This window comes from Paenarthrobacter sp. TAF1, assembly GCF_052113825.1.
Lineage (GTDB): Bacteria > Actinomycetota > Actinomycetes > Actinomycetales > Micrococcaceae > Arthrobacter > Arthrobacter nicotinovorans.
On the sequence record NZ_JBFRDO010000001.1, the window covers coordinates 344,797 to 401,047 of the forward strand.

52 protein-coding genes, 6 tRNA genes and 1 riboswitch (2 of these 59 running past the window's edge) are annotated in these 56,251 nt (G+C 62.6%); of the genes, 20 read left to right on the forward strand and 38 right to left on the reverse strand.

Annotated elements, in window-relative coordinates:
- Positions 1-54 carry the 3' end of a hypothetical protein gene (locus tag AB4Y81_RS01565; protein WP_227453649.1) on the forward strand. Its footprint begins 150 nt before the window's first position, so only the last 54 of its 204 coding nucleotides appear in the window; its start codon lies off the left edge, out of view; it ends in the stop codon at positions 52-54.
- A gap of 21 nt (positions 55-75) precedes the next feature.
- Here the strand turns inward: AB4Y81_RS01565 and AB4Y81_RS01570 are convergent, their stop codons facing one another.
- The 5 genes from AB4Y81_RS01570 to AB4Y81_RS01590 all read right to left on the reverse strand — a co-directional run bounded on the left by AB4Y81_RS01570 (position 76) and on the right by AB4Y81_RS01590 (position 5,715).
- Positions 76-897 carry a carbohydrate ABC transporter permease gene (locus AB4Y81_RS01570; protein WP_055976036.1) on the reverse strand — a complete coding sequence of 274 codons (822 nt, stop codon included), beginning with the start codon at positions 895-897 and terminating at the stop codon, positions 76-78.
- Positions 894-1,763, reverse strand: a complete 870-nt coding sequence (locus AB4Y81_RS01575) for a carbohydrate ABC transporter permease (RefSeq protein ID WP_416429698.1) — start codon at positions 1,761-1,763, stop codon at positions 894-896. The genes AB4Y81_RS01570 and AB4Y81_RS01575 overlap by 4 nt, the downstream gene beginning before the upstream one ends.
- The gene (locus AB4Y81_RS01580) at positions 1,760-3,130 is read right to left on the reverse strand and encodes an extracellular solute-binding protein (RefSeq protein ID WP_441994938.1); all 1,371 of its coding nucleotides are present in this window, start codon (positions 3,128-3,130) and stop codon (positions 1,760-1,762) included. Before AB4Y81_RS01580 ends, AB4Y81_RS01575 begins: the two co-directional genes overlap by 4 nt.
- Positions 3,131-3,163: 33 nt before the next feature.
- Positions 3,164-4,363, reverse strand: a complete 1,200-nt coding sequence (locus tag AB4Y81_RS01585) for an ROK family transcriptional regulator (RefSeq protein ID WP_018777807.1) — start codon at positions 4,361-4,363, stop codon at positions 3,164-3,166.
- 221 nt (positions 4,364-4,584) lie between these two features.
- Positions 4,585-5,715, reverse strand: a complete 1,131-nt coding sequence (locus AB4Y81_RS01590) for a class I SAM-dependent methyltransferase (protein WP_275779582.1) — start codon at positions 5,713-5,715, stop codon at positions 4,585-4,587.
- A 218-nt stretch (positions 5,716-5,933) separates the two neighbouring features.
- Here AB4Y81_RS01590 and AB4Y81_RS01595 point away from each other — a divergent pair, with 218 nt between their 5' ends.
- Positions 5,934-6,311: a cupin domain-containing protein gene (locus AB4Y81_RS01595; RefSeq protein ID WP_018777809.1), complete on the forward strand. Its 378-nt coding sequence runs from the start codon at positions 5,934-5,936 to the stop codon at positions 6,309-6,311.
- 75 nt (positions 6,312-6,386) lie between these two features.
- Here AB4Y81_RS01595 and AB4Y81_RS01600 read toward each other — a convergent pair.
- Positions 6,387-6,459, reverse strand: a tRNA-Ala gene (locus tag AB4Y81_RS01600).
- Positions 6,460-6,819: 360 nt separating this feature from the next.
- On the opposite strand from AB4Y81_RS01600, the gene AB4Y81_RS01605 reads away from it, so the two are divergent.
- The gene (locus AB4Y81_RS01605) at positions 6,820-7,419 is read left to right on the forward strand and encodes a ScbR family autoregulator-binding transcription factor (RefSeq protein WP_413304733.1); all 600 of its coding nucleotides are present in this window, start codon (positions 6,820-6,822) and stop codon (positions 7,417-7,419) included.
- A 125-nt stretch (positions 7,420-7,544) separates the two neighbouring features.
- Here AB4Y81_RS01605 and AB4Y81_RS01610 read toward each other — a convergent pair.
- The 12 genes from AB4Y81_RS01610 to AB4Y81_RS01665 form a co-directional block, all read right to left on the reverse strand.
- A tRNA-Ala gene (locus AB4Y81_RS01610) sits at positions 7,545-7,617 on the reverse strand.
- A gap of 116 nt (positions 7,618-7,733) precedes the next feature.
- A complete protein-coding gene (gene rsfS, locus AB4Y81_RS01615) occupies positions 7,734-8,138 on the reverse strand; it encodes a ribosome silencing factor (protein ID WP_018777811.1) in 405 nt (134 codons plus the stop codon).
- Between the two features lie 56 nt (positions 8,139-8,194).
- Positions 8,195-9,415 (reverse strand): hypothetical protein, encoded by a 1,221-nt coding sequence (locus AB4Y81_RS01620; RefSeq protein WP_441994943.1) that lies wholly within the window; start codon positions 9,413-9,415, stop codon positions 8,195-8,197.
- A 9-nt stretch (positions 9,416-9,424) separates the two neighbouring features.
- Positions 9,425-10,102, reverse strand: coding sequence for a nicotinate-nucleotide adenylyltransferase (gene nadD, locus AB4Y81_RS01625; protein ID WP_079582179.1), 678 nt, complete (start codon positions 10,100-10,102; stop codon positions 9,425-9,427).
- Between the two features lies 1 nt (position 10,103).
- On the reverse strand, positions 10,104-10,343 hold the full coding sequence (locus AB4Y81_RS01630; RefSeq protein WP_018777814.1) for a hypothetical protein: 240 nt from the start codon (positions 10,341-10,343) through the stop codon (positions 10,104-10,106).
- An 82-nt stretch (positions 10,344-10,425) separates the two neighbouring features.
- Entirely contained in the window at positions 10,426-11,790 is a 1,365-nt protein-coding gene (locus AB4Y81_RS01635) for a glutamate-5-semialdehyde dehydrogenase (protein ID WP_055976052.1), read from the reverse strand.
- Complete coding sequence (gene proB, locus AB4Y81_RS01640) at positions 11,787-12,968, reverse strand: glutamate 5-kinase (protein WP_441994945.1); 1,182 nt, start codon at positions 12,966-12,968, stop codon at positions 11,787-11,789. Before proB ends, AB4Y81_RS01635 begins: the two co-directional genes overlap by 4 nt.
- Entirely contained in the window at positions 12,958-14,544 is a 1,587-nt protein-coding gene (obgE, locus tag AB4Y81_RS01645) for a GTPase ObgE (protein WP_018777817.1), read from the reverse strand. The genes proB and obgE overlap by 11 nt, the downstream gene beginning before the upstream one ends.
- A 136-nt stretch (positions 14,545-14,680) precedes the next feature.
- Complete coding sequence (gene rpmA / locus AB4Y81_RS01650; RefSeq protein WP_003803426.1) at positions 14,681-14,944, reverse strand: 50S ribosomal protein L27; 264 nt, start codon at positions 14,942-14,944, stop codon at positions 14,681-14,683.
- 62 nt (positions 14,945-15,006) lie between these two features.
- The gene (rplU, locus tag AB4Y81_RS01655) at positions 15,007-15,315 is read right to left on the reverse strand and encodes a 50S ribosomal protein L21 (protein ID WP_018777818.1); all 309 of its coding nucleotides are present in this window, start codon (positions 15,313-15,315) and stop codon (positions 15,007-15,009) included.
- 370 nt (positions 15,316-15,685) lie between these two features.
- A complete protein-coding gene (gene thiD / locus AB4Y81_RS01660; protein WP_441994946.1) occupies positions 15,686-17,221 on the reverse strand; it encodes a bifunctional hydroxymethylpyrimidine kinase/phosphomethylpyrimidine kinase in 1,536 nt (511 codons plus the stop codon).
- Positions 17,212-17,310, reverse strand: a riboswitch (TPP riboswitch). (Overlaps the previous gene by 10 nt.)
- A gap of 86 nt (positions 17,311-17,396) precedes the next feature.
- On the reverse strand, positions 17,397-20,543 hold the full coding sequence (locus AB4Y81_RS01665; protein ID WP_441994948.1) for an Rne/Rng family ribonuclease: 3,147 nt from the start codon (positions 20,541-20,543) through the stop codon (positions 17,397-17,399).
- A gap of 470 nt (positions 20,544-21,013) precedes the next feature.
- Between AB4Y81_RS01665 and AB4Y81_RS01670 the strand changes: the two genes are divergently transcribed.
- Complete coding sequence (locus tag AB4Y81_RS01670; RefSeq protein ID WP_018777821.1) at positions 21,014-21,685, forward strand: vitamin K epoxide reductase family protein; 672 nt, start codon at positions 21,014-21,016, stop codon at positions 21,683-21,685.
- Between the two features lie 77 nt (positions 21,686-21,762).
- On the opposite strand, the gene ndk is transcribed toward AB4Y81_RS01670, so the two are convergent.
- Genes ndk through ileS form a run of 4 tightly spaced genes read right to left on the reverse strand, consistent with a single transcriptional unit; the run spans position 21,763 to position 27,342 of the window.
- Positions 21,763-22,182 (reverse strand): nucleoside-diphosphate kinase, encoded by a 420-nt coding sequence (ndk, locus tag AB4Y81_RS01675; RefSeq protein WP_018777822.1) that lies wholly within the window; start codon positions 22,180-22,182, stop codon positions 21,763-21,765.
- Positions 22,183-22,238: 56 nt separating this feature from the next.
- Positions 22,239-22,691 carry a DUF4233 domain-containing protein gene (locus tag AB4Y81_RS01680; RefSeq protein ID WP_039241765.1) on the reverse strand — a complete coding sequence of 151 codons (453 nt, stop codon included), beginning with the start codon at positions 22,689-22,691 and terminating at the stop codon, positions 22,239-22,241.
- Between the two features lies 1 nt (position 22,692).
- Positions 22,693-24,054 (reverse strand): bifunctional folylpolyglutamate synthase/dihydrofolate synthase, encoded by a 1,362-nt coding sequence (locus tag AB4Y81_RS01685; RefSeq protein ID WP_064722241.1) that lies wholly within the window; start codon positions 24,052-24,054, stop codon positions 22,693-22,695.
- Positions 24,055-24,057: 3 nt separating this feature from the next.
- Positions 24,058-27,342, reverse strand: a complete 3,285-nt coding sequence (gene ileS / locus AB4Y81_RS01690; RefSeq protein WP_110505992.1) for an isoleucine--tRNA ligase — start codon at positions 27,340-27,342, stop codon at positions 24,058-24,060.
- Between the two features lie 330 nt (positions 27,343-27,672).
- On the opposite strand from ileS, the gene AB4Y81_RS01695 reads away from it, so the two are divergent.
- Positions 27,673-28,707 carry an endonuclease/exonuclease/phosphatase family protein gene (locus tag AB4Y81_RS01695; RefSeq protein WP_441994950.1) on the forward strand — a complete coding sequence of 345 codons (1,035 nt, stop codon included), beginning with the start codon at positions 27,673-27,675 and terminating at the stop codon, positions 28,705-28,707.
- Here the strand turns inward: AB4Y81_RS01695 and AB4Y81_RS01700 are convergent.
- Complete coding sequence (locus tag AB4Y81_RS01700) at positions 28,704-29,483, reverse strand: SDR family oxidoreductase (protein WP_441994952.1); 780 nt, start codon at positions 29,481-29,483, stop codon at positions 28,704-28,706. The two genes, AB4Y81_RS01695 and AB4Y81_RS01700, sit on opposite strands and share 4 nt — an antisense overlap.
- Before the next feature lie 72 nt (positions 29,484-29,555).
- Between AB4Y81_RS01700 and valS the strand changes: the two genes are divergently transcribed.
- Together valS and AB4Y81_RS01710 are read left to right on the forward strand one after the other, a co-directional pair.
- The gene (gene valS, locus AB4Y81_RS01705) at positions 29,556-32,177 is read left to right on the forward strand and encodes a valine--tRNA ligase (protein ID WP_039241774.1); all 2,622 of its coding nucleotides are present in this window, start codon (positions 29,556-29,558) and stop codon (positions 32,175-32,177) included.
- Between the two features lie 342 nt (positions 32,178-32,519).
- On the forward strand, positions 32,520-33,395 hold the full coding sequence (locus AB4Y81_RS01710; protein ID WP_441994955.1) for an Fpg/Nei family DNA glycosylase: 876 nt from the start codon (positions 32,520-32,522) through the stop codon (positions 33,393-33,395).
- A 32-nt stretch (positions 33,396-33,427) separates the two neighbouring features.
- Here the strand turns inward: AB4Y81_RS01710 and AB4Y81_RS01715 are convergent, their stop codons facing one another.
- The 6 genes from AB4Y81_RS01715 to AB4Y81_RS01740 form a co-directional block, all read right to left on the reverse strand.
- A complete protein-coding gene (locus tag AB4Y81_RS01715) occupies positions 33,428-34,072 on the reverse strand; it encodes a mycothiol-dependent nitroreductase Rv2466c family protein (protein ID WP_441994956.1) in 645 nt (214 codons plus the stop codon).
- An 81-nt stretch (positions 34,073-34,153) separates the two neighbouring features.
- Complete coding sequence (gene clpX / locus AB4Y81_RS01720) at positions 34,154-35,443, reverse strand: ATP-dependent Clp protease ATP-binding subunit ClpX (protein ID WP_018777831.1); 1,290 nt, start codon at positions 35,441-35,443, stop codon at positions 34,154-34,156.
- Between the two features lie 182 nt (positions 35,444-35,625).
- Positions 35,626-36,285, reverse strand: coding sequence for an ATP-dependent Clp protease proteolytic subunit (locus tag AB4Y81_RS01725; protein ID WP_018777832.1), 660 nt, complete (start codon positions 36,283-36,285; stop codon positions 35,626-35,628).
- A gap of 40 nt (positions 36,286-36,325) precedes the next feature.
- Positions 36,326-36,937 carry an ATP-dependent Clp protease proteolytic subunit gene (locus tag AB4Y81_RS01730; RefSeq protein ID WP_018777833.1) on the reverse strand — a complete coding sequence of 204 codons (612 nt, stop codon included), beginning with the start codon at positions 36,935-36,937 and terminating at the stop codon, positions 36,326-36,328.
- Positions 36,938-37,157: 220 nt separating this feature from the next.
- Positions 37,158-38,540 carry a trigger factor gene (gene tig, locus AB4Y81_RS01735; RefSeq protein WP_018777834.1) on the reverse strand — a complete coding sequence of 461 codons (1,383 nt, stop codon included), beginning with the start codon at positions 38,538-38,540 and terminating at the stop codon, positions 37,158-37,160.
- A 70-nt stretch (positions 38,541-38,610) separates the two neighbouring features.
- Positions 38,611-38,685: transfer RNA gene (locus AB4Y81_RS01740), tRNA-Pro, on the reverse strand.
- Positions 38,686-38,813: 128 nt separating this feature from the next.
- Between AB4Y81_RS01740 and AB4Y81_RS01745 the strand changes: the two genes are divergently transcribed.
- Positions 38,814-38,887, forward strand: a tRNA-Gly gene (locus AB4Y81_RS01745).
- Positions 38,888-38,996: 109 nt separating this feature from the next.
- Here the strand turns inward: AB4Y81_RS01745 and AB4Y81_RS01750 are convergent.
- From AB4Y81_RS01750 to AB4Y81_RS01760, 3 genes are all read right to left on the reverse strand, one after another.
- Complete coding sequence (locus AB4Y81_RS01750) at positions 38,997-39,884, reverse strand: Fpg/Nei family DNA glycosylase (RefSeq protein ID WP_018777835.1); 888 nt, start codon at positions 39,882-39,884, stop codon at positions 38,997-38,999.
- On the reverse strand, positions 39,884-40,366 hold the full coding sequence (locus AB4Y81_RS01755; protein WP_026267179.1) for a ribose-5-phosphate isomerase: 483 nt from the start codon (positions 40,364-40,366) through the stop codon (positions 39,884-39,886). The genes AB4Y81_RS01750 and AB4Y81_RS01755 overlap by 1 nt, the downstream gene beginning before the upstream one ends.
- A gap of 98 nt (positions 40,367-40,464) precedes the next feature.
- Entirely contained in the window at positions 40,465-41,469 is a 1,005-nt protein-coding gene (locus tag AB4Y81_RS01760) for a hypothetical protein (RefSeq protein ID WP_039241778.1), read from the reverse strand.
- A 130-nt stretch (positions 41,470-41,599) separates the two neighbouring features.
- Between AB4Y81_RS01760 and pepN the strand changes: the two genes are divergently transcribed.
- Together pepN and AB4Y81_RS01770 are read left to right on the forward strand one after the other, a co-directional pair.
- Positions 41,600-44,161 (forward strand): aminopeptidase N, encoded by a 2,562-nt coding sequence (gene pepN / locus AB4Y81_RS01765; protein WP_275779611.1) that lies wholly within the window; start codon positions 41,600-41,602, stop codon positions 44,159-44,161.
- 55 nt (positions 44,162-44,216) lie between these two features.
- A complete protein-coding gene (locus tag AB4Y81_RS01770) occupies positions 44,217-44,696 on the forward strand; it encodes an OsmC family protein (RefSeq protein WP_055972347.1) in 480 nt (159 codons plus the stop codon).
- Here AB4Y81_RS01770 and AB4Y81_RS01775 read toward each other — a convergent pair.
- Positions 44,693-45,691 carry an NAD-dependent epimerase/dehydratase family protein gene (locus AB4Y81_RS01775; protein ID WP_441994959.1) on the reverse strand — a complete coding sequence of 333 codons (999 nt, stop codon included), beginning with the start codon at positions 45,689-45,691 and terminating at the stop codon, positions 44,693-44,695. The genes AB4Y81_RS01770 and AB4Y81_RS01775 overlap by 4 nt on opposite strands.
- 87 nt (positions 45,692-45,778) lie before the next feature.
- On the opposite strand from AB4Y81_RS01775, the gene AB4Y81_RS01780 reads away from it, so the two are divergent.
- Together AB4Y81_RS01780 and AB4Y81_RS01785 are read left to right on the forward strand one after the other, a co-directional pair.
- Positions 45,779-46,477 (forward strand): mechanosensitive ion channel family protein, encoded by a 699-nt coding sequence (locus AB4Y81_RS01780; protein ID WP_018777841.1) that lies wholly within the window; start codon positions 45,779-45,781, stop codon positions 46,475-46,477.
- Positions 46,470-46,952 carry a globin gene (locus AB4Y81_RS01785; protein ID WP_018777842.1) on the forward strand — a complete coding sequence of 161 codons (483 nt, stop codon included), beginning with the start codon at positions 46,470-46,472 and terminating at the stop codon, positions 46,950-46,952. Before AB4Y81_RS01780 ends, AB4Y81_RS01785 begins: the two co-directional genes overlap by 8 nt.
- Here the strand turns inward: AB4Y81_RS01785 and AB4Y81_RS01790 are convergent.
- On the reverse strand, positions 46,949-47,626 hold the full coding sequence (locus AB4Y81_RS01790) for a hypothetical protein (RefSeq protein WP_018777843.1): 678 nt from the start codon (positions 47,624-47,626) through the stop codon (positions 46,949-46,951). The genes AB4Y81_RS01785 and AB4Y81_RS01790 overlap by 4 nt on opposite strands.
- Positions 47,627-47,689: 63 nt before the next feature.
- Here AB4Y81_RS01790 and AB4Y81_RS01795 point away from each other — a divergent pair, with 63 nt between their 5' ends.
- Positions 47,690-48,595, forward strand: coding sequence for an acyl-CoA thioesterase (locus tag AB4Y81_RS01795; RefSeq protein WP_055972341.1), 906 nt, complete (start codon positions 47,690-47,692; stop codon positions 48,593-48,595).
- Positions 48,596-48,687: 92 nt separating this feature from the next.
- On the opposite strand, the gene ettA is transcribed toward AB4Y81_RS01795, so the two are convergent.
- Both ettA and AB4Y81_RS01805 read right to left on the reverse strand, forming a co-directional pair.
- Positions 48,688-50,370, reverse strand: coding sequence for an energy-dependent translational throttle protein EttA (gene ettA, locus AB4Y81_RS01800; RefSeq protein ID WP_018777845.1), 1,683 nt, complete (start codon positions 50,368-50,370; stop codon positions 48,688-48,690).
- Positions 50,371-50,426: 56 nt separating this feature from the next.
- Positions 50,427-50,672 (reverse strand): DUF6993 domain-containing protein, encoded by a 246-nt coding sequence (locus tag AB4Y81_RS01805; RefSeq protein ID WP_039241869.1) that lies wholly within the window; start codon positions 50,670-50,672, stop codon positions 50,427-50,429.
- A gap of 13 nt (positions 50,673-50,685) precedes the next feature.
- Between AB4Y81_RS01805 and AB4Y81_RS01810 the strand changes: the two genes are divergently transcribed.
- Both AB4Y81_RS01810 and AB4Y81_RS01815 read left to right on the forward strand, forming a co-directional pair.
- Entirely contained in the window at positions 50,686-50,979 is a 294-nt protein-coding gene (locus tag AB4Y81_RS01810; protein WP_416429709.1) for a hypothetical protein, read from the forward strand.
- Positions 50,980-51,069: 90 nt separating this feature from the next.
- Positions 51,070-51,507: an SRPBCC family protein gene (locus AB4Y81_RS01815; protein WP_039241786.1), complete on the forward strand. Its 438-nt coding sequence runs from the start codon at positions 51,070-51,072 to the stop codon at positions 51,505-51,507.
- A 58-nt stretch (positions 51,508-51,565) separates the two neighbouring features.
- Here AB4Y81_RS01815 and AB4Y81_RS01820 read toward each other — a convergent pair.
- Positions 51,566-51,641, reverse strand: a tRNA-Arg gene (locus tag AB4Y81_RS01820).
- Positions 51,642-51,860: 219 nt separating this feature from the next.
- Between AB4Y81_RS01820 and AB4Y81_RS01825 the strand changes: the two genes are divergently transcribed.
- A complete protein-coding gene (locus tag AB4Y81_RS01825; RefSeq protein WP_416429710.1) occupies positions 51,861-52,415 on the forward strand; it encodes a single-stranded DNA-binding protein in 555 nt (184 codons plus the stop codon).
- Positions 52,416-52,581: 166 nt separating this feature from the next.
- Positions 52,582-53,262 (forward strand): DNA alkylation repair protein, encoded by a 681-nt coding sequence (locus tag AB4Y81_RS01830; protein WP_039241789.1) that lies wholly within the window; start codon positions 52,582-52,584, stop codon positions 53,260-53,262.
- Here the strand turns inward: AB4Y81_RS01830 and mptB are convergent.
- Positions 53,255-54,811 carry a polyprenol phosphomannose-dependent alpha 1,6 mannosyltransferase MptB gene (gene mptB, locus AB4Y81_RS01835; RefSeq protein WP_416429711.1) on the reverse strand — a complete coding sequence of 519 codons (1,557 nt, stop codon included), beginning with the start codon at positions 54,809-54,811 and terminating at the stop codon, positions 53,255-53,257. The genes AB4Y81_RS01830 and mptB overlap by 8 nt on opposite strands.
- Before the next feature lie 147 nt (positions 54,812-54,958).
- Between mptB and orn the strand changes: the two genes are divergently transcribed.
- The 3 genes from orn to def form a co-directional block, all read left to right on the forward strand.
- Positions 54,959-55,594: an oligoribonuclease gene (gene orn / locus AB4Y81_RS01840; protein ID WP_079582149.1), complete on the forward strand. Its 636-nt coding sequence runs from the start codon at positions 54,959-54,961 to the stop codon at positions 55,592-55,594.
- Positions 55,595-55,726: 132 nt separating this feature from the next.
- Positions 55,727-55,802, forward strand: a tRNA-His gene (locus tag AB4Y81_RS01845).
- 118 nt (positions 55,803-55,920) lie between these two features.
- Positions 55,921-56,251: the 5' portion of a peptide deformylase gene (def, locus tag AB4Y81_RS01850; protein WP_064722265.1), read on the forward strand. The gene runs 242 nt beyond the window's last position; the window shows 331 of its 573 coding nt (coding positions 1-331); it begins with the start codon at positions 55,921-55,923; its stop codon lies beyond the right edge, outside the window.

Here is a 56,251-nt window from a genome sequence, read left to right on the forward strand (position 1 = left end):
GCTCACGTGGACGAGTCAATTCCCTTCGGCGAGATCATCGAAGACATCGACTGAACCGTCGCAGTTACCCGCGGGTCAGCCCTTCATGGCCCCGGACATCGCAAACGAGTTCCCCATGCCCCGTGATACCACCGCGTAAAGAACCAACACCGGGACGGAATAGAGGATGGAGAACGCAGCCAGCTGGCCGTAGGCGATGGCGCCATGCTGGCCGAAGAAGCTGAAGATGGACACGGCCGCCGGTTGCTTTCCCGTGGACAGCAGCAGGATGAAGGGGACGAAGAAGTTCCCCCACGCCTGGATGAACACAAAGATGAACACCACTCCAAGCCCCTGTCCCATGAGTGGCAGAACGATGGTCCGTAACGTCGTCAGGTTCGATGCCCCGTCCATCCACGCCGCCTCTTCCAATTCCAGGGGAACCGAGTCCATGAAGTTCTTGGCCATCCAGATCGCCATGGGCAACGTGGTGGTGGCCATGAAGAAGATGGTCGCAGCCATGGAGTCCAGGAGCTGCAATTGAACGAACAAGCCGTAGACCGGGACCATGATGGCGGTCACTGGCAGTGAAGTGCCGAACAGCACCGTGTACATGAAGGGCTTGTTGAACCGGGACTGGTATCTGGACAGCGGGTAGGCGGCCAAGACGGCTGCAAGTACGTTCACCAGGGCAGTACCGGCCGATAAGACGAAGCTGTTGAGCAGCGGACGGCCCAAGAGCTCCGGTGTCAGGACGGCGCTGAAGTTAATCATCGACGGCGCCGATGGCACCTTGGTCTGGTACCCCGCTTGAGGGTCGACGGCGGCCAGCACCAGCCACAGCAGCGGCGCCGCAAAGCACAGGCCAATCACCAGCAAAGCGACGTCGGCACCAAGCCTGGCCCTGGAGCCCTTCATGCGCGCCGCTCCCGCAGCAGCCATACGTACACCGCACCAAAGACCATTCCCAGCAGGATGAGGACCGATGCTACCGCTGTGCCGTAACCGATGTCCCCGAACTTGAATGCTTCCTGGTAGGCGAGAACAGGCAACGTTGTGCTGGCGTTGGCGGGTCCCCCCGCTGTCATTACCCAGATGAGGGTAAACACGGCCAGTGTCTGCAGGGTGATCAACATCAGATTGGTGGCGATGCTGTTCCTGATCAGCGGCAGGGTGATGAACGTGAGCCGCTGCCATCCCCGGGCACCATCCATGAGCGCGGCCTCGGAGACATCCCGGGGAACATTCCCCAGCGCTGCACGGTACACGAGCATGGAGAAGGCCGTACCGCGCCAGGTGTTGGCCAGGATGATGGCCACCAGCGGGAACGAATACAGCCAATCCAAGCCGTGGGTTCCCAGTGCAGCCAGTATCTGGTTCAAAGTGCCGTCGCGGTTGAAGTACGCGTATGCCGCGAACGCAGCCACGATTTCAGGGAGAACCCAGGCAGCCACCACGGCTGTGCCCACCCAGTCCGACACGGTTTTGCGTGAGCGTGTCATGAGCAGGGCGATCAGCAGGCCGAGGAGATTCTGGCCCAGCACGGCCGAAGCAGCAACGAAAACGACGGTGAGCCACATAGCCATGGGAAAGGCGTCGTCGGTAAACATCCGGACGTAGTTCTCCGCGCCCACCCATTGCGGCTCCCTTGCCGCTTTTCCGGTCAGGGCAGCGTCCGTGAAGGAGGCGTAGAACGACCAGGCCACGGGAGCGAGCAGGAAAACCAGGAGGAGCAGAATGGCCGGGGCTACTGGCAGGAGCCGCGAGAGGCGGCGAATCTTCATCGCTGCAGGACCTTGTCCTCACCTACCAGTTTGCGGACAGTGGCATCGTACTCCGCGGCGGCCTCCTGGGGACTCTGCCTGCCTGTGATGACCGACTCCGTGGCGACCTGGACAGCGGTGGAAATCCGCGGATAGTCAGCAGTCGCCGGCCTGTAGCGCGTCACGTCCACCAAGGCGGACACGTCCTTGACGAAAGGATTCGCTGCAAGATAACCCGCCTCAGCGGCCACGTCTGTTCGAACGGCAATCTGCGAGTTATTGATGTCGTACGCCAAGGCGTTTTTCTTGTTCAGCGCGGTGGCGAGGAACTGGAAGGAAAGCTCGGGGCTCTTGGTCCCAGCACCCACAGCCAAGGTCCAACCGCCCGACATGCTGACGCTGCCTGGTTCCTGGCCCTTCTGGGTGGGGAAGGCGGCCACAGCCATGTCCTGTTCATAGCCGGCCCACTCGTATGCGCCGCCTTTTTTCCAGAACGACGGCGCGTAGGAACCTTCCACGGTGGCCGCCAGTTTGCCCTGCGGGAACCACTCCCCGAAGACTTTCTTCCAGACATTGGCATCCAGCGCTTCCGCGGGACTGACGGCGAGTTTCTCGTCGTAGAGGGTCTTCAGGAACGCCAGGGAGTCAGTGAAACCCTGGGAACCGACCACCCACTTCCTTTGGTCCTCGTCGTAAAGGGTGCTGCCGGTCCCGTAGAGGAGCTCATAGAAGCTCTGCATCACTGTGCCTTCGCCCGTACCCTTGCCGGCGTACATGGTGAAGGGAATCACTGTGGAATCAGCGGCTTTGACCTTCCGGGCCATCGCCAGAATGTCGTCCCAGCTTTCCGGTTGCCACGGAACAGCAATCCCGGCCTTCTGCAGCACGGCTTTGTTGTACCAGATCGCACGCGTATCCGTGCCCAGCGGCACCGCGTAGATTCCCCCGTCGTCTGCACGGCCGGCCGCCTTCGCGGCTTCGCTGAATTTCGCCCAGTCTTCCCATTTCCCAAGGTAACTGTCCAACTTGAGCAAGTAGCCGGCGTCGACGTCGGAGCGCACTTTGAAGGTGTCTTCGTAGAAGACATCCGGTGCTGTGTCCGGGGACCGCTGCGCAAGGGCGAGTTTCGTCCCGTAGTCGTCATCGTTGGCCTGGATGGGCTGGAGGTCAACCATCACGCCGGAATTGGCCGCCTCGAATTCCTTCTTGGCATCCTGCATCACGGCATCGAGCGCTGTGAAGGCATCGGTTTTTTGGTACACGATCTTCAGGGTCGTTTTCCCGGCTGCGTCCGGCGTGGACGAACACGACGTCACCCCGGCAAGAATGGCAGCTACGGCAATTGCGGCCACCATCTTCATGGATCGCATGGTCTTCACTGGGCGCATGGTGCTCCAATCAGTCAAAAGTGCGCTGCTGGGTCAGCCCTCCAGCAGAAGCCGTTGGGCGCGGGGGGCAAGCATGTGCTCCAGGACGAGGCAAGCAGCACCGATGGCACCAACGTCTTCGCCTACGCCGGTACCCACGACTTCGAGCCCGTGGATCATGCGGGCGGCATTGTTTTTGTCCAGGAGGCTGGGAACGCGATCCAGGAAATAAGGTGACATGCGGCCCCAGAACGGCCCCCCGAAGACCACACGCTCCACGTCCAGGGTGTTGGTCACCACGGAGACCGCCCGCGCCACGAGCGTTGCCGACTTATCCAGAATCGCTATGGCGCGTTCATCGCCGGCGTCGGCCTTGTCGCACAACTCCGCGTAACGTTCCTGCACTTCAGGACCGTCCGCCCCGTGGCGGTTACCGTCCAGGACGCCTGCCGCTTCGGCTTCGGCCACCAACACCTGCGGAATACAGGATGACTTGACGCAACCCTGAAGCCCGCAATCACATTGCGGCCCTCCCGGGTCAACGACGATGTGGCCTATTTCGCCGGCGTTGCCGGAGGTCCCGCGCACTACCTCATCGTTGAGGACGATGCCGCAACCGATGCCGGTTCCCATGTACATGAAAACGAAGCTTCCCGCGCCGCTCGCGCCGCCGGCCCAGGTCTCGGCCACCGCCGCACTGGTGACGTCCTTGTCCACCAGCGTTTCCAGGCCCGTGGCATCTGCCAACGCTTCCCGGATCCGCACCCTGTTCCAACGCGTCAGCAGTGGCGGCTCCACCACGGAACCTTCGTCGAGGTCGATCGGACCCGGAACTGCAACACCCAGCCCGGCAATCTTTGACGCGTCGACACCCGATTCCTCGATGAGTGACTGGATCTGTTCGGCGATGCTGGTGATCACCCCCGCGGGGTCGCCACCGGGAGTAGCCATCCGGGAGTGCTTGACGACATCGCCCAGCAGGTCCAGAACGACGAAAGTGATGACTGCAGGGTCCAGGTGCACTCCCACGGCGTACATTCCCGCAGGGTTGAGGCGCAGGATAGTGCGCGGCTTTCCCGGACCGGACCCTTCTTTGCCTGCCTCGACGATGAGCTGCTGGTCAAGGAGTCGTCGGGAGATATTCGAAATCGTTTGCGGCGACAGCCCCACGATCTGCGCCAGTTCCACACGGCTGAGTCCGCCTGAAGACCGCCGGATCGCCTCCAGAATGACGGTCAGGTTGAAGTCCCCCATGCGGGGTAGGTTGGTTCCGCGCCTCGGTGTCGGCTGCCGGATCTCAGTCACTGATGCCCCTAGTCATTCGGAAAATCTTCGTCGAATTTGGTCTCTGTGTGCATCGTACGACACCACTGCTCCCACGGATACGAGCACACGCTGGCTCGGAAGTCAGGGGTTGGTAACGATGACACTGCATTGTATGCGAGCACAGTTCATTGACACGTCACGAACAGCCCTCAAGGCTTCCTGCTGCGCGTCACCGTGAACTTTGGATTCCGGCCTTCTTCCACGGTGGGACCGATCAGCCGTTCAAGCGTCGGCCGGTAGCGCAGGTGACTGTTGTACACCGTCCACAACTCCCCGCCCGGCGCCAGGACGCGGGCGGCTGCTTCAAACATCCGCATCGCGGCACCGGCATGCACGCTGGCGCCCAAGTGGAAGGGAGGATTCAGCAAGATGAGATCGGCGCTGGCCGGGGGGAGCGACGACATGGCGTCGTCGTGGAGTACGGTGATCCGCTCCCCCAGTCCGTTTGCCATAGCGGTGCCCCTTGCCGAGGCAGCGGCCGCGGCAGATTGGTCGGTGGCGATAACCCGTGCTTTCTTTTGCTGCGAGGCAACCATGGTGGCGAGGATACCCGTCCCGCACCCCAGGTCCACCACACACCGCGCCTGGGGCATGCGGTCAAGGAATGTCAGCAGATAGCGCGTCCCAATATCAAGGCGTGCCCCCGCAAAGACTGCACCTTGGGCACTGACGGTGATTCCCAGTTCGGGCAAGGGCTCAACCACAGGAAAGGGCGGGGCAGCATTGACCGGCCTGGCGTCCCGCGCCACCAGGACCCGGGACTTTTGGCGGGCCAACTGTGGCTGGACGGAGCCAAAATACTTTTCCAGCACACTGTTCATGCCGATTGTCATGTGCTTTACGCGACCACCGGCGAGCAAAACAGCACCCGGGGCAGCAAACCGTGCAACGGCGTCGGCGATTTCCTCCAACTCCGCCAGCGCTTTAGGCAACTGCAGCAGCACCAGCTCCGCATCCTCAAGCAGTTCTCTGCCGAGCTCCAGCGGGCTGAATTTCCCCTCGGCACCGGTCCCCTGCGCATTGCGCCTTAGGGCCAGCCTCCCGGAGAAAAGGTCCTGGTGGACGCGGACATGTTCGACGCCGAGCCCCGCCAAAGCGCCGAGGGTCAACGCACCATACCGGTCGCCGATGACGGCAATCCTGGTATCGGGAGAGCTGTATTCGACGGCGGTTTCCAAGAGCAGCTTGTCCGTGGCGTCGTAGGCCTGCAAGTTGTCGGCCTCTACGTCCGGCAACCTGCTCAATGAGTCAAAGAGCGCCCCAAGATCCAATACCGCCACTAGGAGGTTCCCGCTTTCTTTGCTTCAATAACCGGCCGCTGCCGGCGTCTCGACTTTATGGGTGCTTCGGAGGAAGCTTAAGCTGGCACTACGCAAACACCTGTCCTCCTCCGCGCGGTGAGAAGACCCCGAAGGTGGCCGGCATTCGTCACGGCGACCCCAGGAGCCAGGCGCCGGGACCACCCGTCACTGGGCTCCCCTTTCCCTTGCGAGAAGCCATGAGTGTCAATGTTGTCACGAACCTGGACGCAAAGTCCCACAACTCTCCCGACGAAACCCGGCGTGCGGACAAAACCGTAGTGGACCTGGTCACTGTGGGAGATTACACCATCGCCCGTATGACGTTTGAACCAGGCTGGACGTGGGCAGACTGCATCAAGCCTGCCGCCGGCACCGATTCGTGCCAGTTAAGCCACGTCGGGTTCTGCGTTTCCGGTTCCTTGGAAGTCGAAACAAACGACGGCGGCAAGATCAGCATTTCCCCGGGATCTTCCTACTCCATCCCTCCTGGGCACAACGCCCGGGTGGTAGGAGATCAGCCATTCCAGGGCATCGAGTTCGTCAGCGGAGCCGAATTTGCCGAAGCCCTCAAGTAGGCGTCCGGGCTGGAGCTGCGGTTCAGACCGAAAGCAAAAGACCCCGCTCGATTGAGCGGGGTCTTTCTACCGGAGTGGAGCTGAGGGGACTCGAACCCCTGACCCCCTGCATGCCATGCAGGTGCGCTACCAGCTGCGCCACAGCCCCGGATTTGCTGACTTCATCAGGAAGTATTTCTCTTCCCGTCGAAGCAACTCGTCAATACTAACCACAATCCCAGCGGAAGAGAAATCGCCGGAAGGTGAGGTGCATCACGCCGGGCGCCCGTCCTTCGGGAGACCCGCACGACCGAGGTGCGTGGAACGAACCACTGCACCTCCCCCCAAAAACGGGCCGTGCCGAGTCTCCCAAAATGACGTGCTCCAAGGAGTCTAGGATCCCCGCGCCGGAAAACAAAACCGTCCAGTCGGTTTCCCTGCCATTCCGCACTTGCGCGGTGATAGCGTTGTGAAATCCCGACGGCTGCTACTTCCGCCGCCAGCCCACCATGAGAGGTCCTCACAACGGATGCAGCAACGCGCGCAGGAAACCCGGCTGGCCGTCATTGAAGGGGCGGCATCGGTCTTCGCCGGGATCGGTTATGCGAAGGCGAGCCTGGCTGACATCATCGCGCACGCCGAGGTGACAAAGGGGGCACTGTACTTTCACTTCACGTCCAAGCGGGACCTGGCGCTTGCAGTGATCGAAGAACAACATTCCAAGGTCCTGGCAGCAGGTTCTGACATCCTGGGCACCAGCGCACCTGCATTGGACAAGATCATCGCGCTCTGCAGGATGTTTGGCCGGCAACTCCTGGACGAACCGATCGTCCGGGCCGGTATACGCCTTACCTTTGAAGCTTCAGCGTTCGAGGCAGATGTGTCCAGGCCTTACGAGGACTGGATCGCCACGGTAGAGGGCCTTTTGGGGCAGGCCAAGGTTGAGGGCGCGGTCCGCGCGGACCTGGATGCCGCCGCCTTCGGTCGGTACCTGGTGGCCTCCTTCACCGGCGTCCAATTGGTTTCCGACGTACTGACCGGACGCGACGACGTGCTGCAGCGCATAGAGCAAATGTGGGAATTCATGCTGCCGGCCCTGTCTCCCGTCCGACCGGGCTCACCGGACTAGCCCGGCACCGGGCGGGTCTTTCAGCCCACCCCAGGGTCGGCAGCTTCGTGCCGGGAATCCGGACACGAAAAAGGCCCCGCCTCCCTCACCGGATGATCCAGGAAGAGAAGCGGAGCCTCATAGGGTGGAGCTGAGGGGACTCGAACCCCTGACCCCCTGCATGCCATGCAGGTGCGCTACCAGCTGCGCCACAGCCCCATATTCTTGCTGCTTCACGCTTGGCTTTGGAAGCCATCCGCGCCGAAGCAACTCAAATATCTTAGAACAGCATTTCCGATAATTCCAAATCGGGCATATTCGCTTGCCGCAGCGTCCTAGGCCTCGGAATCCTCCGAGGTTGCAGCCTTGGCGGAAGCGTCATCACCGAGTTCAAGATCTACCACGGGGCAGTCCTTCCAGAGGCGCTCCAATGCATAGAAGACGCGGTCTTCCGCGTGCTGGACGTGGATGACAATGTCGGCGTAATCCAGGAGGACCCAGCGGCCTTCGGAGCGGCCTTCGCGGCGCACGGGCCGAAGGTCCTGCTTCAGCAGTTCCTCTTCGATCCCGTCCACGATTGCGTTGACCTGGCGCTCCGTGGGAGCTGATGCGATCAGGAAGACGTCGGTCAGCGCCAAACGCTCGCTGACATCCAGCGCGACGATGTCTTCTGCGAGCTTGTCCGCCGCGGCACGGGCAGCGTGACGGGCGAGGGTGATGGATTGTTCATGTGCAGACAAGGGAACTCCTAGTTATGGCGCGTGGCCGGGAAAGGGCGTGAGCCGTTGGGGCGGAACTATCCGCTGGTAATCATGATGATGCCGACGATCAGGGCAACCAGGCCCAGTGCCAGGACGCCGTATTGCAGCAAGCGGCTCCGTTGGGCCCTGGCCAGGCCGGCAGTACTGGCATCCAGCGGATCCAGTCCATAGGCGGTACTGGCAGACACAGGAGGCCGCTGTGTTTCTTCGCTTGTTTCGGCCGTGGAGGTGGCCTTATTCCTGGATGACCGGGCAACCGCCTCGGCGCGGGCAAGAACCCCCGCACGCCCACGCGGAGCACGTTCCTTCGCCGGTGCCTGTCCGGGATCAAGCTTGGGGCCGGACGAGGTGACCAACGGGACAAAGGTAGTGCTGGGACGCTTCATCACCGGGCGTTCGACGCCGGGAACCTTGACGAACTCCAAAGGAGTCACCATGGCGAGGTTGTTCGCCGTCGAAGGACCGGCCGATGTAGAAGGCTCCTTGCCCTGCCCGGGATGGTTCAGCCCGGGCTGGTTCTGGCCAGGCCCGCTCTGCCCGGGTTGGTTCCGTTCGGCCTGATTCTGCTCTGCCAGCTTTTGCTTGGCAGCGGCACGTTTGTTCAGCACGGCCGCGCGCTCGGCCAGGGCGATCTGCTGGGCCAGGACCTCGGGATCAACGGCAAGCGGATCCTGCTCGGCAATGTGTTCGAGCTTGGAAGTCTGGTTTTGGACCTGCGCGGCAATCAGTTCGCGAACAGCAAGGGCCTGTTCCACGGACATCTCTGATTCGGCCGCTGGTACACCGCCAGACCCGGCGGGTGCCGGTGTTTTCGACTGAGGGGACGCTTGTGGCTCATCCCGCGTCGGCGGATTTTCCCCGTCTTTGTCCGCAGCCTTCGGCTTGGCGCCGGGCATGGGAACAACCGGGTTCATGGACGTGGCAACTTCTGCCTGAAGCTGCTGAAGCCGAAGCTGGCGCCGGGTGGGCGGACCGCCACCTGAGAGTTGCTCTTCCTTATCGGCGAGCTCCTTGATGGTGCGCAGTGCGGCGCGGTCACGCGCCCGGATCTGGGACGAGCGTTCCTGGGCCGCAGCACCCACCGCATCCACAGGCGCATCCGCCGCGCGACGGTTGCGTCCGTTGGAGCGCTCTGCACCGTCAGCAGGCTCTGTCTCCTGCGGGGCCGTAGGCTCCGCCTGGACTTCCGGGTTCTGTTCCCGGGCACGGCGAAGCTCACGCCTGCTGCGGATGGGTCGCTGTTCCTGGCTGCTCATTTTACAAACTCATTCAGTACGTGCTTGGTCGTCTGATCCGGACAGTGCCGGCGACAGTTCTCCTGGTACAGCGTCAGGTGCATACAGTCCATACTTTGCGATGTACTGCACCACACCGTCAGGGACCAGGTACCACACCGGGTTGCCTGCACCCACGCGGATACGGCAATCCGTGGAGGATATGGCCATGGCCGGGACTTCGAGCAAGCTTACGTCGTCAGTCCGGCCGAGGTCGTTCAGCTCGTGTCCGGGGCGGGTAACCCCCACAAAGTGGGCCAAGGACCAGAGCTCGTCCACGTCTTTCCAGGACAGGATCTGGGCCAGGGCATCCGCGCCGGTGATGAAGAAGAGGTCGGCGTCGGGGCGCTGGGCCCGAAGATCCCGAAGGGTATCGATGGTGAAAGTCGGGCCGGGCCGGTCCACGTCAACGCGGCTGACAGTAAACCGTGGGTTTGATGCCGTCGCGATAACGGTCATCAGGTACCTGTGTTCGGGTTCACTGACCAGCTTGTGCGACTTCTGCCACGGTTGACCGGTGGGCACGAAAACAACTTCGTCGAGGTCGAACTTGGCTGCGACTTCGCTTGCAGCCACAAGGTGGCCGTGATGGATGGGGTCGAAGGTTCCACCCATCACGCCCAGCCGAAGCCTGCGCTCCGACTCCCCGCGAGGTGTTGCGGCAATAATGTTAGTGGCCCTGGCCGTGGGTGTGCTTGTTCGGGTGCTGGCGGTGCGGGTCAGCGTGCTCCTCCACTGCCTCGTGGCGGTTACCCAGGTTGGTGTAGGACAGGGTTACGAACATGAGAACCAGCAGCAGGGCAAACATCGAGACGCCGAAGACCCACGGCTCGGCCCACAGCGGGGCGAGTTCCTCGTGGCCGCCTTCTGTCTCGGCGGCAATGGACGTGGCGATCTGCTGAAACAGCATCTTCTCCCCTAGTTGGTTCTCAAAGGATTTCGACGGCGGGACTCCCCGCCGTTCCGGACTTCTGTTCTATGTTACCGCGTTGCTAGCTGCGGACTTGGCCTTCACCCTGCACGATCCACTTTGTAGTGGTCAGTTCGGTGAGGCCCATGGGACCTCGGGCGTGGAGCTTCTGGGTGGAGATACCAACCTCGGCACCAAGCCCAAGCTCACCGCCGTCGGTGAACCGTGTTGAAGCGTTGACAATCACGGCCGCCGAGTCAATCTCGGCGATGAACCTCTCCGCGTTGGCGAGGTTGTTCGTCAGGATGGCTTCTGTGTGCCCGGTGGTCCACTTGCGGATGTGCTTCACCGCGTCATCCAGGCTGTCCACCATGGCCACAGCCAGGTCGAGGTCCATGTACTCAGTGGCCCAGTCGTCGTCGTCCGCGGGAACAGTCTCAACTGCGCTGCCCAGGGCAGCCGCGATCCTGTCATCGACGTGAAGTGTCACGCCTGCCTTGCGCAGTGCGGCCGCTACTGCGGGCAGGGCCGTCGACCCTGAATGCACCAGGAGTGTCTCCACGGTATTGCAGACACTCGGACGTTGGGTCTTGGCATTGAGGAGGATCTCCACGGCCATCTCTTCACCCGCCGACTCATCAATGAAGATGTGGACATTGCCCTCACCTGTTTCGATAACCGGCACCGAGGAGTTGGTCACGACAGTCTGGATAAGCTCGCGTCCGCCCCGGGGAATGAGCACGTCCACCCGCCCGCGGGCACGCATCAGGACATTGGCACCTTCGCGGCCATACTGGTCAACTGTCTGCACGGCATCAGCAGGAAGTCCCACCGAGTCCAAGGCGTCGCGCAGGATCCGGACCAAGGCCTCGTTGGTGTTCGCGGCAGCGGAACCGCCGCGGAGGATCACGGCGTTGCCACTCTTGAGGGCGAGGCCGGCAATATCCACAGTGACGTTGGGGCGCGCTTCGTAGATGGCGGCAACAACACCCATCGGCACATTGACCTGGCGCAGGCGCAGACCGTTAGGCAGTGTCTGCCCACGGACCACGTTGCCCACGGGGTCCGGCAAGCCGGCCAGGTTCTCCAATGCGGCCACCAGGCCGTCGATGCGCTCCGGAGTAAGAGTGAGCCGGTCCAGGAGAGCTGCAGACGTGCCGTTGGCGCGGCCTACGGCAACATCCTTGGCATTGGCTTCAAGGACATGCTTCCGGTTCTCAAGCAAAGCTGCCCCGATTGCACGAAGCGCACGGTCTTTCCACGCACGGTTGGCCTGTCCCAGACGGCGTGCTGCTTTCCGGGAACGGTCGGCAATGGCGTGGACAGCAGCTTCGAGTTCCTCCGGAGTCAATGGAACGCGTCCTGCCGCAGGGTTCTCCGGCGCGGTGCCGGCAGTGCCGGTAGCGTCGGAAATCACAGGGGCGTCAGGGGTCAGCGCTTCAGTCATGCACCCAGTTTAGATGAGCGCGGCCCGCGCAGAAGCACCAGATCGTCAACATGAACAACTTCGCGGTCATAGCCCCGTCCCAGCGACTGACCAAGCTCCTGGGTAGTGCGGCCCAGCATGCGGGGAAGTTCCTCCGACGAGTAGTTCACCAAGCCACGGGCCACGATGCTTCCGTCCAATGCCACCATCTCCACCGGATCACCAGCTTCGAATTCGCCCCCGACCTCCGAGATGCCGGCGGGAAGCAATGAGCGGTGCCTGTCGCGCACAGCCTTGACGGCGCCGTCGTCGAGCACCAAACGTCCCTGCACCGTCGCCAGGTGCGCGAGCCACAAGAGGCGGACGGGTTTGCGGGTGCCGTTCACGGCGAACCAGGTTCCCACGTCCTCCCCCGCCAGTGCCGCTGCGGCATTGGCCGTGGAGGTGACCAAAGCATGTATCCCGGAACTTGCGGCAATCGACGCGGCCTCGACCTTGGTCATCATGCCGCCCGTTCCGACACCGGCCTTGCCGGCCTTGCCGATGGTGACGTCCTCCAGGTCCTGGGGTCCGCGCACCAGCGGGATGCGCCGGGCGCCTTGGGACGGCGGACCGTCATAAACGGCGTCGACGTCGGACAGCAGCACCAGCGCATCGGCGCGGACCAAGTGCGCCACCAAGGCAGCCAAGCGGTCGTTGTCGCCAAAACGGATTTCATGGGTTGCCACGGTGTCGTTCTCATTGACCACCGGCACCACGCCAAGATTCAGCAGCCGGTCCAAGGCCCGGAAGGCATTGGTGTGCTGGGTCCGGCGCATGAGGTCATCGGCGGTCAGCAGGACCTGGCTCACAGTTACCCCGTGTGCATTGAACGCCTGCGTGTAGCGGGCCATCAGGAGACCCTGGCCAACACTTGCTGCCGCCTGCTGGGTGGCAAGATCCTTGGGCCGCTTTGCCAGGCCCAACGGTGCCAGCCCGGCCGCAATGGCGCCCGAAGAAACGAGGATAATCTCGGTTCCGACATTTCGCTTTCCGGCGAGTGCGTTGACGAGTTGCGTCAAGGACTTCTCGGAGATGCCACCCTTGATGCTGGTCAGGGAGGATGAACCCACCTTGACCACGATCCGTTTGGCGGTGGCTATCCCCTGGCGCTCCAGTCCGGCAGCGTCCCCGGAAACGTCAATGGTCCTAGTCGTCATCACCGGAATCCAGGGTGCTTTCCCTCACCGTCTGGGCGCGGCGCCCGCTGACGGACTCTGTCCAGATGCCCGCCTTGCGCTCGGCTTCGAGTTCGGCGCGCGCAGCAGCCTTGGCCTCGCGGCGCTCGATCTGCTCCTCGCGCTTCTGCGAACGCGTGGGACGGTCACCGATGTCAGCAACACGGATATCGGTGCCTCGCGGAGTTGCCAAAAGTTCGGCACCGGCCATCATGGTGGGCTCCCAGTCGAAGACGACGCCGTCATCCTCGCCAATGACGACGGTATCGCCGGGCTTGGCGCCAACCTTGAACAGTTCCGTCTCAACACCAAGCTTGGCGAGGCGGTCTGCAAGGTAGCCGATGGCTTCCTCGTTCGTGAAGTCGGTCTGCTTGACCCAGCGCACGGGCTTTTCGCCCAGTACGCGGAACAGCGGCTCGAGGTTCTTCTCTTCACGACGGATCTTGAAACCGGACTCGTTGACGGCGCGCGGGCGAAGGACCGGCGGAGCCACCTTGGGGGGTGCAGCCTGGACGGCGTCGCGCGCAGCCTTGACGATTTCCGCCATGGCAAAGCCGAGCTGGCGCAAGCCTTCGTGGCTGGTTGCCGACACTTCGAAGACACGGTAGCCCCGCGCCTCCAGGTCGGGACGCACGAACTCGGCCATATCCTTGCCGTCGGGAAGGTCGACCTTGTTCAGGACTACCAGCTTGGGGCGCTCGTTCAACGGGACAACTTCACCGTCAACGCCGGCATAGCTCATATCGACGGCGTACTTCTCCAGTTCGGCCTCAATGATGGCGAGGTCGGAGAGCGGATCGCGGTCCGATTCCAGGGTTCCGCAGTCAAGGACGTGGACCAGGGCAGCACAGCGCTCCACGTGGCGGAGGAAGTTATGACCAAGGCCCTTGCCCTCGCTGGCGCCTTCGATGAGGCCCGGAACGTCGGCAATGGTGAAGCGGACGTCTCCTGCCTGGACCACGCCCAGGTTGGGGATGAGGGTGGTGAACGGGTAGTCGGCGATCTTCGGCCGGGCAGCGGACATGGCAGCAATCAAACTGGACTTGCCCGCGGAGGGGAAGCCGACCAAGGCAATATCGGCAATGGACTTCAGTTCCAGGACGATGTCACTGGATTCGCCTTCGATGCCGAGGAGCGCAAAGCCCGGGGCGCGTCGCTTTTGCGAAGAAAGGGAAGCGTTGCCGAGGCCACCCTGGCCGCCGGCGGCCGCAATGTATTCAGTACCCTCGCCCACCAGGTCTGCCAGGACTTCGCCGTCCTTGGTCTTGACCACGGTGCCGTCAGGGACCGGAAGAATCAGGGTCTCGCCGTTCTTGCCTCCACGCCAGTCGCCCATGCCGGGGCCACCATTGGTGGCGTGCCTGTGGGGTGCGTGGTGGTAATCAAGCAAGGTGGTGGTCTGGGCTGACACGCGGAGGATGACGTCGCCGCCGTTGCCGCCGTTGCCGCCGTCGGGACCGCCGAGCGGCTTGAACTTTTCCCGCTTAACGGAGACACAGCCGTGGCCGCCGGTTCCGCCGGATACGTGCAGGACTACCCGGTCTACAAAGCTCGCCACGTGGATCTCCTCTATTGCTGTTGCCAGCGCTGTTGCAAAAACCAGCGCGCCTGAGGGCGCCCTAGTCGATTGTAATGCGGTTAAAAGAACGGTGGAGCGGGCCGCTTGGCCCGCTCCACCGGTTCAGAACTTGTTGTTACTCTGCAGCTGCAGCAGCAACGATGTTCACTACGCGACGGCCGCGGCGAGTACCAAACTCAACCGCACCGGCCTGCAGGGCGAACAGTGTGTCGTCGCCACCGCGACCGACGCCTGCACCCGGGTGGAAGTGGGTGCCGCGCTGGCGAACGATGATTTCGCCGGCGGAGACTACCTGACCACCGAAGCGCTTGACGCCCAGGTACTGTGCGTTGGAGTCACGACCGTTGCGAGTGGAACTCGCGCCTTTTTTGTGTGCCATGTGAAATGCCTGCCTCTAAATTTCTGGGGAAACTGAAAAACCTGAACAGCGGGTAACGAAAGTTACGCGATGCTGGTGATCTTGATCTTGGTCAGTTCCTGACGGTGACCCTGACGCTTCCGGTAGCCGGTCTTGTTCTTGAACTTCTGGATGACGATCTTCGGACCACGGAGGTCTTCGAGGATCTCAGCCGTAACCTTGACGTTGGCCAGTTCCGCTGCTGCGGAGGTGACCTTGTCGCCGTCAACCAGGAGCAAGGCGGGCAGCTCAAGCGTGCTACCGGCTCCACCGGGGACGCGGTTAAGCGTTACGTAGTCTCCAACGGAAACTTTTTCTTGGCGGCCGCCTGCGCGGACAATCGCGTACACCACTTGGGTACTCACTTCTCTCGACGTTTATAACTAAATTTGCGTGCGGAACCTGTCACCGGAATCAGGCTTGGTTCGCGCTGTGCCTCAACGCCGTGGACTTCTGTTCGAAGTCCGCGAGTCATCCCATGAACAATTCCAAGGGGCATAACCCAAGTGTTGGCGTAAGCACCGAAGATCAAGATTACGCTAGTTTGACCCTCAGCTGCAAATGAGGCCGGGACCGGAGGCTACCCCGTGACTTGCATCACGAGGTGTAACGGACTCTCCCGGCACCGTGCCCATACAGCCTACAGGGTTTGGCGGCGATTAACGTGATCACGCCCGCGACGCGCGGGACAAGCCATGCTTTTCATCCCGGTTCAGTCCCGATTCAACAGGCCGGGCCACCCTGGGCGTAGAGCCGCGGAGCATCAAAGAACGCCGTCTCGTAGCGGCAGGACTGCCTGAAAGCCTCAAGCATCTCCGCACGTTCACGCCCGGAAGCGGCAACGGCCGCCGCGTCTGTGAAGTTGATCGCCATCCTTGTGGCGGAGGCAAAGTCCTCGTCGGCGTACGTCCGCAGCCAGTCCGCATAGGGATGCCCGCCGGAGGCCCCGGCATCGACGAACGCGGCGTGGAGCTTTTGACCCACTTCCGCATACAACCAGTAGCAGGGCAGGATCGCCGCGAGGACCACCGCATAGCTGCCGGATGCCGACGTTGCCAGCAGATGGTCCACATAGGCTTTGGTGACCGGTCCGGTGACGCCCGAAGCCTTACGGGAGCTCAACCAGTTCCTGTGCAGTTCCGATTCAACTTCCAGGCACTGCCGTGAGCTCTTGGCCCAGAACAGCTGTTCTTCCTCGGTGGGCGCCAACGCGCCTGCACGGGCAAGGACCCTGGAATAGCCATTGAGATAGATGGCGTCCTGCGCAAGGTAGTAGCTGAATGCCGGCTCCGGCAAATGCCCCGACTGCAGTTCCTGGATGAAGTTGAGGCCGTGGATTTTTTCAAGCTCCGGGATGGCTTCCTTCCACAAAGTGGCGGCAAATCCGCCAGGCTGGAGGACGCGGTGGTGGTGGAAGTGGTCCACAGGCCCGTTGCCCTGGCCCACTTCCAGCTCCCCTGCGCTCCTCAGGGCCTGGAGCAGCCACGGTTTCGCTTCGCGCAGTGAGGCCTCCCAGTCGCCCGTGCGCGCCTGGACGGTAGCCAAGGCGGACGACAACGAGCATCCAGTGCCATGGCTGTTCCGGGTCTCAATCCTTGGACCTGCCACTTCGATGACGTCCTGCCGCAACAGCCCGCTGGTGTTGATCAAGGCATCGGGGCATTCCGAGCCGGCCAGATGACCGCCCTTGACCAAGACCGTGTTTCCGCACTCAGCTGCCAGTCGCTTGCCCTGCTCCAATGCCGATGCCCAATCAGCAGCCTCGGTTTCCCCCAGCAATATGGCAAGCTCGGGCAGGTTCGGCGTGATCAGGTCCGCCAATGGAAGCAGGGAACGAAGGGCCTCCCCTGCGGATTCGTCTAGCAGGCGGTCACCGCTGGTGGCCACCATCACGGGATCAAGAACCACGACGGCGGGGCGCACCGATTCGAGCCAACTGCGCACCTCGTCAATAACAGCCGCGTCGCCGAGCATCCCGATCTTCACGGCGTCGATGACGATATCGGTACTGACGGCGTCCAGTTGCTGGCGCAGGAACTCCACGGGTGGTCCGTGCACACCGCTGACACCCAGGGTGTTCTGGGCCGTCAAAGCCGTAATGGCCGCCATGCCATATCCACCGTGGGCGGCGATGCTCTTCAAATCAGCCTGGATTCCGGCTCCTCCGGACGGGTCGGAGCCCGCGATGCTCAGTACCCGGGGGGTTCGTCTGCGGTCCTCCGCCAGCGGATAAACAGCGGAAGATGACAATGCGGCCATGAGGACATCCCTTCGCCGGTGCTAACCGGACAGGTTCAACGGGTTTGGATCTCAGCCTGGCCCATCGCCTGGCACCCCGTGTCAGTCCCCCAGCCTAGCGCACCGGCAGACAGCAAAAGGCCCCGCAATTGCCGCTGGTAGCGGAACTGCGGGGCCTTGGTGCGGTCACAAACGGTTAGAGTTCGGAGGCCGGTACGCCGACGCCCAGGATGATGGGTTCGTCCGGGGCCGCTTTCCTGACCGGCTCCGCAGGCGCCTTGGACTCGTGCGCCGATCCCTTCGCGGCCGTAGCGGTCACGTCGTGGTGCTCAACACTGGTCTCGTTGGCCGCGCCTTGGGCCCTGCTTGCACTGCGGTTCCGGCGGCTACGACGACCCCGCGATGCTGAGGGGGCTTCGTCTGCGGCCGGAGCCGGAGCTTCAGTCGTCGGGGTGTCCGCAGCCTTCGGGGCTTCGACAGCTTCCTTGGCTTTCTGGTCCTCAGGCGACGGTGCCGCGCCAAGGTGCGAGAAAGCTTCGGCCAGACGGTCCAGGCTCATGGCCGGCTGGGCTGCCTGCGGCTCATCGTGGTGTTCAACGAAAGGCAAGGCAACCTCTTCGCCGCCAAAACGCAGCACTGGAGTGGCCCGGCCTTCGCGGACAGCGGCGTCGTGTGCCGCGGCTTCCTGGGCCGTCGGGGCAGCGGAGACTGAACCGGCGTCGGGACCATGCTCCCCGGCCGCCCGGGTTTGCTCCTCTGCCTTGTGGAGCTCGTCATCGTGAAGGTGGGCGGCATGCGCGGCCGCTGCAATCGTCGCCAGTGCAGCCCGGGTTGCTTCGGCCTTTGCCTGACGGGCAGGGTCCTGGGCTTCCGGGTGTGCTGCAGGTGCCGCAACAGGGGCGGACGGCGTCGAATGGACCTGGGCCGGCGCTTCGACCGTTCCCTGGGCGCCGCCCTTGCCGCGGCGACGCTTGCGCTCGGTGCGGGCTGTGGACTGCTGTGCCTCGGTGTGCGGACGGTGCTGCTCGGCTGCCACGGTGTTGGCGCGGCGGTGCTCCACGGGCTCGTCATGCGTCACGACACCGCGGCCTGCGCAGTGCTCGCACTGCTCACCGAAGACTTCAAGGAGACCGGTGCCCATGCGCTTGCGGGTCATCTGGACAAGGCCCAGTGACGTTACTTCAGCAACCTGGTGCTTGGTACGGTCACGGCCCAGGCACTCCACCATGCGGCGGAGAACGAGGTCGCGGTTGGATTCCAGGACCATGTCGATGAAGTCGATGACGATGATGCCGCCGATGTCACGCAGGCGAAGCTGGCGAACGACTTCCTCGGCAGCTTCAAGGTTGTTCTTGGTAACTGTCTCTTCCAGGTTTCCACCACTGCCGGTGAACTTCCCGGTGTTGACGTCCACCACCGTCATGGCCTCGGTGCGGTCAATGACCAGCGAGCCACCGGATGGCAGGAAGACCTTGCGCTCCAGGGCCTTGTGGATCTGCTCATCGATGCGCCAGGCAGCGAAGATGTCTTGATCCTTGGTCCATTTTTCAAGGCGGCCCACGAGGTCGGGGGCAACATAGGTTACATAGGCCTCGATGGTGTCCCAGGCGTCGTCACCGGAGACGATCAGCTTGGAGAAGTCCTCGTTGAAGACGTCACGGACAACCTTGATGGTGAGGTCCGGTTCGCCGTAAAGCAGTTCCGGTGCCAGCACCTTGGTGGAGGAAGCTTGCCCTTCGATACCTTCCCACTGCGCGCGCAAACGGTTGATGTCGTGGGTCAGTTCTTCTTCCGAGGCACCTTCAGCGGCCGTACGGACGATGACTCCGGCGTTTTCCGGCAGGCGGTCCTTCAGGATCCGCTTGAGGCGGTTGCGTTCGACGTCGGGCAGCTTGCGGGAGATGCCGGTCATGGATCCACCCGGCACGTACACAAGGTAGCGGCCCGGAAGTGAGATCTGGCTTGTGAGGCGGGCACCCTTGTGACCCACCGGATCCTTGGTCACCTGGACCAGGACGGAGTCGCCGGACTTCAGCGCATTCTCGATCCGGCGCGGCTGGCCCTCCAGGTTCACTGCATCCCAGTTGACTTCACCGGCGTACAGCACCGCGTTGCGGCCGCGTCCGATATCAACGAATGCAGCTTCCATGGATGGCAGGACGTTCTGGACCTTGCCGAGATAGACGTTGCCGATCAGGGAGTCCTGCTGCGTCTTGGACACGAAGTGCTCGGCCAGGACGCCATCTTCAAGGACTGCGATCTGGATTCTGTCGTCGCGCTGGCGGACGATCATTTGCCGGTCCACGGATTCGCGGCGTGCCAGGAACTCGGCTTCGGTAATCACCTGGCGGCGACGTCCGGTCTCGCGGGACTCGCGGCGACGCTGCTTCTTGGCCTCGAGCCGGGTGGAGCCCTTGACGCTTGCGACCCGGTTGGAAGGAGCCGTTTCCGTGATGGGCCGGGGGGCGCGAACGCGGGTTACCGTGTTGGGCGGGTCGTCATCCGAGCCGCCCGTCAGTTCAAGGTCCTGGTCTCCACGACGCCGACGACGACGGCGACGCGACGTGACGCCTTCTTCGAGGGCTTCAGCTGCGGGAGTTTCTTCGTCGCCGGAGTCATTGCTGTCTTCGGTGTCGTTCTCGTCGCGTTCAGTGCCACGGCGCCCGCGGCGGCCGCGGCTCCGGCGACGGCGACGACTGCCACCCTCGTCCAGCTCACCGTCTGCGGCTGCTTCAGCGTCGTCTTCCGGCTCGTCGTCCGTCTCTTCCACGGCCGCAACGCGCGGGACAGTGGTGAGGTCAGGGGCCTGGAAGATCATCGACGTGATGGAAACCGGCTCCATGAACAGCGAGGTGGCAGCGGCAGGAGCAGCTTCCTCGGCCGGAGCCTCTTCCTCAGCAGCAGGTTCTTCCGGCTGGGTGCCGGCCTCCGGCGTCGTGGTTTCTTCAACAACTTCAGCAGCTGCGGGCGTCTCTTCTGCCTCCACCTTGGGCTTGGCAGCACGACGACGGCGGACCGGCTTTTCGGCGGCAGCTTCAAGGACGGCTTCGGGCTGGGTTTCGGCAGCAGGCTCCTGGCCTGCGGCGGTTTCATCGCCGAGGCCGGGCAAGGGCTCGGTTGGCTCAACCTTCTTGCGGGACCGGGTGCGGCGTACGGGCTTGGCGTCAGCCTCGGGAGTTTCCGCAACTGCGGGCGTCCCAGTGACAGGGGCCTCAGTTGCCTCTACCTCAGCAACTGCCTTGGGCGCAGCCTTGCGCCGGGTCCGGGTGGTTTTCTTGGGCGCTTCCGCAGTTTCCGCGGGAGCTGCCTCATCATTAACGGCTACAACCTGGTCATTATCCATATGTGGCAACACTCCTGCCCCAGCGACACCGCCACATCCGGCGCCCAGAGGGGCAAATATTGTCAAAACCCGCAGGCGTTGACAGAAGTCGGTAGTATGCCTTCCGGTTCGCACCATCATTGGGGTGCGGCAGCCCTGGAAGGCCGGCGGCTTAGTTCTGAAACCCGTTGTTCTGCTGCCACAACCAGGTGCCGTCCATTGTTATGGCGGGCCTACCGAGGATCGACGTGATCCGGGCATGCCCAGCTCATACTGGCGGTCTTGGGAACAAGTCACCGGACCGGAATCCGAATGTGGGTCGGCTTCCAGCCATGTTCATTCTCTCACACCCGCGCGACATCGCCCGTTAGGACGCTGTGTCGTCCGGATCGGCACAAGCTGGGCGCAGCCCACAGCCAGCGGCGTTAGAATCCTCCCAAGAACCCTTCCCGGCCCGCCGGGGCACAACGTCGAAAAGGATCCGATCCGCGATGCCGAGCACCGCCAGGGAAAACCTGGCCATCAATACCTCCACCACTGCGGGAGAGTCGTCCGCACAACAGGAGAAGTTGCCGAGGACTGTCCGCGACAAGCCCTTCGCCTGGCTCCTCCTGGTCACCGGCGTCATCGGTTGGCTGGCGTCCGGGGCGTTGGTCCTGGAGAAACTGGAAGTCCTCAAGGACCCCAACCATGTAACGGTCTGCGATGTGAACCCGTGGATTTCCTGCGGCGCCGTGATGCAAACACCACAGAGCTCCGTGTTCGGATTCCCCAACATGTTCATCGGCATTGTGGCCTTTGCCGTCATCATCACCACGGCCATGGGCCTTCTCGCCGGCGCCAGGTTCTCGCGCGGCTACTGGCTTGGACTGCAGGCGGGCGTGACCCTCGGTTTCGTGTTCGTTGTCTGGCTGTGGTCCCAGGCTCTGTACGTCATCAATGTACTGTGCCCGTTCTGCATGGTGGTGTGGGCCGTCATGATCCCCCTCTTTGTCTGGGTGACCATCCGGAACATCTCCCACGGCGTCATCAAGGCACCGCCGGGCTTGACCAAGTTGCTGGGCGATTCCGGGTGGATCATTGTGGCCCTGCTGTATGTCGCGGTCATCGCCACGATCTTCTTCGCCTTCATCCACGTTTTCGCTGGGACGTCCGGCTACTAAACCCCTCCGCGGTGTGACAGTTAAGGCCAATGTTCGACTCGAACATTGGCCTTAACTGTCAGGTCGGTGCGGCGTGGTTAGCCGGCGAACCAGATCTTGATCTCTCGCTCGGCCGATTCAACGGAGTCGGAACCGTGGACGAGGTTCTGCTGGACCGCCAGGCCCCAGTCGCGGCCGAAGTCGCCACGGATGGTGCCCGGAGCCGCCGTCGTCGGATCCGTCGTTCCGGCCAGTGAGCGGAAGCCTTCGATGACGCGGTGGCCCTCGAAGACGGCAGCGATGACCGGTCCGCTCAACATGAACTCAACCAGCGGCTCGTAGAAGGGCTTGCCCACGTGTTCCTCGTAGTGCTGCTCCAGCAGCTCACGGGTGGCGTTGACCTTCTTCAGTTCGGCCAGGGTGTAGCCCTTGGCCTCGATGCGGGCGAGGATGCTCCCGCCCAGGTTGCGGGCGACGCCGTCGGGCTTGACCAGGACGAGGGTCCGTTCAATGCTCACAGTTGCTCCAATGTGATGTGTTCAGTGACTTACGTTCGGTGGTTTTCCCAGCCAGTTTACGGGGTTTGCGGGCCGGCTTCTTCACCGTGGGCAGCGTCCCATTCCGCCTGTTCACGGTCGCGCTGGGCCACCTCACGGTCGATCCTCATGCCGGCACGGATCCCGTACCACCAGCAGATGGCAAAGAGGATGCCGACAATGAACATCATGGGCTCGGCCAATCCCGTCAGGATCAGCACTACCTGCAGCACCCATCCCAGTCCGATGCCCCACGGCCTGGACAGCACGGCACAGGCAAGGACCAGCACCACGCTCAGGGCAATTCCAACGCCCAGGATGATGCCCGGATCGACTTCGCCGCGCTTCAGGCCGAACACAGCCAAGGTGCCGAAGAAAGCCACGAAGGCTTCGAGCAGCAGCACCGTGGACGCAAACATCACTTTGGTGGACCGGCGCTTCTTCGGCATGCCGGGACGCCATTCGCGCTGCGCTTTGGTCATTTTCGCCATGCTAGGCACTCGCCTTTCCCAGCAGGATCCGGGCCTCGGCCACCACCGTGATGGAACCCGTCACCAGGACACCGCCCGCCAGGTCATCGTTGGATTCGGCACGCTCGACAGCCCACTCAATGGCGTCGTCGAGCTTCTCCGCGATATGCACGTTGTCCTCGCCAAAGCCAAGATCGATGGCGAGTTCAGCCAGTTCCGCTGCCGGAACGGCGCGCGCCGAGTTGGACTGCGTGAAACAGAACTCCTCGGCGAGTCCGCCGAGGGATTCCTTGAGGGTCTTCAGGATTTCCTCCGCGTCCTTCTCGCGCAGGACCCCAACCACCACCACCAGTTTGCTGAAGGTGAATGCCTCCTGGATTGCTTCTGCCGTGACACGAATGCCGTCCGGGTTGTGGGCTGCGTCAACCACTACCGTGGGTGCGGTCCTCACGACTTCCAACCGGCCGGGAGATGTCACGGTGCCGAATGCTTCCTTCAGCACCTCGGCGTCCAGTTCCTTCTCTCCCCCGCCGAAGAATGCCTCAAGGGCGGCCACGGCAACAGCGGCGTTCTCGGCCTGGTGGGCACCGTGCAACGGCAGCAGAAGATCCTCGTAGCGCCCGGCGAGTCCCTGGATGGTCAGGACCTGGCCACCCACGGCCACACTGCGGGACTCGACGCCGAACTCGACGCCCTCGAAGCGGAAAGGCACGTCCACTTCACGGGCCTTTTCCAGCAGGACCTGGGCCGCGTCCACCGGCTGGGCCGCACTTACCAGGAAGCCGCCGGCTTTGATGATTCCGGCCTTCTCGTAGGCAATGTCCTCGGTAGTGTCGCCCAGGAGGTCCGTGTGGTCCAGCGAGATCGGCGTGATGACCGAGACCTGGCCGTCTCCGACGTTGGTGGCATCGGTGATGCCTCCCAGGCCGACTTCAATCACTGCGACATCCACCGGCTGGTCCGCGAACACCGCGAAGCCAAGAATGGTCAGGCATTCGAAGTACGTCAGGCGCGGCTGGTTCTCCGCAACGAGCTCGTTGTCAACGATTTCCAGGTACGGGCGGATCTCATCCCAGATGCGTACGAACGTCGCGTCCGGTACCGGCTCGCCATCAATACTGATGCGCTCAGTGACCTTTGACAGGTGCGGGCTGGTGTAGCGGCCCGTGCTGAGTCCGTGGGCGCGCAAACCGGCTTCGATCATGCGGGCAGTGGAAGTCTTGCCGTTGGTGCCCGTGATGTGGATGATCGGGAAAGCCTTGTTCGGCTCTCCCAGCACGTCCATGGCACGGAAAAGCGGCGCAAGGCGCGGTTCCATCTTGTTTTCCGGCGCCCTGCCAAGGAGTTCGGCGTAGACGCTCTCAACGGAAAATTCGTCAGTCATGGTTCAGGCCCCTGCCTTTGCAACGGTAACCTGCGGTTCATCGACGCTGGCCGGAAGAACCTCCAGTTCCAGGGTGAGTGTTTCGGTCTTCACCAATTCAGCGTTGGCTTCCAGCGCGTCCACGACATCCTGGGCAGCTGACACAGTGGTCCGGATGCGGTCACTGACGTTGAATCCGGCATCCTTGCGGGCCTGCTGGATGGCGCGGACCATGTCGCGGGCCAGTCCTTCGGCGGCCAGCTCGGGAGTCACTTCGGTGTTCAGGACCACGAATCCGCCGCCCGGCAGCACTGCAACCGATGCTGAACCGCCGTCGGCCGATTCCGAAACCACGGTTTCCAGCGTGTATTCCTGCGGCTCAAGTTCCAAGCCACCGGCCACAACGACGCCGTCGTTGACCGACCAATCCCCCGATTTGGAACCCTTGATGGCCTGCTGGACATTCTTGCCGAGCCGCGGGCCGGCGGCCCGGGCGTTGACCACGAGCTTCTGCTCGATGCCGAACTCCTCGGGCGAAGCCGTGGCGGCATCCAGCAGCCGCACCGACCGCAGGTTCAGTTCATCAGCGACGACGGCGGCAAATCCTTCCAGCGCGTCCGCGCCGGGTGCCACGACAGTCAGCTCCTGCAAGGGCAGGCGGACACGCAGGTTCGCTGCCTTGCGGAGGCTGGAACCGGTCGAGCAGATCTGCTGCACGCGGTCCATGGACTCGACCAGGCCGGGGTTGGACGGGAACAGCGAAGCCTCAGGCCAGTCGGCCAGGTGCACGGAACGGCCACCGGTCAGGCCGCGCCAGATCTCTTCGGTCACCAGCGGCAGCAACGATGCCGACACGCGGCACACGGCTTCGAGGGCGGTGTACAACGCATCGAAGGCGTCGACGTTCTCGTCAAAGAAGCGCTGGCGGCTGCGCCGGACGTACCAGTTGGTGAGCATGTCCAGGTAGCTGCGCAGCTCGTCGCAGGCACCGGAGATGTCGTAGCTGTCCAGGCTGGCGGTGACCTTGCGGACCAGGTCACCTGTGTTCGCCATCAGGTACTGGTCAAGGGTGTCGGCGTAACCGTCATAGCGCAGCTTGGCCTCGTATCCCTCCCCTCCGTTGGCGGCATTGGTGTACAGCGTGAAGAAGCTGTACACGTTCCACAACGGCAGGATGACCTGGCGGACGCCGTCGCGGATGCCCTGCTCGGTGACGATCAGGTTCCCGCCACGGAGGATGGGGCTGGACATGAGGAACCAGCGCATGGCGTCAGAACCGTCGCGGTCCAGGACCTCGGAGACGTCCGGGTAATTGCGCAGGCTCTTGGACATCTTCTGTCCGTCGGAGCCCAGGACGATGCCGTGACTGATGACATTGCGGAATGCCGGGCGGTCGAACAAGGCCGTGGACAGGATGTGGAGCATGTAGAACCAGCCACGCGTCTGGCCGATGTACTCCACGATGAAGTCGGCGGGGTTGTGGGTGTCGAACCATTCCTGGTTTTGGAACGGATAGTGCACCTGCCCGTACGGCATGGAACCGGAGTCGAACCAGACATCCAACACGTCTTCGACGCGGCGCATGGTGGACTTGCCCGTGGGATCGTCCGGGTTGGGACGGGTCAGTTCATCGATGAAGGGCCTGTGCAAGTCCACCTGTCCTTCGTTGTTGACAGGCAGGCGGCCGAAATCGGCTTCGAGGTCGGCCAGCGAACCGTAAACGTCGGTGCGCGGGTACTCGGGGTCGTCCGACTGCCACACCGGGATGGGTGAGCCCCAGTAACGGTTGCGGCTGATGGACCAGTCGCGGGCGTTGTCCAGCCACTTACCGAACTGGCCGTCCTTGACGTTGCCCGGGATCCAGTTGATCTCCTGGTTCAGCTCGGACATGCGGTCCTTGAACTTGGTGACCTCGACGTACCAGGAGGAGACCGCGCGGTAGATCAGCGGGTTACGGCAGCGCCAGCAGTGCGGGTAGCTGTGTTCGTAACTGGCTTGGCGGACAAGGCGGCCGTCGGCGCGCAGAACCTGCGTGATGGGCTTGTTGGCATCGAAGACCTGCAGGCCGACGATGGATGCCAGCTCGCCATGGGCGAACAGCGGCAGGAACTTGGCCCCCTCGTCCACGGACAGGACCACCGGGATGCCGGCCTCTTCACAGACCTTCTGGTCATCTTCACCGTAGGCAGGAGCTTGGTGGACAATGCCCGTGCCGTCGGTGGTGGTCACGTAGTCGGCCACCAGGAAACGCCAGGCGTTCTGCGTCCCATACTTCTCAGCATCGGCAAAGTCGTTCCACAGAGGCTGGTACTCGAGGCCTTCCAGCTCGGCACCGCTGTGGGTGGACACCACCGCGGCAGTCGCGGCAGCGGCGTCGTCGTATCCCAGGTCCTTGGCGTACGAACCCAGAAGGTCTGCTGCCAGCAGGAAGCTGCCCGTCACCGGAGCTTCCGCGGAAGCGGCCTTCACGCCGTTGGGTCCAGCTGGCAGGACGGCGTAGGAGATCTCCGGCCCTACGGCGAGCGCCAGGTTGGTGGGCAGCGTCCAGGGTGTGGTGGTCCAGGCGAGCGCCTGGACGCCTTCGAGCTCCTTGGAGAGTTCGGAGGCACCGGCCTTGATGGGGAAGGTGACTGTGACGGTCTGGTCCTGGCGGTTCTTGTAGACGTCGTCGTCCATGCGGAGTTCGTGGTTGGACAGCGGCGTCTCGTCCTTCCAGCAGTACGGGAGCACGCGGTAGCCGTTGTAGGTCAGGCCTTTTTCATGCAGTTGCTTGAAGGCCCAGAGGACCGACTCCATGTACTCGACGTTGAGCGTCTTGTAGTCGTTCTCGAAGTCCACCCAGCGGGCCTGGCGGGTGACGTAGGCCTTCCACTCGTTGGCGTACTTCATGACGGAGGCACGGCAGGCGTCGTTGAACTTGTCGATGCCCATGGCTTCGATCTGGGTTTTGTCGGTCATGCCCAGTTGCTTCATGGCTTCGAGTTCAGCCGGCAGGCCGTGCGTGTCCCAACCGAAGCGGCGCTCCACGCGCTTGCCGCGCTGGGTCTGGTAGCGGCCGACGAGGTCCTTGGCGTAGCCGGTCAGCAGGTGGCCGTAGTGCGGCAGTCCGTTGGCGAAGGGAGGGCCGTCGTAGAAGACGAACTCGTTGCTGCCGTCCGTGCCCGCATCCCGTTGGTCGATGCTGGCTTGGAAGGTGCCGTCTTCATCCCAGTATTTGAGGATGCGCTCTTCGATTTCCGGGAACTTCACGGAAGCGGACACGCCATGCGTGCCGGACGAAGACGCTGAGGCCTTGGGGTAGTGGGTCATCTCATATCCTGTGATAGCTGGTTGACTGTCAGGATGCGAGGACGGCTTCTGTGCTGCCTGTCGGCTGCGCAGGTACCGCGGTACCACCTCACTTACCGGAACGTGATGTTCCGGCCTCTCATTACTGCTGTGACGGGCTTACCCGCCCGGTTCTACTGGGCACTGTTTGCCGTTGAGGGCATTCGGTGCTTTTCTTCCGGAAGCTCACCGGTGATGGCCGGGTCAATGCTGGTCCATACAGTCTAGCGGCAGCCGGGGCTCCTGCTCCACTCGCAGAGTCATCCCTGGGGAGGACGGTCCCGGGCGGGAGGGCTGCATAGACTCGGGTCCATGTCGAACCCCGCTCCTGCCGTCCCGGCTGCCAGCAAAGCACATCGTCGGCCTTCCCTTGCATGGACCGTATTCGCACTTCTCTTCGCGGTGCCAACGGCAGGCATCTCACTGTTCCGCGCGATTCCTGTCGAGTGGCCCCTGCCGGTGGTCCAGCTGTTGTCGTTCACTCCATGGCTTGTCATCCCGGCTGCCGTGGCGCTGCTCTTCGCTGTGGTGGGGCGGCGGATTTGGGTCATCATCACGACGACGGCCCTGCTGGCGGTCCAGCTCTTCTGGCTTTTCCCGCTGGACGCCGGGAAGCCCATGGAACTGCCCGCGGGAACGGTCACAGTTCCTGTGAAGGTCATGAGCCTGAACACCGAGTATGGCGAGGCCGATGCGTCGACCATTGTGCAGTTGGTCCGTGAGAACGGCATCCAGATCCTGGCGTTGCAGGAACATACCCAGGGTTTGGAGGACCGCCTCCGCGGGGAAGGCTTGGAGGCGATCCTTCAACACCGTGTCAGCGAGCCCAGCGACGACGCGTCGGGCGGCGCCGTCTACTCCGTGTTCCCGCTTGAACCGGATGGTCTCCTGCCGGATACCCCGTTCCGCATGGCCGTCACGAGGGTCCTCGTGTCGGACCAGGCCTCCGGTGCCAGGTCGGCTTTGAACCTCACTAACGTCCATGCGCTGCCCCCGGTGGACGAAAGGATCGAACAATGGCGGAGCGATCTTGGGAAGATCGGCCGTCAGGCCTCGACTCCGGGAAACCATCTGCTCATGGGCGACTTCAATTCCTCCTACGACCACCCGGAGTTCCGGGCGATGCTGGATTCCGGAAGGGACGGAGCGAAGCTGGTGGACGTGGGAACGGCAGCGGCGGGGCGGTTATCCCCCACCTGGCCCATGGAAGGGCCGCAGCTCCCGGGAACGGTGTTGGACCATGTGGTCACATCACCACGGATCGGCAGCCGCGGCTACCTGGTTCGCAAAGTTCCCGGTTCGGACCACGCAGCTGTGCTCGCCACGTTGGAGGTCCCTGCGGGCTAGTCCTGCTTGCGGACCAGTTTGTGGTTGGCTGCCTGGGCCACCGGACGAACCACGATTTGGTCCAGGTTGATGTGGTGCGGCAGTGAGACTGCGTATTTGACGACGTCCGCAACGTCGTCGGCTGTCAGGGGCTTCTCCACGCCGGCGTAGACCTTGGCTGCCGCCTCTTTGTCTCCAAGCCTGTTCAGTGCGAATTCCTCTGTGTACACCAGGCCGGGAGCCACTTCGATGACACGGACGTTATTGCCCACCTCTTCAAGGCGGAGCGCATTGGTCATGGCGTGCTGGGCGAACTTCGCCGCGTTGTACCCTCCGCCGCCTTCATAGGCGGACAGCCCGGCCGTCGAGGTGAGATTGAGGACCGTCCCTTGGCCGTTTTCGCGCAGCATCGGCAGGAAGGCGCGGGTGATTTTCATGGTGCCCAGGACGTTCACCTGGTACATCCACTCCCAGTCTTCGGTATCGGCATTCGCAATGGTGTCAGCGCCCCTCGCACCGCCGGCGATATTGATGAGCGTGTCAGCACCCCCGGCTTTCGTGACAGCCGCAAGCAAGGCGGCGACGTCGTCGTCGTCGGTGATGTCTGCCGGGAACGGCACGGCGCCGGTTTCGGCACCCAGGGCACCAAGCCGGTCAGCCCTGCGCGCTACGGCGAAGACCTTCCATCCCGTGGCGGCCAGGGCCCTCACGGTGGCCTCGCCGATGCCGGTGCTGGCTCCGGTTACCACGGCCGTCTTGTTCTGTCCTGCGGGGATAGTGTGCGCTGCCAAAGTCATGGCACTACCCTATCGGGGGTGCAAGGTTCCGGGGCGGCGGGTTGTAACGCCAGGCCATGAAACAATTGGTCCATGGCTGAATCAACGCAGGGTACAGACACGCCCGCCACCGCCCCCATTAACGTTCCCGACAAGCCGGCCCTTGAAGGCCTTGAGGCTGCCTTGACGCAGCGCTGGCTTGAAGAGGGAACCTACAAGTTCAATCCGGACACCACCCGGGAGCAGGTCTACTCGATCGACACTCCCCCGCCGACGGCTTCAGGCTCGCTCCACGTGGGCCACATGTTCTCCTTCACCCAGACCGACGTCCAGGCCCGTTACATGCGGATGACGGGCAAGAACGTCTTCTACCCCATGGGCTGGGATGACAACGGGCTGCCGACCGAGCGCCGCGTCCAGAACTACTACGGTGTGCGCTGCGATCCCGCCATCCCTTACAAGGCGGACTACACTCCCCCGGCTCAGCCGGCCAAGAACCAGCGCGATTTCGACGTCGTTTCGCGCCAGAACTTCATCGAACTGTGCGAGGAACTCGCCGTTGAGGACGAGAAGGTCTTCGAGAACCTGTTCCAGACCCTCGGCCTGTCCGTGGACTGGGACCTGACCTACCGCACCATTGACGACACCTCCCGTGCCGTGTCCCAGCGCGCCTTCCTGGCCAACCTGGCTGCGGGCGACGCCTACATGGCCGAGGCACCCACCCTGTGGGACGTGACCTTCCGTACCGCTGTGGCGCAGGCCGAGCTCGAGGACCGCGAAGTCGCCGGCGCCTACTACCGCTATCCGTTCTTCACCGAAGACGGCGAAAAGATCTTCATCGAGACCACCCGTCCGGAACTGCTGGCTGCCTGCGCCGCGTTGGTGGCCAACCCCGACGACGAGCGGTACCAGCCGCTCTTCGGCAAGACCGTGAAGTCCCCGCTCTTCGACGTGGAACTTGAGGTCAAGGCCCACCCGCTCGCCAAGGCGGACAAGGGTTCCGGCATCGCCATGGTGTGTACGTTCGGTGACCTGACCGACGTCACCTGGTGGCGCGAACTCCAGCTGCCCACACGCGCCATCATGGGCCGCGACGGCCGCATCATCGCCGACACCCCGGAATGGATCACTACCGACGCCGGCAAGGAAGCGTATGCCGCGATCGCGGGCAAGACGGCCTTCTCCGCCAAGGAAGCCGTAGTGGAACTGCTCAAGGCAGCAGACCTGCTCGATGGCGAACCGAAGAAGATCACCCACCCGGTGAACTTCTTCGAAAAGGGCGACAAGCCACTCGAAGTTGTCACCTCCCGCCAGTGGTACATCCGCAACGGTGGCCGCGACGAGGAACGCCGTGAGCGCCTGATCGCACGCGGCCAGGAAATCAACTTCCACCCGTCCTTCATGCGCTCCCGCTACGAAAACTGGATCGCCGGCCTGAACGGCGACTGGCTCGTATCGCGCCAGCGCTTCTTCGGTGTGCCCATCCCCGTCTGGTACCCGCTGGACGCGCAGGGCAACCCGGACTACGACCACCCGATCCTGCCCTCGGACGAGATGCTCCCCGTGGATCCGGCAGCCGACGCCGCACCCGGTTTCGACGAGTCGCAGCGCGACCAGGCCAACGGCTTTACCGGCGATGCGGACGTCCTGGACACCTGGGCAACGTCATCGCTGACACCGCAGATCGTGGGCGGCTGGAGCCGTGACGAGGAACTGTTCTCCAAGGTCTACCCCTTCGACCTGCGCCCCCAGGGCCACGACATCATCCGTACCTGGCTGTTCTCCTCGGCAGTGCGTGCTGACGCCCTGCAGAAGAGCGCACCGTGGAAGCACGCAGCGATCTCCGGCTGGATCCTGGATCCGGACCGGAAGAAGATGTCCAAGTCCAAGGGCAACGTCGTTGTCCCCACGGACGTGCTGAACGAGTACGGTTCGGATGCTGTGCGTTACTGGGCCGCTTCGGCAAAGCTCGGCGCCGACACGGCATACGAGATTGCCCAGATGAAGATTGGTCGCCGTCTGGCAATCAAGCTGCTGAACGCCTCCAAGTTCGTGCTGAACCTCGGGGCCACCGAGAACTCCGTGGTGACCACCGACCTCGCGGTGCTGACGAACCCCCTGGACCGTGCGCTGCTGGCGCAGCTGTCCGACGTCGTCGCGCAGTCCACCAAGGCGTTCGACAACTACGACTACGCCCGGGCGCTCCAGATCACGGAATCGTTCTTCTGGCAGTTCACGGACGACTACGTCGAACTGATCAAGGACCGCGCCTACGGGGCAGCCGGCGAGTCCGAGCAGGCTTCCGTACTGGCCGCGCTGGCAACGGCCCTGGACTCACTGCTTCGTCTCTTCGCCCCCTTCCTGCCCTTCGCCACCGAAGAAGTGTGGGGCTGGTGGCGGACAGGTTCGGTCCACCGCGCCGAATGGCCCGCCGCCCTGGAAATCACCGACGGCGACACCACCATGCTGGGCACGGTCGGGATCGCTTTGAGCGGCATCCGCAAGGCAAAGTCCGAGGCCAAGGTCAAGCAGCGCACCGAGGTTCTCTCAGCATCCATTACAGCTTCGGAGATTCTGGTCTCGCAGCTGAAGGCGGGTCTGGGCGACTTGAAGGCGGCCGCTAACGCGCAGGAAATCACGCTCCAGTCCGGCGAAGGTGAACTGACAGTCAGCGACGTTGTCCTGGCACCTGCCGAGGAGACTCCAGCCTCTTAAGGCCAAGGTGAGCCCGACAGTATCCGGGCAAAGGGGAAGCCCCATCAGCGTTTTGCCGTTGGTGGGGCTTCGACTTTTCGGCTGTCTGGTGACGACTTGACAGTCTGGCGGAATCCTTGGAATTTCAGGTCTTCCTACCTCGTCACTGGTAGCTTGCTTCCAACTGTGCCAAAGGCTGCGTTGGTTGCATATCACTGAATCTTTGGTTTCCGTGTCCCTCTTCTTTCGAAGTGGGTAAGAACCATTGTTGTACCGCAAAAGACAACACGCAAGGGCTCCGGGATAACTACAATCCTGTAGTTATCCTGCCGATCCGGAACCACCTGTGGCAAAGTAATGTCCATGCCGGAACTGCCCGAAGTGCACGGCCTGTGCATGTACCTGGACACCCAACTCCACGGAGCCACGCTGACTGAGGTCCGCATCAACTCCTTCTCGGCACTCAAGACCGCCGACCCGCCCTACACCGCCCTCGAAGGCAGGACAGTCCAGGGCGTGCAACGGATCGGAAAGTTCGTTTGCGCTGACCTGGACGGACTCTTTTTCGTGTTCCACCTGGCCAAGGCGGGCTGGGTCCGCTACACGGAGCACCCGTCTTCGGCAGGGTTGCGGATGGGCAAGAGCAACATTTCGGCAAGGTTGCTGTTCCACCGCGCCAGCGACGACGCCCACATCGGAATGGACCTCACCGAAGCCGGGACGAAGAAAAGCCTGGCCATCTATGTGGTCAGGGACCCACAAGAAGTTCCAGGCATCGCAACACTCGGTCCCGAGCCGCTGAGCCCGGACTTCGATGAGGCTGCATTCGCCGCGATTCTGAAGTCCAGTCCACAGCAGATCAAAGGTCTGTTGCGCAGCCAAAGTGTCATAGCCGGAATCGGCAACGCCTACAGTGACGAGATCCTCCACGCCGCCAGGATCTCCCCTTTCGCCATAGCGAAGTCGCTGGACCAAGAGACCGTGGCGCGGCTGTATCAGTCACTGCAGGAGGTCCTGGTCGGCGCCGTCAACGCGGCAGCCGGTAAGCCATCCAGCGAACTCAAGGACACCAAGCGCAGCAACTTCCGCGTACACGCCCGGACGGGCCTGCCGTGTCCTCTGTGCGGCGAAACAGTAAGGGAGGTGTCCTTCGCGGACACCTCCCTCCAATACTGCCCCCACTGCCAGACCAACGGTAAGATCCTGGCCGACCGCCGGACCTCACGATTCCTCAAGTAGCCCGGCCGTGTCCTCTGGAGGGCAACAAGCGGTTAGTTGAATTCAGGGCTTTCGGTGCGGCTGCGCTTCAACTCGAAGAAGTGCGGGTAGCCGGCCAGGCTCACGGTTGCATCCCAGATCTTCCCGGCTTCCTCGCCACGCGGAATGCGGGTGAGTACGGGGCCGAAGAACGCAGTGCCGTTGACAGCGACCACGGGGGTTCCAACGTCCTGCCCTACCAACGAGATTCCGGACTCGTGGCTTGCCCGCAGCTTGGAATCGTATTCATCGGAAGTGGCAAAACGTGCCAGGTCCGCGGGAAGCCCGGTGTCGGCCAGGGCTTTCTGGATCACGGATGCGCGGTCCTTATTGCCCTCATGGTGGATCTGCTCCCCCATGGCGTCGTAGAGGGGCTTGACGTAGCTGCTGCCATGAAGCTCCTGCGCAGCAATGATCACGCGGACCGGTCCCCAGCTGTCGTCCATCATGGCCCTGTAGTCGGCAGGTAGATCGCGGCCTTCGTTCAGGACGGAAAGGCTCATTACGTGCCATTCGGTCTCGATACCGCGCACCTGTTCGACTTCCCCGATCCAGCGCGACGTAATCCACGCGAACGGGCAGACCGGGTCGAACCAGAAATCTGCCTTGTTGACGGTGTTGTCGGACGCGGTCACTTCAGACACAAGCTGTTCGGACACAGGGGAACTCCTCGGAAGAGTGGAAACGTGGCTTTTTCAAGGCGGCTCGCAACCAAGCCGCTCCTTTTTGCCAACGGCAGTTTAGGCAGACTTATTCCGCCGCTTTGCCACCACGTCATGGGCGATCATGGTGGGCTGGGCTTTCTTGGATACTGCATCGGCTGTGATGACCACCGTCGCGATGTCGTCCCGGCTGGGCAGATCGAACATCACCGGGAGAAGCACTTCTTCCATGATGGCCCGCAAACCACGGGCGCCGGTGCCCCGTTCGAGCGCCTGGTCCGCTATGGCGTCCAGGGCGTCCTGGTCGAACTGCAACTCCACGCCGTCCAGCTGGAACATCTTCTGGTATTGCTTCACGAGCGCGTTTTTGGGTGTGGAAAGGATCTGGATCAGCGCCGGACGATCAAGGCTGGACACGGTGGTGATGACAGGCAACCGGCCAATGAATTCCGGAATAAGTCCAAACTTCAGCAAGTCCTCGGGCATGACTTCCCCGTAGGTGTCCACATTGTCCCTGGCTTCGTTCAGTGGTGCACCGAAGCCAATGCCCTTCCGGCCGGACCGGGAGCCAATAATGTCCTCCAGGCCGGCAAAGGCGCCCGCCACAATGAAGAGAACATTGGTTGTGTCGATCTGGATGAACTCCTGATGCGGGTGTTTTCGGCCACCCTGGGGAGGTACAGAGGCCACAGTGCCTTCCAGGATTTTCAGGAGGGCCTGCTGCACACCCTCACCGGACACATCCCGGGTGATCGAAGGGTTCTCGCTCTTTCGCGAGATCTTGTCGATCTCGTCGATGTAAATAATGCCCTGCTCGGCCTTCTTGACGTCATAGTCGGCGGCCTGGATGAGCTTGAGCAGGATGTTTTCAACGTCCTCGCCGACGTAGCCTGCCTCGGTCAAGGCCGTGGCGTCTGCGACAGCGAACGGGACGTTCAGCCGGCGGGCCAGGGTTTGGGCCAAATAAGTTTTACCGCAGCCGGTGGGGCCGATCAGCAAAATGTTGGATTTGGCGATCTCCACATCCTCGTGATGGGGCCCTTCGCCCAAACTGCCGGTCTTGGGTGCATGCCCGGCCTGGATGCGCTTGTAGTGGTTGTATACCGCTACCGCGAGCGACCGTTTGGCGGGTTCCTGGCCGATGACATATTCCTGCAGGAAATCAAAGATTTCGCGGGGCTTGGGCAACTCGAAGCTTCCGAGATCGGAGACCTCGGCCAGTTCCTCTTCGATGATTTCGTTGCACAGCTCGATGCATTCGTCGCAGATGTACACACCGGGCCCGGCAATCAGCTTCCGCACCTGCTTCTGGCTCTTTCCGCAGAAAGAACACTTCAGCAGATCCGTGCTCTCACCAATCCGAGCCATGTGGGAATCCCTTCGTTGCATGCGGGTGATGCGGCTCCGCGCCGTACTCAAGTGTGCGGCCAAGCCGCGGTTGGCACCACCGTGACACCATCCACTCTAGGTCACAATGGGCTGCTTGCGTGGAAACAGAACGCCGGTGCGGTCCATATTTCGCGAACCGCACCGGCGTCGTATTCCGTGTGCTACCGGGCGATTGCCTGCGGCTTGATCTTCCTGGAGTCAAGAACCTGGTCGATCAGGCCGTAATTCATGGCTTCGGCCGCCGTCAGGATCTTGTCACGCTCGATGTCGTTATTGACCTGCTCGGAGGTGCGGCCCGAGTGGTGGGCCAGCGTGTCTTCAAGCCAGGTCCTCATGCGCATGACCTCCGCAGCCTGGATCTCGAGGTCCGAGGCCTGGCCGCCCTGGCCGCCGGAGAGGGCAGGCTGGTGGATCAGGACCCGGGCGTTCGGCAATGCAAGACGCTTGCCGGGAGTTCCGGCCGCGAGTAGGACCGCGGCGGCGCTGGCTGCCTGGCCCAGGCAGACCGTCTGGATCTCCGGACGGATGTACTGCATGGTGTCGTAGATGGCCGTCATGGCCGTGAAGGAGCCGCCCGGCGAGTTGATGTACAAGGTGATATCGCGGTCCGGATCCGTCGACTCAAGGACCAGCAGCTGGGCCATGATGTCGTCGGCAGATGCGTCGTCAACCTGCACGCCGAGGAAGATGATGCGGTCCTCGAACAGCTTGGTGTACGGATCCTGGCGCTTGAAGCCGTAGGGCGTGCGCTCTTCGAACTGGGGCAGGACGTAGCGGCTGGACGGGAGGTTACCGGCAGACCATCCGAAGTTGTAGTTCATGTTCTTACTCCTGGGGTTTCAGTGGTTCTTTGGTGCCGGATTAGTTTTCGGAGTTCGACTGGTTGGCCGTACCGCCGCCACCGGCCACAGAACCGGCGTGCGCCGAGATCTTGTCGAAGAAGCCGTATTCCAATGCCTCTGCGGCCGTAAACCACTTGTCGCGGTCGTTGTCCTTGAGGATCGTCTCCACGGTCTGTCCGGTCTGCTCGGCCGTAAGCTCCGCCATGACCTTCTTCATGTGCAGGATCAGTTCCGCCTGGATCTTGATGTCCGAGGCCGTTCCGCCGATGCCGCCGGAAGGCTGGTGCATCAGGATGCGGGCGTTGGGGGTTGCGTAACGCTTGCCCTTGGTTCCGGAGGAAAGGAGGAACTGGCCCATTGAAGCTGCGAGGCCGGTGGCCACGGTAACAACATCGTTCGGAATGAACTGCATGGTGTCGTAGATGGCCATCCCGGCCGTCACGGAACCACCCGGCGAGTTGATGTACAGGTAGATGTCCTTCTCCGGGTCTTCGGCCGAGAGAAGGAGGAGCTGGGAGCAAATGGCGTTGGCGTTCTCGTCACGCACTTCAGAGCCGAGCCAGATAATGCGCTCTTTCAGCAGGCGGTTGTAGATGTAGTTGTCCTGGGCTGCGGGATCGACAGTTGCCATCCGGGGAGCCTCTGATTGCTGTGACATAAGTACTTACCTCTCGCTGGTGCCAGTGACCTCACTGAACTTCACTACTTGGACACTAACCGTTTTCCGGGGCGATTTGTTCGCCGGAATCGCGCTGTTCGCTGACGGCGCACGTTTGCCTTCAGCGCCACTGTTCGGCCTTAAAGAAAACCGACCCCGGATCAACTGATCCGGGGTCGGCCTGCGTCGTGAATTAGAACTTCACTGCTGCGGGGTCGTCGCTGGCAGGAGCGTCTGCTTCTTCCGAAGCTTCAACAGCTGCAGCTTCTTCGGCTGCGGCTTCTCCGGCGGGGCGGACGAAGTCCGTCAGGTCAACCTTGTTGCCCTCGGTGTCGACTACCTCGGCCTGGCCCAGTACAACGGCCAGGGCCTTGCGGCGGCGAACCTCGGAAACCATCATGGGAACCTGGCCGCTCTGATCAATGATCTGGGCGAACTGGTTGGGGTCCATGCCGTACTGGCTTGCCGTGGTGACGATGTAGTCGATCAGCTCGTTCTGGCTGACTTCAACTTCTTCCTTGTCGGCAATGGCGTCAAGGATGATTTCGTTCTGGAAGGCGCGCTCGGTGTTGGCCTTGACCTCGGCGCGGTGCTCCTCGGTGTCGTGGTCACCTTCGCCGTGGGCGTTCTCCGGGTTGAAGTGGGCCTCGATCTGCTCTTCGACGACAGAGTCCGGAACCGGAACCTCAACGAGCTCAACGAGCTTATCCAGGACCTTGTCGCGGGCCTCGACGCCCTGCTCCACAACCTTGGAGTCGGCTGCCTGCTTGGCGAGATCCTCGCGGAGCTCTGCAAGGGTGTCGAACTCGGAAGCGAGCTGGGCAAAGTCGTCGTCGGCCTCGGGAAGCTCGCGCTCCTTGACAGCCTTGACAACGACCTTCACCTGGGCAGCTTCGCCGGCGTGGTCGCCGCCAACAAGCGTGGTGTCGAAGATGGCTTCTTCGTCGGCGGACAGACCGGTAACGGCTTCGTCCAGGCCTTCGAGCATGGTGCCGGCGCCTACCTGGTAGGACAGGCCCGCAGCGGAATCGATCTCTTCGCCGTCAATGGTGGCGGTGATGTCGATGGTGAGGAAGTCATCGTTCTTGGCAGGGCGCTCAACGGTCTTCAGCGTGCCGAAGCGGCCGCGCAGTTCGTCGAGGGACTTGTCAACGTCGGCGTCGGAGGACTCAGCAGCAGCAACCTCAACCTTGATGCCGGCGTAGTCCGGCAGTTCGATCTCGGGGCGAACATCGATCTCCACCTGGAACTTGAGCTCGCCGTCGGTTGCGGACGGATCCGGAACCTCGGTGATTTCAACCTCAGGACGGCTCAGCGGGCGGACGCCGGTTTCCTGGACTGCAGCCTGGTACCAGCCGTTGAGGCCATCGTTGATGGCCGTCTCCAGGACGTAGCCTCGGCCGACACGCTGGTCGATGAGCTTGGAGGGAACTTTGCCCTTGCGGAATCCGGGAACCTGGATCTGCGAAGCAACGGTCTTGTACGCGGCATCGATGCTCGGCTTCAGTTCCTCAAAGGGAACCTCAACGTTGAGCTTGACCCGCGTTGCGGTGAGGTTCTCGACAGCGCTCTTCACAGTCTAAGTACTCCTGATTTTGTGGGTATGGGGTTCTGTCGTGTCCCGGAATCGGACACAAAACACAGAGTCGGGGTGACAGGATTTGAACCTGCGACTTCCTGCTCCCAAAGCAGGCGCTCTAGCCAAGCTGAGCTACACCCCGAACGCACAGGACAGTCTACGGGCAAGCGGGCCGGGAATGCACATTTGACACCGCCGCCGGAATTAGGTTTAGTTGTACCCGGCTTCAACAGCCACCGGGAAGTTGTCCTCAAGCAGGATATTCCTCCTGGGGACGTAGCTTAATGGTAAAGCCTCAGTCTTCCAAACTGATTACGCGGGTTCGATTCCCGTCGTCCCCTCCAGGCAAAGCGCCCCCGATCCGCGGATCGGGGGCGCTTTTTTCTGCTGAGAGTCGTTTCTGTTCCGGATCGTTTCTGTGCAGCTTTGTTTCTGTCCGGATCCGGCAGAAACCTAGACCTGGCAGCCGGGGCACCAATAGAGTTTGCGGGCACCGATTTCCGTCACACCCACCAGCGTCCCGCAAGCGCGGCAGGGCATTCCCTCGCGCTTATAGACAAAGTGGGCATCGGCGTCGGGCGCCAAGACGCCGCCGCCGGTCCAGAGTGACGGGGGTGTCGTAACAATCCGGCCATCGCGGACGCCGTCGGACATGGTTGCCACTGTGTCGTCCCACAGCCGGCCTGCGGTCTCGACGTCAATACCTGTTCCGGGCGTCCATGGGTCCACCGCCTGCCGGAACAGCACTTCGGCGCGGTAGATGTTCCCGACCCCGGCCAACACGGACTGGTCCATCAGCAGCAGTGCTACAGCGGTCTTGCGCCGGCGCAGGCGCGCGATGAACTCCTCGCGGTCCCCGGGCCGGTTTTGGAGGGGGTCGGGCCCCAGGCGGTCCAGCACGGCTTCCGCCTCGGCAGCAGTGATCGCCGCGCATGTGGTGGCACCACGAAGATCAGCCCAGCCGTGTTTTGAGACAAGCCTGACGCGGACGGCACCCACGGGCTCCGGCGGACCGGCGTAGTCACCACCGTCCGCGCCTGAACCGCTCTCCCGCTCACCGATGCGGCGCGGAGCTCCAATGCTTGAGGAACCAGTGAATGTGCTGTCTCCGCCAAAACTCCAGGCTCCGTACAGGCCAAGGTGCACGTGGAGGAACAGGCCGTGGTCGAAGCGGAGGAAGAACTGCTTCCCGTGGGCCGTTGCTTCCTCCAAGGTGTGTCCCGTCAACAGGCTTGCGCCGGCCACGAAACGTCCTTGGGGACTGGAGACTTCCAGGCGCTGCCCGCCAAAAACATCCTGGAATTGGCGGGCCAGCCGATGGACCGAATGTCCTTCCGGCACTACTGGACGATTTCGCCGGTGGTTTCGTACACGGCGATCTTGCCGATGCGGCGGACATGGCGCTCGTCGTTGCTGAACGGTTCCTGCAGGAAGGCTTCAATAAGCTCCGTGGCTTCTTCCACAGTGTGCTGGCGGCCACCGACGGCAACGACGTTGGCGTCGTTGTGTTCCCGGGCCAGTTTTGCGGTGGAGAGGTTCCAGGCCAAGGCTGCGCGGACACCCTTCACTTTGTTGGCGGCAATCTGCTCACCATTTCCCGAACCACCCAGGACAATGCCAAGCGCGTGAACCCCGGCCTCCTGGTCAGCGACGACCGCAAGGGCGGCGTTGATGCAGAACGACGGGTAGTCATCCAGTGCGTCGTATTCCTTGGGCCCGTGATCCACTACTTCGTAGCCCTTCGCAGTGAGGTGGTTGACCAAGTGGGCGCTCAGTTCCATTCCAGCGTGGTCCGTAGCGATGTGGACGCGGGGTGTAGTCACGGGAAGTCCATTCTTATCTGGCGCGCCGGTTCGGCACTGGGCAGCGGCACAGCACATGCCGGGGCGCGGCGTTGAGGGATGCGCTACCTAGGTTACCGCTACCGCGGTTGTTGGGCCTGCCCGTCATCGTGGGCCCGACGGGCAGCCCTGTTAAGAATTCCGGCAAGTTTGTCGGCTGAGGCACGCGTACCTGCGCTTAAAGCGACGCGGCCACCGTTAAGTTTCTTTACCACCACGGCCGGGCCGCTTCCCACCAGCATGGCGGTGGCGTCGTCATGGTGCCGCCAGCCCCAGCCGCCGTAGTCGGCGGCTTTGACCTCCGCGGCAGCAGCCGCAGCGATCTCGACGGCGGGAACGGTCAGGACCCGTACGATGCCTCCTGCGAAGACCTGCAGGCCTCCCCTGTCCGCCCGCACCCTGGCAAACAGGAAACAGGCACCAACCAGCGCCGCCGCGGCCACGAGGGCGCCGAGCCATGGCACTGCGACCGCAATCAAAGCAGCAGGGAACACTGCCGAAACGATGATCATGACGAACACCGAACTGCGGGCGTGGACCCACATCCTGAGGCTGTCGTGGGCCAGCTCCGGATCCGCCAGGAGGCGCAGCTCTTTCTGGAGGGCCACGTCATCTTCCCGCGTCCACCGGGGGTCCGGTTTGAAAGCGAACATCATGACGACTCCAAGGGCCAACGCGGCTCCGCTGCCCATAGCCAGCACGATCGGGTCGACATGGGACTCGCGGGCGTCGGCAGCCCCGCTTTGGCCCACCAGGCCGGCCGCCAGGACCGTGGTGATGAACAGGCTGACCATCAGGCCGATACCCATCATGACGCGCCGCATGATCACGGGCCGGGAAATCGGGACAGCCTGCAGGAACACTGCCCAACCGCACAAAGTGATGAGCGCCGCGCCGACTGCCACATAGGCGCCGAACGGCGCGAAGGACGTGCCGCCGTCGGCACTCCACATGACCGCCACGGGGTTGGGGAGATCATTGCGGAGCATTTGGGCGCACACCACGAAGCCGATGGCAAGCAGCAGAGGAAAGGCCACCGCGAACCTTAAAGCGCGGACGTCGAGGTTTTCCCGGATCGATCCCATATTCCAACGCTACTCCGTGGGAGCGACACTGTGGTGTCCACTCCTTGCCTTCCGTCGTGGGAGTGAAAGAATAACTTCATACCAGCGGCCGGCGGACCGGCCGGTCATCCCGATCTCCGGAGGCACTACTTTGCCAGGCCTGAACCTCACGCGCGATGAAGCCGCGAACCGCGCCGAACTGCTCACTGTCGACTCCTACGACGTCACCTTGGACCTGACCCGCGGCCCGGAGGTTTTCGGCTCCACCACCGTGGTCAGGTTTTCTGCCGAGGCGGGATCCTCGACGTTCATCGATGCCATCACGCACACCGTCCACAGCGTGACGTTGAACGGCACTGACCTGGACCCAGCGGAGGTCTCCGACGGCGTCCGCATCCAGCTGCCGGGGCTTGCTGCTGAGAATGAACTGACGATCGTGGCAGATGCGCCCTACATGAACACCGGCGAGGGCCTCCACCGCTTCGTGGACCCCGTGGATGGGGAAGCATACCTCTACACGCAGTTCGAGGTTCCGGATTCCCGGCGCATGTTCGCCGTCTTTGAACAGCCCGACCTGAAAGCGGCTTTCACGTTCACGGTCACGGCGCCGGCGCATTGGGACGTTGTTTCCAACTCCCCCACTCCTGTTCCCGTTGAGGCTCCTGCCGCCGTAGATGGCAGCGCGCGCTCCGTATGGAAATTCGCGCCGACTCCCCGGCTCTCCTCCTACGTCACTGCCTTGATCGCAGGGCCTTACCAGTCGGTCCGTTCAGAGGTCACCAGCTCCGACGGCCGGGTCATTCCCCTGGGAGTGTTCGCCCGCAAATCCCTGATGCAGTACCTCGACGCCGACAACATCTTTGAACTGACCCGCCAGGGTTTCGAGTTCTTCGAAGCCCAGTTCGGCTGCCCCTACCCGTTCGAGAAGTACGATCAGTTGTTTGTGCCGGAATTCAACGCCGGCGCCATGGAAAACGCCGGTGCCGTCACCATCCTCGAAGGATACGTCTTCCGCGGGAAGGTCACCGGCGCGCAGATCGAACGGCGCGCCATCACTGTCCTGCACGAACTGGCCCACATGTGGTTCGGTGACCTGGTGACCATGCGCTGGTGGAACGACCTCTGGCTCAACGAGTCCTTCGCCGAATACATGTCGCACCTCGCTGCCGTGGAGAACACCGAATTCGACCGGGCCTGGACCACGTTCGCTTCGGTGGAGAAGTCCTGGGCCTACAAGCAGGACCAGCTGCCCACCACGCACCCGATCTTCGCCGAGATCAACAACCTCGAAGACGTCGAGGTCAACTTTGACGGCATCACCTACGCCAAGGGCGCATCTGTACTTCGCCAGCTGGTGGCCTGGGTAGGCCCGGAACAGTTCATGGCCGGTGTCCGAACCTACTTCGCCAAGCACGCTTGGAAAAACACCGAGCTCGCAGACCTCATGGTTGAACTGGAAGCCGCTTCGGGCCGTGACCTCGACCAATGGGGCAAGCTCTGGCTCGAAACGGCAGGCGTGAACACCCTCGCACCCGAGGTAACCGTCGATGCTGAAGGCACCATCACTGCCTTCTCAATCCAGCAGACCGCCATCGATGAGCAACCCACCCTGCGTCCGCACCGCCTCGCCGTCGGCTTCTACATGCTCTCCGGCGAAGGCAAGCTGGAACGCACCCATCGCGAAGAACTCGACGTCGACGGCCCCAGGACCGGCGTGCCCGCACTGGTGGGCAAAGCTCGCCCGGACCTGATCCTGCTCAACGACGACGATCTGGCCTATGCAAAGGTGCGCCTGGACCAGCACTCCCTCGCCACAGCCAAGGAACACCTAAAGGACTTCGCAGCCAGCCTGCCCCGCACCCTGGTGTGGGGCTCAGCCTGGGATGCAGCCCGCGACGGCGAGACCCCGGCCCGCGGCTATGTGGACCTGATCCTGGCCAACATTGCCCACGAGACCGACTCTTCGGTCATCCTGGTCCAGCTCCGCCAGCTCGCCACCACCCTGACCTACTACGTCGCCGCAGAACATAAAGCCGCGACCACCATCGCAGCAGCGGACAGGCTCTGGGAACTTGCTTCGAGCGTGGAAGCCGGCTCCGACGCCCAGCTGCAATTCGCCAAGTCCTACGCGCAGTTGGCACGCAGCGAGGCACAACTGGACCGTCTCCAAGCCCTCCTGGACGGGATCGAAACCTTGGAAGGGCTCACCGTGGACCAGGACATGCGCTGGGAGCTCCTGACCGCGCTGGTGGCTGGCGGACGCCAAGGCCAGGAACGCATCGACGAAGAACTCGCCCGCGACAACACCTCCAACGGCCAGAACGCTGCCGCGCAGGCCAAGGCGGCCATTCCCACCCCGGAAGCCAAGGCAGCGGCCTGGGAGTCGATCGTGGTCAAGGGAGAACTTTCCAACGCACTTCAGTCGTCAGCGGTGGCAGGCTTCATGCGCGTCCCGGACACTTCCCTGCTGGAACCCTACGCGGAGAAGTACTTCCAGGCCGTGCCCGGGATCGTCAAGGAACGCACCCACGCACTGGCCCAGCAGATCGTGGTGGGGCTTTACCCGGCCCAGCTCACCACGCAGGCTACGGTGGACCGCACCGACGCGTTCCTGGCCGGACTTCCCGAAGAAAACGCAGCCCTGCGCCGCATGATGCTGGAAAACCGTGACGGGGTGGCCCGCGCCCTTCGCGCCAGGGCGGCCGACGTCTAGGACCAGCCCGCGGGGTCCATGCGGACAGTCGGTTGTGCCTGACTAGACTGTCCGCATGGGCCTGAACGAACACCACTACGCGCTGACTGTCCGCTGGACCGGGAACCTCGGAGAGGGCACAGCGGGATACCGCTCATATTCACGGGACCACGACGTCGAGATCAGCGGACTTCCCACACTCAAGGGGTCGGCCGATCCCACGTTTCATGGCGACCGGACGCGCTACAACCCGGAGCAACTGCTGCTTGCTGCGCTCTCGCAGTGCCACATGCTGTCCTTCCTGCACGTGGCCGTCAAGCACGGAGTGGTGGTTACCGGCTATGAGGACAACGCCGAAGGGCTCATGAAACTCAACCGTGACGGCAGCGGGCAATTCGAGAATGTGACGCTCCGGCCCCATGTCACCATCGTGGATGCCGCGCACGCTGCTTTGATGCCGCAGCTTCACCATGAGGCCAACCAGGTCTGCTTCATTGCGCGAAGCGTCAACTTCCCGGTCCTCCATGAACCGATCACGACGGCGGCCGCGGCCTAACGCTGCAGCTCCCGCCAGAGCGCCACGAGCCTTTGTTCGGTCCCGCGGCCAAGGCCTGCTTTTCGCTCTCTGTCCAGTCCCCGCATCCGCTCGTCGTCAAGCGTGGCGGCCAGGGTTTCCTGCCATGGGCGCAAGGTCATTCCCGCATCCCGTGCCGCACGGTTGGAGCGGGCTTGGAAGCCATCGTGCCCCGGGGGAAGCCACAAGGGCAGTGAGTCCGGTCCCGCCCAGTAGTCCACGCCCTGCTCAACGAGCCAGTGCTCGGAGGGACAAATAACATCACTCTCTTCGGCCCCGGCAATCCGTTGGGATTCGGTGATGTAGTCACCGAAGCGAACAACATCGCCCAAGGCGTTGTACGTTCCCGTCAGCCCGCCTTCGGCCGAACGCAGGATCCAGGTTGCGAGATCCCGGACGTCAATGATCTGGGTTGCGGCGGTGGGAATGTCCGGAACCAACACCGTGTCACTGTCCGCAGCGAATCTGGCCGGCCAGTAGCCATATCTGTCCGTACCGTCCCCTGGGCCGCCGATGAGTCCGGACCGGACGATGTGCGCCTTCTCCCCCACCAGGCCCAGTGTCAGGTGCTCGATGGCTGATTTGGACTCGCCATAGCTTTCCGGGCCGGCCGTATGCCCCTCTGGCAGCGGCTCCAGCAGGGCCGCGCTTTCATCCGCGCCAGGTACTGAGTGGTCCGCATACACCGAACAGCTGGAGACGAACGTCCAGTGCTCCGCGACAGGTCCCAGCACCTCCAAGGCCTCGCGTGCCTGGACCGGATCCCTGGAAACGTCCACCACCGCGTCCCAGCTGTCTGCCACCTCCGCATAGGCCGCGGCACCCAAGGTGCGCTCCCCCCGCACCCACGTGGCGCCGTCGGGCGGGTTCGATGAAGTACCCCGGGCAAAACAGGTGACGTCATGACCGGCGGCAACTGCCTGCCGGGCGATTTCTGCTGACAGGAAGGCGGTGCCGCCCAGGACCAGGATGCGCATACCGTCACGCTACGGCGCTAGGGTTAAACGTGGACAGAGTGTTCCGCGCCCGGCGAACACGGGCCGACCACAAGGAGTTATTCCACTTTGACCTTTATCCCCCTTGCGGAAGCCATCAACATCGAACCCGAAAAGATCGACCTCGTTTCGATCCTCATTACCGTAGGCATCGGCCTGCTGGTGTGGATCGTGGCGCGCTTCATCATCCTGCGCATCACGCGGCGCGTATCTGCCGGCAGTTCCTTCTTCAAGAAGCCGCATTTCAAATGGGTCCAACCCGCCATCCGCGCCCTGGACCATGAGCGGCGTTCCCAGCGCGCCGAGACCATCGGCTCGCTGCTCACCAGCCTGGTAAGCGTCGTGGTGGTGGTGATCGTCATCATCTACGTCCTCAAGTTCATGAATGTGGACGTCGCGCCCCTGCTGACCAGCGTGGGGATCCTGGGTGTCGCCATCGGCTTCGGCGCCCAACAGCTCATCCGCGACTTCCTCGCCGGCATCTTCATCACCATCGAGGACCAGTACGGGATCGGCGACGTGATCGTCACCAGCGAAGTGGTTGGTACCGTTGAGTCGGTTGGACTGAGGATCACCCGCGTCCGCGCGGAAGACGGAGCCATCTGGTACCTGCGGAACGGTGAGATCCTGAGGGTCGGAAACCGTTCCCAAGGGGACTACGTGCCGCTGGAGTCACCCGACAACAGCGACGAACCAGGCGCCTCAGCAGCGCCCGTCACAGCTGGCGCATCGCGCGTCACCAAAGCCGAGGAGAAGTCCAATGAGTAACACTGCAGGCGGGGAGCCCCAGCCGGCGCAGGCGGGTCCCCGACGCCAGCTGATGCAAAACGACCCTTTCAGCCAGCCTGCGTACACGGACAGTTTCTATGCCGCCGTCGGCGGCCATGAAACGTTCGTGAAGCTCATCGACGTGTTCTACGACGGTGTGGCCACTGATCCGCTCCTGCGCCCCATGTACCCGGAAGAGGATCTTGGGCCGGCGAAGCGCCGCTTCCTGATGTTCCTCGAACAGTACTGGGGTGGGCCCACCACCTACGGCGAGGAGCGCGGCCACCCGCGTCTTCGCATGCGCCACATGCCCTTCCAAGTGACGCCCGAAGCCAAGGACCGTTGGCTGTTCCACATGCGGACAGCCGTGGACGCTCTGGACCTGTCGCCCCTTCATGAGGGAACCCTGTGGGACTACATGGAACGGGCCGCACTGACCATGGTCAACAGCCCTTCGGCAGCTCCCCGGAACTAGCCCGGAAAACCGAGGCCGAGCCCCGCGCCTGTGCGTACCAGCACATGGCCGCGGGGTCCGCTGAGCCGGTACCACCGACCATTCCTGAAGACCTGCTGCGCACCATCGCCCAGGAATCCAAGGGCGAAGGCCGCAAACGCGGACCCGGCAGGCAGGCCCCCGCCGTCAGGAAGCTCACGGCCCCAGACAGCAGCCCTTGCAGTATTGACCACCGCAGCACCGGCCGCGGTCGGAATGACGCCGGCCACCTCCGCGATGCCTGCTTCCGCGGCTGACTTGAGGTCGGCGTCGGACAATGTCCCCAGCGCCTCCCAGCCGCTGCGTGGCGCACCAACTCCGGCCCATGACTCCGAAACGGTCGACGGCGGGATGGGAAGTTCCACATCATCGGCACCGGAGCGGGCCAAACGGTCCATGACGGACGCGAGCGTTACGGTGACATCCGCGTGAGCCGGTTCAGCCAGCGCCATTGTCCTCAAGCCAAGGATCGTCGGCGTGGATTCACCCAGGATGCGCGGCCGCAGGACGCATACATAGGCAGCGAGGACGTTGCCTGCCGCCTGGAGGCGGATAGCGCCGTCGTCGATGCTTTTTGCCCGGGTGGCGAAGGTCCGCAAATCGGCGAGGTCACGGGGATCGGCGAAGCGGAAGGACTGGGTCAAGACGTCTGTCACATGATCGACTCTACCGGCATGTCCCCGGTTGAGAGGGGTCGGGGTGGCGTCTAAAGTCGAACCATGACTGAGACGAACACTGGCCTCCAGGTGGAAGCACCCGCAGAAGACCCCATGGAAGTGCTTATCGGCCTGCTGGACCTCGGTGACTTCGACGGAGCCCGGACCAATGAGGACATCTTCCTTGGTCCGTCCCAAAAGCAGCCCCGGCACCGTGTTTTTGGGGGCCAGGTGCTGGCGCAGTCGATGATGGCCGGCATGCGCACCGTGGAGCCGGACAGGGTGGCGCACTCCATGCACGGCTACTTCCTGCGTCCCGGGGATGCCAACAAGCCCATCACCTTCGGCGTTGAACGGCTGCGTGATGGCCGTTCCTTCTCCGCCCGCCGCGTGCACGCCTACCAGGACGGCGTCCCGATCCTTTCGATGATCGCCTCGTTCCAGGTGGAGGACAACGGCCTGGACCATCAGGCAACCATGCCCGAAGGCATCCCGGATCCGGAAACCCTCCCAAGCACAGCCGAGCTCTTGTCCCACTTCGACCACCCGCTGGCCCGGCACATGTCCTCCGAGCGGCCCTTCGACGTCCGCCACATCGACCCCGCGCTTTACGTATCCCCGCCAAGCGAGCATGTGGCCACCAATGCGGTGTGGATGAAGACCATGGGTCCGCTCCCTGACGACCCCAAACTGCACATCGCAGCCCTGGCCTACGCCAGCGACTACACACTGTTGGAGCCCATCCTCCGCAAACACGGTCTGTCCTGGATGACGCCGGGCATGAGCGTAGCCAGCCTGGACCACGCCATGTGGTGGCACCGACCGGTCAAGGTGGACGAATGGATGCTTTACGTGCAGGAGTCCCCCAGCGCCCAGGGTGCCCGGGGTTTGGCCACGGGCAGGATCTTCAACCGCGACGGCGTGCATGTTGCCACAGTGGCGCAGGAGGGTATGGTGCGGATTCCCTAGCGTTCGGACGCTCACGCAGTTCGGAATCACACGCAGGAAGGCCGGCCCCGTGGGACCGGCCTTCCTGCGTTCTGTACTGCCAGCGGCGGTGGTTAGTCGCGGGTCAGGCGGCGGTGCGTCACGCGGTGCGGCTTGGCGGCATCCGGGCCCAGGCGCTCCACCTTGTTCTCCTCGTAAGAGTCGAAGTTGCCCTCGAACCAGTACCACTTGGACGGGTTCTCATCATCACCTTCGTAGGCGAGGATGTGCGTTGCCACCCTGTCCAGGAACCAGCGGTCGTGCGAGACCACCACGGCGCAGCCCGGGAATTCGAGAAGCGCGTTTTCCAGGCTGCTGAGGGTTTCGACGTCGAGGTCGTTAGTGGGTTCGTCAAGGAGCAGGAGGTTGCCACCCTGCTTGAGCGTCAGCGCCAGATTGAGGCGGTTGCGCTCACCACCGGAGAGGACACCGGCCTTCTTCTGCTGGTCCGGGCCCTTGAAACCAAACGCCGAAACGTAGGCGCGTGAGGGCATTTCCACCTGGCCGACCTGGATGAAGTCGTGGCCTTCGGAGACTACTTCCCACAGTGACTTGTTGGGATCGATGCCGCCACGGGACTGGTCAACGTAGGAGATCTTCACGGACTCGCCGATCTTGAGCTCACCGCCGTCCAGGGGTTCCATGCCGACGATCGTCTTGAAGAGCGTGGACTTGCCCACACCGTTGGGCCCGATCACGCCGACGATGCCGTTGCGCGGAAGGGAGAAGGAGAGGTCTTCGATCAGGACACGGTCGTCGAAGCCCTTCTTCAGGTCCTTGGCCTCGATGACCAAAGAGCCCAGGCGCGGTCCTGGCGGAATTTGGATCTCTTCGAAGTCCAGCTTGCGGGTCCGCTCCGCTTCTGCGGCCATTTCCTCGTAACGTGCAAGACGGGCCTTGGACTTGGTCTGGCGCCCCTTGGCGTTGGAGCGCACCCACTCAAGTTCTTCGCTAAGACGCTTGGAGAGCTTCGCGTCCTTCTTGCCCTGGACCTCGAGGCGGGCCTTTTTCTTCTCCAGGTAGGTGGAGTAGTTGCCCTCGTAGGGGTAAAGGTGGCCACGGTCCACTTCCGCGATCCATTCAGCCACGTGGTCAAGGAAGTACCGGTCGTGGGTGACGGCAAGTACTGCGCCGGGGTACTGGGAAAGGTGCTGCTCCAACCACAGCACACTCTCGGCGTCCAGGTGGTTGGTGGGCTCGTCAAGGAGCAGGAGGTCCGGCTTCTGCAACAGGAGCTTGCACAGTGCTACGCGGCGGCGCTCACCACCGGAAAGGACGGTGACGTCGGCGTCTGCAGGCGGGCAACGCAAGGCGTCCATGGCCTGCTCAAGCTGGGAATCGATATCCCAGGCGTCAGCAGCGTCAATGGCTTCCTGGAGCTTGCCCATTTCATCAAGCAGCGTGTCGTAGTCCGCGTCCGGGTTGGCCATCTCTTCCGAGATTTCGTTGAAGCGCTGGATCTTGCCGTAGATCTCGCCAACGCCTTCCTGGACGTTGCCCAGGACGGTCTTCTCCTCGTTCAGCGGCGGTTCCTGCAGGAGGATGCCCACGGTGTAACCGGGGCTCAGGCGGGCCTCGCCGTTGGAAGGGGTGTCCAAACCGGCCATGATCTTCAGGATGGTGGACTTGCCAGCACCGTTCGGGCCCACGACGCCGATCTTCGCGCCAGGGTAGAACGACATGCTGACGTCGTCCAGAATAAGTTTGTCGCCAACGGCCTTGCGAGCCTTGGTCATCGTGTAAATGAATTCCGCCATGCCCTTAAATCTAATGGGTAGGCGTACATAACTCACATTCGCTGCCTGAGGCCGGGCTAGCGGGCGTCTCCTACGAAGCATTTTCCGGTTGAGAGCACGGGCAACACCGTGACCACAACGCCGCCATCGCGTATCTGCCCCATAACGCAGGATTTCCCGGCCAGGGTGGCCGCTTCCATGGCGTCAACATCAAGGCCGGTGGGTGTGCGGCTGACTGATACCTCGATATTCTCCTGGGGAATTCCTGCAGATACCAATGCGGCACGCAGCGCCTCCCTGTCCGGTTTGGGATTCCCGGCCACAAGGTTCTTAAGCGTGGACTCGACGGTTGATGTCGTTGCAGCCACAGCTGGATCCGCAGTGTTGGAAGGGGCCTCCGCGGCGCTGGCGGACGCGCTGGCTCCAGGGCTGACGGGCGAGCTTGCGCCACTGCTGGCGCCCGGAGCGGTGGACCGCACCGGGGTGGTTGGAGGCCCGGGTGTGGCCGTGCAGCCTGTAACCAGGACAAGAGCGGCGACCAGCATTGACCACCCCGCCAGACGGACCTTGGTGGTGGACGCCGGCGCCGGCCCGCGATACTTCGAAGTGCTTCCCCTGCTTATCACCTAGTCATTGTGCCATTCACAGGCGACCTCGACGGGCGTACCGTGTGCACCGGAAGGGTTCCCGACGGCGGGACGCGGAAATGGAGTGCACATTATGAGCGGACAAGCTTCAGAGGCCGTTGCGTCTGCCACAATCGACGCGCCGCTTGAAAAGGTGTGGGACGCCCTGACTGATCCGGCCCTCATCAGGCAGTACTTCCTGGGGACCAACGTCACTACGTCCTGGCGCGTGGGCGAGCCGATTACCTACGAAGGCGAGTACAACGGCAAAACCTACGAAGACAAAGGAACCATCCTGGTCTTCGACCCTCCTATCAGGCTCAAGACTACGCACTTCAGTCCCGCCTCCGGACTTGCCGATATACCGGAAAACCACCACACCGTTGAGTACCTCCTGGCGGGAACACCGGATGGAACCACCGTGACCATCACCCAGGGGAACAACTCAAGCGAAGAAGAAGTGGCGTCTTCCACCGCCACCTGGCAACTGGTGCTGGGAAACCTCAAGGAGTTCCTGGAGTCCACCCCCTGAAAAAGGAGTCCACCCCCTGAAAAAACACCCTCCCTGGAAAGTATCCAAGGAGGGTGAATGGTGCCCCAGGAGGGAATCGAACCCCCGACCGGCGGATTAGAAGGCCGCTGCTCTATCCCCTGAGCTACTGGGGCGCACTGGCTCGATGACCACCCGGGCCGCTCGCGCCACAAAGAGTTTACATGCGATCGCTGGGTCACCCGCCATCTCCACGCTGGCTGCCTCCATTCCTCAACAACGGGCCTGGGCCCGAAGTTATTCACATAGCGCAGGACCGCACTCCCATCCGGAACGTCGCTGGACAAGGCTATAGATGCCGGACAGGCACTTCCCTACATCGTGAAGGACCACCAATGAATGACATGATCACCGTCAGGGGCTTTGTGGCCTCGGACGTGAAAAGTTCCACGACTACCCGTGGTACCGCTACTGCGTCGTTCCGCCTCGGAACCACTGAGCGCCGATACGACCGCACGAGCAACACCTGGGTGGACGGCAACACCAACTGGTACACAGTGCAGTCGTTCCGTTACCTTGCCGGCCACGTGGGCTGCAGCATCAAGAAAGGCCAGCGGGTCTTGGTCGTCGGCAAGCTGCGGCTACGGCAATGGGAGCACGAGGGCCGCGTCTACCATGTGGCCGAGATCGATGCCGAATCTGTTGGCCACGACCTCATGTGGGGCTCTGCCAACTTCACCCGGATGAACGGAGCCTCGGCACCTGTAGATTCGGGCCCCTCCGTGGATGACTCCGGCAATCCCGCGAATCGCAGCGACTGGGAGGGCGAAGACGAGGAGCAGTCTCCCCCGGAGGAAGAAACTGTACCCGCAGGGCTTGACGGTACGGGTGGCGACAGTTCCCTGTTGGTCAACACAACAACCGGCGAACTGGTGGGTGCCGGCGCTTGAAATGTCCGCCCGGCATCCGGCCGTCCAGGCGGATGCCGGCCAAGTGCTCCGGACAAGGGCGGGCCCCGACAGTGCCGGTACCGGTCGTGGTGGTACTGGTTGTACTGAACCTGCGGGGTTGGTACCAAAGGTTCGCCCTTGCCGCCAACGACCCTAAAGTTGGGGCATGTCCACTACTGAACTCGTTGAGTCCATTCGCTTAAAGCTGCGTTCCGAGGCCGACCCGGAGCGCGCACGTGGCGCACAGGCGTACATGAAGTCAGAAATGCCCTCATACGGCGTCACAGTGCCTGGAGTGCGCAGAATTGTAAAAGCGGCTGCCAAGGCATTCCCACCGACGTCACCAGAAGAATTGCGCAGTGCTGCCCTGACACTGTGGCGGGAGGCAGAGGCACGTGAGGAGCGCTACGCAGCCATTGACCTCACCGGCTTGCGGATGGTCAAGGAAGATCTGCTCATGCTGCCCGTGTACGAAGAAATCATCCGGACGGGTGCCTGGTGGGACCTCGTTGATGGCGTATCGCACCGGATCTGCGCCCTGCTGTTGGCCCATCGGGACACCATGACCCCGGTGCTGCTTCGGTGGGCCGAAGACGGAGACATGTGGATCCGCAGAGCAGCCATCACTTCCCAGCTCGGCGCGAAATCAGCTACTGACCGGGTCCTACTGGCACAAGCCATCACGGCAAACCTGGCGGACAAAGAATTCTTCGTTCGCAAGGCCATCGGCTGGGCACTACGGGAGTTCAGCAAGACCGATGCGGACTGGGTCCGTGGATTCGTCCAGGAGAACGCGCAAGCCCTGAGCCCCTTGTCCGCCAGGGAGGCCACTAGGCTGCTCAAATGATGGGGCGCAGCCCCGGCTCGTCGCGCTTGCGGAACAGGCTCTTGGTCTTCGGGTCAACAAAGATCAGGTAGACGGCAAAGAGGAGCGCAATGATGGCCGCCGCATTCCTGGCCAGCGTGAGCGCCAGGCCCAGGTCTTCGCTTTGCAGGTAGGGGAAGACGTCCAATTGGTCGGAGATGGCGTAGACCATGAAGAACGACACGATAAAGTAGACGGCCTTGACCTGCCAGTCGTTGCGGATACCCGTAACGGCAAAGAGCGGTATCAACCACACCACGTACCAGGACTGGATCATAGGTGCCAGGATAACGATGGCTGCAAACGCCAGCGCGAGGCGACGCATCAAGCGGTCGTAGTCGCCGCGGAAGATCTGCCAGGCGACGGCTCCAACCATCAGGACCTTGCCGGCGTCGTAAACCCATTTCGCCATGCCCCAACCGTCCAGGCCGAAGACATTGAAAATCGAGGCCACAACCAAGCCGATCAGCCCCACTGGGGCGTACCAGATCCAGATGCTGCCAGGAGCGGAAAGACCGTTGATCCAGCCGAATCCGAAACCGTTGACCAGGCTGAGGGCGTACAGCAGCCCGAAGCTGATGCCGGCCGTCAGGAACCAGTACAGGAATTTCCGCGGCCAGGAGGCGCCCTTGCCGGCCCACAAGAGTCCAATGAACGGCAGGAAAACAATGGTTATCGGTTTGACCGAAATCGAGAGCGTGACCAGCACGATGCCAAGAATCACACGACGCGTAGCGCAGTAGTAGAGACCTGCCAGCGCGAGACCGATCATCAGGGCGTCGTTGTGGACGCTGGCAATGAAGTTGGTCAGGAAGAGCGGATTCGCCGCTGTCAGCCACAGTGCCCGATGCGGATTTACACCGTGGAGTTCAGCCAGCTTGGGTACGTAGATGATGCAGAGCACGATGCCCACCAAAGCCACCATCCGGAAAAGCATGATGCTGGCTTCGGGCTGGACATTGGTCACCCACACCACGAACTGTTCGATCCACAAGAACAGCTGCCCATAAGGGACCGGCGCTTCCGTCCACATCTTGTCGGCACCCAGTTGGAAATAATTAGGGAGGGCCGAGATCCCGTTCTTGTACGGATTCATGCCTTCCACCATCAGACGCCCCTGGCCGATGTAGGCGTACACGTCCCTGCTGAAAAGCGGAACCGTGAACATCATGGGCAGTCCCCACGCCACAACGGCCTGGAGCGTGGCCTTGCGCGCTTCCAGCCCCCACACCCGGACCCGTTGGCCCAGACGCAGCCAGGCCCGGACCAGCAGCATTCCACCAATGGCGAGCAGAACGATGGAGAGAGCGACGCCCGCGCCTTCGGTACGCATCCAAATAAAAAGCGGCAGCCGCCTGAGTTCGGATACCGGAGCCAGCCAACCAACGCCCAAGGAACCGAACACCATGAACATCGAGCCGATGAACCCGGCAATCAGCGGCGAACGTGCGTTATCTACCTCGCTGGCTGCAGCATCCGCCGTCGGCGCTGCTGTCCCTGCCTTCTGGGCGGCGGGTACGGGCACCGTCATGTAGTCGTCATCCAATCGTTCGCCCGGTAAATTCGGGACAAAAGTTCTGCGTCTTCGGGGCTTCCGCAGCAGGAAGAAACGACACTGCTGCGCTCAAAAATCGTACCATCGGAGCACTTGGAACCGGCTGAAGGATAGGCTAGGCGCGTGCCTATTACTAATGAACGCATCGTCTGGATCGACTGCGAAATGACCGGCCTGGACCTCAAGAACGACGCCCTGATCGAGGTTGCCGCCCTGGTGACGGATTCCGAGCTCAACATCCTTGGCGACGGCGTGGACGTCGTGATCAAGCCGGATGATGCCGCACTGGAACAAATGAATGACTTTGTGCGGGACATGCATACCCGCTCCAAGCTCCTTGATGAGCTCCCGCACGGAAAGACCATGGCTGAGGCCGAAGCCCAGGTTCTGGAGTACATCGAGAAGTGGGTCCCGGATCCCCGCAAAGCCCCCTTGGGTGGAAACTCCGTGGGAACGGACCGGATGTTCCTGGCCCGGGACATGCCGAACATTGTTGAGCACCTCCACTACCGCGTTATTGATGTCAGCACCATCAAGGAACTCTCCCGGCGTTGGTTCCCGCGCGCCTACTTCCAGTCGCCCGCAAAACACGGTGGGCACCGCGCGTTGGGTGACATCAAGGACTCCATCGACGAACTCCGCTACTACCGCGAGGCAGTGTTCGTCGCCGCTCCGGGGCCCGATACCGCAACGGCGCAGCGCATTTCCAAGGACATCATGGCCAGCGCCGAAACCCTGGGATCCAGCAATCCGGTGTGATCTGCGCCATTTTTGAAGGTTTTTTCGCCAAAACCGGCAAAAGTGGACTTTGCACCCCAAAACAGCAGGTAAGCTATTTGTCGTTGCCTTCGAGGAAAGCCGGTCCAACGGACTAGCCCGAAAAGGCACATGGTGGGCTTAGCTCAGTTGGCAGAGCGCCTGGTTGTGGTCCAGGAGGTCGCGGGTTCAACCCCCGTAGCTCACCCCACCGAGATTGGCTGCAGAGCCGGTTTCCATAAAGGCCGCACCGGTAACCCGGTGCGGCCTTTGCTTTTAACCCGATCCGGTACGCCCCGGACCATAGCGATCACTAAGGAAGAACTGACATGACCGTCCTGCCAGTCACTATCTGGGGCGAACCTGTTTTGCACCGCCGGGCCAGCGAAGTCGAAATTTTCGACGACGAACTGCGCACCCTGATCGCTGACATGTTCGAGACGAACGATGCCGCCAACGGTGTGGGTCTCGCCGCCCCTCAGATCGGCGTTGGCAAACGCATTTTCGTCTACAAGTACGAGAACGACGACGACGTCCCGCCCCAAGGCGTCGTAGTGAACCCGGTCCTGACGCTTTCCAAAGTTTCCGGTGCCCTTCCGGATCCTGACGAGGACGTTGAAGGCTGCTTGTCCTTCCCTGGCGAGTACTACCCTTTGCAAC

Bases quoted from the DNA above. Each gene is read 5' to 3' on its own strand.
- AB4Y81_RS01570 (WP_055976036.1), bottom strand. From the start codon at position 897: ATGAAGGGCTCCAGGGCCAGGCTTGGTGCCGACGTCGCTTTGCTGGTG.
- AB4Y81_RS01575 (WP_416429698.1), bottom strand. From the start codon at position 1,763: ATGAAGATTCGCCGCCTCTCGCGGCTCCTGCCAGTAGCCCCGGCCATT.
- AB4Y81_RS01580 (WP_441994938.1), bottom strand. From the start codon at position 3,130: ATGCGCCCAGTGAAGACCATGCGATCCATGAAGATGGTGGCCGCAATT.
- AB4Y81_RS01585 (WP_018777807.1), bottom strand. From the start codon at position 4,363: ATGGGGGACTTCAACCTGACCGTCATTCTGGAGGCGATCCGGCGGTCT.
- AB4Y81_RS01595 (WP_018777809.1), top strand. From the start codon at position 5,934: ATGAGTGTCAATGTTGTCACGAACCTGGACGCAAAGTCCCACAACTCT.
- AB4Y81_RS01605 (WP_413304733.1), top strand. From the start codon at position 6,820: ATGCAGCAACGCGCGCAGGAAACCCGGCTGGCCGTCATTGAAGGGGCG.
- AB4Y81_RS01620 (WP_441994943.1), bottom strand. From the start codon at position 9,415: ATGAGCAGCCAGGAACAGCGACCCATCCGCAGCAGGCGTGAGCTTCGC.
- AB4Y81_RS01630 (WP_018777814.1), bottom strand. From the start codon at position 10,343: ATGCTGTTTCAGCAGATCGCCACGTCCATTGCCGCCGAGACAGAAGGC.
- AB4Y81_RS01635 (WP_055976052.1), bottom strand. From the start codon at position 11,790: ATGACTGAAGCGCTGACCCCTGACGCCCCTGTGATTTCCGACGCTACC.
- proB (WP_441994945.1), bottom strand. From the start codon at position 12,968: ATGACGACTAGGACCATTGACGTTTCCGGGGACGCTGCCGGACTGGAG.
- rpmA (WP_003803426.1), bottom strand. From the start codon at position 14,944: ATGGCACACAAAAAAGGCGCGAGTTCCACTCGCAACGGTCGTGACTCC.
- thiD (WP_441994946.1), bottom strand. From the start codon at position 17,221: ATGGCCGCATTGTCATCTTCCGCTGTTTATCCGCTGGCGGAGGACCGC.
- AB4Y81_RS01665 (WP_441994948.1), bottom strand. From the start codon at position 20,543: ATGGATAATGACCAGGTTGTAGCCGTTAATGATGAGGCAGCTCCCGCG.
- AB4Y81_RS01670 (WP_018777821.1), top strand. From the start codon at position 21,014: ATGCCGAGCACCGCCAGGGAAAACCTGGCCATCAATACCTCCACCACT.
- AB4Y81_RS01680 (WP_039241765.1), bottom strand. From the start codon at position 22,691: ATGGCGAAAATGACCAAAGCGCAGCGCGAATGGCGTCCCGGCATGCCG.
- AB4Y81_RS01685 (WP_064722241.1), bottom strand. From the start codon at position 24,054: ATGACTGACGAATTTTCCGTTGAGAGCGTCTACGCCGAACTCCTTGGC.
- ileS (WP_110505992.1), bottom strand. From the start codon at position 27,342: ATGACCCACTACCCCAAGGCCTCAGCGTCTTCGTCCGGCACGCATGGC.
- AB4Y81_RS01695 (WP_441994950.1), top strand. From the start codon at position 27,673: ATGTCGAACCCCGCTCCTGCCGTCCCGGCTGCCAGCAAAGCACATCGT.
- AB4Y81_RS01700 (WP_441994952.1), bottom strand. From the start codon at position 29,483: ATGACTTTGGCAGCGCACACTATCCCCGCAGGACAGAACAAGACGGCC.
- valS (WP_039241774.1), top strand. From the start codon at position 29,556: ATGGCTGAATCAACGCAGGGTACAGACACGCCCGCCACCGCCCCCATT.
- AB4Y81_RS01710 (WP_441994955.1), top strand. From the start codon at position 32,520: ATGCCGGAACTGCCCGAAGTGCACGGCCTGTGCATGTACCTGGACACC.
- clpX (WP_018777831.1), bottom strand. From the start codon at position 35,443: ATGGCTCGGATTGGTGAGAGCACGGATCTGCTGAAGTGTTCTTTCTGC.
- AB4Y81_RS01725 (WP_018777832.1), bottom strand. From the start codon at position 36,285: ATGAACTACAACTTCGGATGGTCTGCCGGTAACCTCCCGTCCAGCCGC.
- AB4Y81_RS01730 (WP_018777833.1), bottom strand. From the start codon at position 36,937: ATGGCAACTGTCGATCCCGCAGCCCAGGACAACTACATCTACAACCGC.
- AB4Y81_RS01760 (WP_039241778.1), bottom strand. From the start codon at position 41,469: ATGGGATCGATCCGGGAAAACCTCGACGTCCGCGCTTTAAGGTTCGCG.
- AB4Y81_RS01770 (WP_055972347.1), top strand. From the start codon at position 44,217: ATGGGCCTGAACGAACACCACTACGCGCTGACTGTCCGCTGGACCGGG.
- AB4Y81_RS01775 (WP_441994959.1), bottom strand. From the start codon at position 45,691: ATGCGCATCCTGGTCCTGGGCGGCACCGCCTTCCTGTCAGCAGAAATC.
- AB4Y81_RS01785 (WP_018777842.1), top strand. From the start codon at position 46,470: ATGAGTAACACTGCAGGCGGGGAGCCCCAGCCGGCGCAGGCGGGTCCC.
- AB4Y81_RS01795 (WP_055972341.1), top strand. From the start codon at position 47,690: ATGACTGAGACGAACACTGGCCTCCAGGTGGAAGCACCCGCAGAAGAC.
- ettA (WP_018777845.1), bottom strand. From the start codon at position 50,370: ATGGCGGAATTCATTTACACGATGACCAAGGCTCGCAAGGCCGTTGGC.
- AB4Y81_RS01815 (WP_039241786.1), top strand. From the start codon at position 51,070: ATGAGCGGACAAGCTTCAGAGGCCGTTGCGTCTGCCACAATCGACGCG.
- AB4Y81_RS01825 (WP_416429710.1), top strand. From the start codon at position 51,861: ATGAATGACATGATCACCGTCAGGGGCTTTGTGGCCTCGGACGTGAAA.
- AB4Y81_RS01830 (WP_039241789.1), top strand. From the start codon at position 52,582: ATGTCCACTACTGAACTCGTTGAGTCCATTCGCTTAAAGCTGCGTTCC.
- mptB (WP_416429711.1), bottom strand. From the start codon at position 54,811: ATGACGGTGCCCGTACCCGCCGCCCAGAAGGCAGGGACAGCAGCGCCG.